The organism is Alsobacter ponti, assembly GCF_024294805.1.
GTDB classification, from domain to species: Bacteria; Pseudomonadota; Alphaproteobacteria; order Rhizobiales; family Beijerinckiaceae; genus Alsobacter; species Alsobacter ponti.
The window spans coordinates 1-57,171 of the sequence record NZ_JANCLU010000018.1 but is presented as its reverse complement, the minus strand read 5'-3'; the positions used below and the strand labels follow the sequence as shown (position 1 = coordinate 57,171).

Below are 57,171 nucleotides of genomic sequence, written 5' to 3'. Positions count from 1 at the left end.
GAAGCGTATCGGAACCTGTCGAACCGTCCAGCGAACCGGCCCCATCCCCGGCGTCGACGGTATCGTCGCCACTGCCGGCGAGCACCGTGTCCGCGCCCGCACCCGGATCGATGCTGTCGTTGCCGGCGCCGGTGGAGATGCTGTCGGCCCCTCCGGCGCCACGCACCGTGTCGCCCCCCCCGCCGGTGAGGATGGTCTCGTTCCCCGCTCCTCCGGTGATGTCCTGGGCTTCGGTACGCCCGGACCCGTCGAAGGACTCGATCCCCGCCGCGGCGATGTCGATCACGAACGAGGTGATTCCGGCGTCGGGCGCGGCCAGCGTCAACGTGTCGGATCCCGCACCACCCAGCACCGTGCCCGCGCCCGTCCAGACCAAGGCGTCGTTGCCGTCGCCGCCGTCGATGGAGTCCGCGCCGCCGTTTCCGTCGATGGAGTCGTTGCCGGTCCCGCCGAGCAGCGTGTCCGCGAACCCTCCGCCCAGCAGCGTGTCGTTGCCCGCGGCGCCGTCGAGGCTGTTGCCCGCCGTGTCTATGGACACATACGAGGCGGAGCCGGTGACGGCCATCGTCCCGCCGAGGCCGCCTATCGGAGCGAGGGGGTTCGAGCCGTCGAAGCAGTAGGCGGCGACGAGACCCGTCGGGACCGGCGCGCCGTTGACGGTGTCCAGGGCCAGAAGCTTCGCCTCGTCGGAGGTAAGCGCCCGGTTGTAGACGAGGAAATTGTCGTACTCCGCATCCGGCGTCCCGACGTTGCCGAACGAGCCGCTAAGGCCGACACGCGCCGTGATCGAGCCCGAGAACGCGAGCAGTCCGACAGTCGCACTGCCCGATTTCAGAGTGAGGGCCACGCCGTCCATGTAGGCGGTCGCCACGCCCGCCGCGTCGACCGAGAGAGTGAAACTGTGCCGCTCGCCATCGTAGGGATTCATACCGGCCGGCGGAGCCCACGTCGTCAACGCTCCGCCGACATTCGCGCCCTGGTAGATGATTTCGGCTGCGCCGCCATTGTTGCGAATGCCCAGCGACGGGAAGGCCCTCGCGGTCGTGTTCCAGTTGGCGCCAACCAACTCGGCGAAGGCCGGCGCCGTGCTTCCGACATCCGTTCGGATCGCGATCGAAAGCGCGAACGCGGTGTTGCTCATCGCCGCCGGGCTGCTGATCGTTGACGAGGTGGAAGCGGAGCCAGAAACGCCCATCATGGCGGACGTCCCGCCGATCAGCAGGTCGTTTCCGCCGCCGCCGATGAGAGTGTCCGCGCCGCCTCCACCGATCAGCGTGTCCGCGCCGGCACCGCCAGTGAAAGCGTTCGCCGCGGCCGAGCCCGCGATATTGTTGGCCCCGGTCGTCGAACCGATCACATTCTCCGCGTTGATGACGACGTCGCCCTGGGCGTCGCCGCCCAGCGCCCAACCGCCGGGAAGACTGATGGTAATGCCGCCGATCGACGCCGAATAGTCGACGGTGTCGATTCCAGCTCCGCCGTCGAGCGTGTCCGCGCCCGCGCCTCCCACGAGCGAATCATTTCCGCCACCTCCGGACAGGATGTTCGCGCCGGAGTTGCCGGTGAGCGAGTCCGCGCCCGTCGCGGAGCCGGTCAGGTTCTCGAAATTGATCGCGATGTCGCCCTGCGCGTCGCCGCCCGAGGCGACAACCCTTCCGGTGGCGTCCAGCGTCGCGACGACGCCGCCGGCCGAAGCCGAATAATCCAGCGTGTCGATGCCCTGGCCGCCGTCCAGGCTGTCCGCACCGCCCTTGCCGGCGATCGTGTCGTTGCCGCCGTTGCCGAGGATCGTGTCGGCCTGCGAGCCGCCCTGCAACTGCTCTGAGCCGCTCGAGCCCAGCAACGTCAACCGGCCCGTGTAGCCGGAGGTCAGGATGTTCTCGAAACTCGTGACCCCGCTGGGGAGACCCGAGCCGTTGCCGAAATTAATCGTGTAGTCGGCCGACCCCGAGATCACCAGCGCGTCAGAGCCCGCGCCGCCATCGAGCGACGCTCCCTCCCGCCAGACGACAGTGTCGTTGCCGCCGCCCGTGGTCACCGTGTCCGCGCCCCCGCCGCCATCGACGGAATCGTTGCCGGTGTCGAGATCGCCGCCGGTCCGGATCGACTCCGCGGCCGTCCCGCCGGTGACCGTCATCGCCGCCGTGCGCGACCCCGTGACGTCGAGCGATTCGAAGCCGGACGGCCCGAGGTCGATACGGGCCGTCGCGTTGCCCGACACGATGAGCGTGTCGTTGCCGCTGCCGCCGACCGCCGTGCCAGCGCCGCTCCAGATCACGCGGTCATTGCCCGCGCCCGCGTCGATCGTGTCGGTCCCGCCGCCCCCGTCGATCGTGTCGGCGAAGGCGCTGCCGACAATGCTGTTCGAACCCGTGCTCCCTGTCAGGGACACCCCCGCCGCGACGGTGGTGGCGTCGATGCTTTCAAAGTTCCGGACGTTGGCGGAATCGTTCAGCGTCTGGTCGGTCAGGCCGAGATTGACCGTCGTGGCGGAGTACAGCTTCAGCGTGTCCACGCCCGCGCCGCCGTCGAGCACGACGCCCGAGGCATCGCGATAGGTGACCTGGTCGTTGCCGGCACCGGCGTTGATGCTGTCGGCGCCGCCCATGCCATTGATCGTGTCGGCCCCTGCTCCGAGGACGATCGTGTCGGCTCCGGTCGTGCCTTCGATCTTGACGGTGGACGTGGACGCGAACGCGCTGAGATCCAGGCCCTCGAATCCGCTGACCGTCACGCCCCCCGCAAAGCCCAGGTTGGCGCGCGTGAGATAGAGCTCGAGGTTCGTGGCCGTGGACGGGTTGTCCAGCCACAACGTGTCCGCTCCGTCTCCGCCGTCGAACCTGGCGCCGGTGACGAGCACGCCCTTCACGAGGTCATTGCCGTCCATGCCAGCGATCGAGTCGACGCCGCCGCCGGAAATCAGCGTGTCGCCGCCGTTGCCGCCGCGGATCGTCTCGTTGCCGGTACCGCCCGTCACGCTCTCGGCGCCGGCCCGTTGGGTTCCGTCGAAAAATTCAATGGACGACGCCGTCATATTGAACGTCATCGTCTGGTTGGCGCTCGCGCCCGCCACGGCAATGAGCGTGTCGTTGCCCGCGCCGCCCTGCACCGTGTCGCTGTAGGTCGCTTGGATGCGGTCGTTTCCGGCGCCGCCGTCCAGGCTGTTGGAACCGGGATCGTTCGACCAGCCGTGGATCAGCGTGTCGTTGCCGTCGCCTCCCGCCAGCGTGTCGTTGCCGTAGCCGCCGACGAGACTGTCATTTCCGTCGCCGCCGTCGAGCGAGAGGTTGCCATCTGACCAGCTGGCGGCCTTGCCGACGATCGTATCGTTGCCGGCGAGGCCGAAGATGGTGTCGCTGCCGTCCGCGCCGACCAGCGAATCAGCGCCCGCGCCGCCGGTGATGCGGTTGTTCAGGCTATTGCCGACGCCTGTGAAGGCGCCCGTTCCCACGTAGACGAGGTCCTCGAGATTCGCCCCGAGCGTGTAATTGACTTCGGAATAGACCGTGTCCGCGCCGCCGCTCGCCGAGCTCTCGGTGACGGAGTCGCCCGCCGTTACGCGATAGGCGTCGTTGCCCAGCCCGCCGTCCATCGTGTCGGCGTCGGCGCCGCCGTCGAGGGAGTCATTGCCGGCGTCCCCGAGAAGGCTGTCCGAGCCGTTGCCGCCCAGCAGCGTGTCCGCGCCAATTCCACCGACGAGCGTGTCGTTGCCGTCGCCGCCCGATACGGAGTTGGCGCTGGTGTCGCGGTCCGTATTGAACCCGGGAGTGTCGAAGGTCGAGCTGAATATCGGTGACTTCGTGACGAAGGACGAGCCCAGCGTCGTGGTGTCGCGCGTGGCGAGCTGCGCGATCTCCGAATCCGTCAGCGACTGCTTGTAGACGAGGATGTCGTCGAAATAGGCGTTCCCGTCGCGAGGGTCCGCGCCGAGTTGCACGCCTGCCGCGAGCGTGGTCCCGTTATTGGGCAGCGCGGCGGCGCCGCGCGCCAGGGCAATACCGTCGACGAACAGCTTGAATCCATCCGCGTCCACTCGCAGCGCGATGGCGTGCCACGCGGTATCACGGGTGTAGGTGTAGGTGGTTGTCGATCCGTCGGGCAACTGCACGGTGATGCCGCCGGTGCCGTATCCCACGCCGACGCCGCCCAGTGTGACGAGATGAGAGCCCGTCGTCACGTCGGCCTTGATCTGGAAGCCGATCGTGATGGCGGAGTTCGCTACTTGCAGGCCAGTCGCAATGTTCGTCGACGTCGAGGCGGAGTCGGTCAGGAAGCGCTTTCCGGCGAAGAGGATGTCATTCCCCGAGCCGCCATCCAACGTGTCCGCCCCCAGGCCGCCGCCGATCGTGTCCGCCGCCGCTCCGCCGACCAGGCTCTCCGCGAGACTCCAGCCGCCGAGACGGTTCGCGCCGACGGAGGAGCCGACCAGAATCTCCACCGTTCCCATGGCGATGGTGTCGTTGGCCGCGTCGCCGCCCGCCTGCGCATCGGCAGCCGCGAGATCCACGTTGACGCCCGCGGCGGAAGCCGCGTAGCTCAGCGTGTCCGTCCCCGTTCCGCCGTCGATCGAGTCCGAGCCCGCGCCGCCGAGGATGGAGTCGTTGCCGTCGCCAGCGATAAGCGTGTCATTCCCAACGCCGGCGTCGAGCGTGTCGGCGCCCGCCCCACCGTTGAGAGAGTCGTTTCCGGCCTGGCCGACCAGGCTGTCATCACCGGCGTTGCCGGATAGGGTGTCGGCGGCCGAGCCGCCCGTGAGCACGTTCGCCGCGCCGTCGCCGGTCAGATTGTTCGAGGCGGACGACGCTCCGATGACGTTCTCGATTCCGGAGAGCACGTCGTTCGATGCGTCGCCAGAGGACGCTTGCGCGCCGCTCAGGTTGAGGTTGACGGTGACGCCCGCTGTGGATGTCGCGTAGCTCGCCGTGTCCGTGCCGAGGCCGCCGGACAACGTGTCCGCGCCGCCGCCGCCGATCAGAGTGTCGTTGCCGTCGCCGCCGCTGAGCGAGTCCGCGCTGCCGCTTGCGGTGTCGTCGCCGACCAGCGAGTCGTTGCCGCCGTTTCCGATCAGCGTATCCGCGTCGCCCATGCCGAGCAGCGTGTCGGACGCGGCCCCGCCTTCCAGTCGGTTCGCGGCGCTCGATCCGGTCAGGAAGTTCGAGCCCGTCAGCGAGCCGATCACGTTCTCGACGCCGTACAGGAGGCTTCCGGGAGCCTGGCTGGAGATGCCCGTCGTCAGATTGAAGGTGACGCCGGACGTCGCCGAATAATCGATGGTGTCGACGCCGTCGCCGTAATCGATGGTGTCCCTGCCTCCGCCGCCGACGATCGAGTCGGCGCCCGCGCCGCCCATGATCGATTCGTTGCCGGAGCCGCCCACGATGGTGTCCGCGCCCGACCCGCCAACGAGCGTGTTGTTGCCATCGCCTCCGACGAGGCTGTCCCCCGCGTCGACCCGGCTTCCCAGAAAAATGCCCGCGCCGCCATTGAAGGCGCGGTCACGTGTCACGGCGTCGGCGAGGTCATTCCTGTCGAAGTCGTAGGCCGAGATCAGGCCCGAGGTGACGGGCATCGCCGTGGCGGAGAGCGAGGACACCTCGGTCGCGCCGAGCGCGCGGTTGTAGAGGTACAGGCTGTCGACGTCGCTCGTGCCGGTCGAGGTCACGTTCAGCGACACGGGCCCGCCCATGTCCAGCAGCGCCGACAGCGTCCTCGTGCCGAGTGCGACGCCGTCGACATAGGTCGTCACGACCCTGCTGGCGGAGACGGTGATCGTGACGGTGTGGAGGTTGCCGTCATACACGTTCGCCGTGGCCGGAACGGTCCACGTGACGTTGGGATTGCGCGTGGTCGCGACCGTGAGCGTGGTGCCCGTCAGGCTGACGGCGAAACTGTTGTTGGTCCCCGTCGCCGAACTGAGTTCCAGATTCGTCGTCCCGTTCGGGCGAAGGTCGAAGCTCAGCGTGAACGCCTTGTTGTTGAGCACGCCCGTATCGGCGATTCTCGCCGTGGCCGCATTCGTGGCGTTGACCCGCAGGACGCCGGTGCCGCCGACGCCGCCGTCGAGATAGTCGGCGCCCGCGCCGCCGATCAGCGTGTCCGCGCCCAGCCCGCCCGTCATGCGGTCGTTTGCGTCGCCGCCGATCAGCACGTTGTCGCCGGAATTACCGATCAGCGTGCTCGCCGCCGTGATGGAACCGCGTGCGTTCTCGATGTTGGCGTAGGTGTCGCCCTCGGCGTCGCCGCCCGACCCCAAGCCTGACGTCAGGTCGACGCGCACGCTGGTGGTGGCGTTCGCGTAGCTCGCCTCATCGAGCCCGACGCCGCCGTCGAGGCTGTCCGCGCCGGCCCCGCCGACGAGCGTGTCGTCGCCGGCCGCGCCGCTCAGCGTGTCCTTGCCGGATCCGCCGGTGATGACGTTTGCAAGGGCGTTGCCCGTTCCCGTGAAGTTCTGCGAGCCGGTGTAGGTGAGGTTCTCGACGTTGGCGGCGTTCGCTGCGTTCGCGGTGAGGTCGTAAGCGGTGAGGTTGGCGGTCTGGATTTCGTCCGTGCCGCCGCCGGGCAGCTCGGCCACAACGTCGGACGTCGAATCGACGAGGTAGACGTCGTCGCCGGCGCCGCCCACCAGGCTGTCGCTGGCGATGGAGACGCCCGGACCGGCCACGCCGGCGAGCGTGTCGTCGCCATCGTTGCCGATCAGCGTGTTCGCGCCGCCCAGTCCCGACAGGCTGTCATTGCCGCTCCCGCCCTCGATTCTGTTGGCGAGAGCGTTGCCGATGCCGGTGAAATTCCCGGCTCCGGCATAGATCAGGTTCTCGATATTTGCCTGCGCCGTCGCGCGGGCGGAAACCGCCGTCACAACGCGCACCGTGTCGTTGCCCCCGTCGGCCAACTCGGTGGTGACGTCGTTCGCGTCGTCGACGACGTAGGTGTCGTCGCCGGCGCCGCCTGACATCGTGTCGGCTCCCCCGCCGCCCACGAGGCTGTCGTCGCCCGCCTGGCCATCGAGGACGTTGGCGGCCGCGTCGCCGACCAGCGTGTCGGCCTGGCTCGATCCCCGCAACTTCTCGATTCCGACGAGGCGGTCGCCCTCGGCGTCGCCGCCGACCTGCGGCTCAGTCCGCGTCAGGTCCACGTTGACCGCCTGCGCCGACCTGGAGTAGTCGGCCATATCCGAGCCGTCGCCGCCGATCAACGTGTCCGCGCCGCCGAGGCCGGCGAGCGTATCGTTACCCGTTCCGCCTTTGATTTCGTTGGCGACGTCGTTGCCGACGCCGCTGAAGTCGCCTGTTCCTTCAAAGGCCAGGTACTCGACGTTGGACTGCGTCGACAGGTCGAATTCGTTCAGCGTGGTGACCACGCGGTCGGTGCCGCCATCGGCCGCCTCGACGATGCTGTCGCCGGTTGTGTCGACCCGGTAGTTGTCGTCGCCGGCACCGCCTTCCAGCGTATCTGCGCCCCCGGCGCCGTCGAGCGAGTCCGCCCCGGCCCCGCCAACGATGCGGTTTTGACTGTCGTTACCCACGCCGGTGAAGTCGCCAGTGCCCGTGAACAGCAGATCCTCAAGTCCCGCCGACAGCGTGAACGCGCCCGCGGTGGACTCGACCGTGTCGGCGCCGGCCGAATCCGAAATCTGGTCGCCCGCGTCGTCCACGCGGTACAGGTCGTTGCCGGCGTCGCCGACCAACGAGTCCCCACCAGCCCCGCCGTCGAGCGTATCGTCGCCATCGCCGCCGAGCAGCGTGTCGCGTCCCATGCCACCGAACAGCGAGTCGTTGCCGCCCAGGCCGCGCAGCAAATTGTCCGCCTCGCCGCCGATGATAGTGTCCGCCATCTGGGTGGCGAGGACGACCTCGATCGACTCGAGCGTGTCGACGCCTTCTCCCGCCACGGACGCCCTGGCGTTGACGAGGTCCACATAGACGCCCGCGACGGCGCGGCTGTAATCAGCCGTGTCGACGCCCGCGCCGCCGGACAGCGTGTCCGAACCGGCTCCGCTGACCAGCAGGTCGTCGCCCGCGCCGGCGGTGAGTTCGGAGCCGGGGTCCGCCGCGTAAAGCGTGTCGTTGAACCTCGAGCCCGTCGCGTTCTCGACCGAAACCAGGCTGCCCGAGACGGCCGAGCCGTCCAGCCGGGCCAACCCGTTGCGCAGGTCGACCATCACCGCGGCGGCGGAAGCCGAGAAGTCGACGAGGTCGTCGCCGTCGCCGCCATCGAGCGTATCTGCGCCCGCGCTGCCGCCGAGCGTGTCGTCGCCCTGCCCGCCGACGAGGCTGTTGTCGGACGCGTCGTCGCCGGAAATGACGTCGTGATACGATGTCCCGACGACGTTCTCGACATCCGTGAGAATTTGCCGCTGGCCGCCGACGCGCGCGAAGCCGTCGGCGAGCGAGACCCTGACGGCCGAATCTTCCGCGCTGTAGTCGATCACGTCCTGGCCATCGCCGCCGTCGATGGAGTCGACGCCGTGCGACGACACGAACGTGTCGCCGCCGCCCATGCCCGAAAGGCGATTGTCGCCGTCGTCGCCGGTGATGCGGTCGCCCGCCGCGCCACCCCGCGCGTCCTCGATGCCAATCAGGAGGTCGCGGCCCGCGCCGGCTCCGGAGGCCGAGCCGGCGTTCAGGTCGATGACGACGGACTCGGCCTCGGCCGAATAGTCCGCGAGATCGGCCGCGCCGTCGTCGGCCGAGCCGTCCAGCGTGTCGTCGCCGCCGCCGCCCGCCAGCGTGTCCGCGCCGAGGCCGCCCGTCAGCACATTGGCCGCCGCGTCGCCAGCAAGACGGTCGCCGAAACGCGACCCAATGACATTCTCGACGCCGGCGACGTCGTCCTTCGCCGCGCCATTCGAGACCCAGGTCGTCTTCCCGGCGGCGAGGTCGACCGCAATGCCCGCGCCCACGAGGGCGTAGCTCAGGGTGTCTGTGTCCGCGCCGCCATCGATCGAGCCCTGGCCCGTCCCGGCCAGAAGAGAATCGTCACCGCCGCGCCCGACCAGCGTGGATCCGCCCGACGATCCGGCAAGCGTGTCCGCGAAGCGGGTGCCGTAGACGATCTCGATACCGGACAGCGTGTCCCCTTCGGCGTCGCCCCCGGAGGCCGAGTTCTGGCCGAGGTCCACCGAAACGCCTGAAGCCGACCCCGCGTAGTCAACCGCGTCATTGCCCGCCCCGCCGACGAGCGAATCCGAGCCCTCGCCGCCGACGAGCGTATCGTCCCCGTCGCCGCCAAGCAGAGTGTCCGCGCCCGCGCCGCCGGACAGCGAGTCGCCGCCCGCGAGGCCGACGAGTTGGTTGTCGCCGTCCGAGCCGACGATCGTATCAGCGAAGGCGGAGCCCGTGGCGTTCTCGAGGCCCGCGAGCGAGTCGTTCGCCGCCCAGCCGCCGCTGGCCGCGCCCGTCGCGAGGTTCACCGATACAGCGGCGTTCGAACCGGCATAGGAGACGGTATCCACCCCCGTCCCGCCCTGCAGACTGTCCGCGCCCGCGCCGCTGATGAGGAGATCGCCGCCCGCGCCGCCGTCGAGCGTGTCGCCGCGGTCGTCGGCGACAAGCGTGTCCGCCCACGCGGATCCGACGACGCGCTCGATCGAGGAGAGTACATCGCCCTCCGCGTCGCCGCCCGCGCCGACGCCGGTCCGCAGGTTCACGGAAACCGGAGCCGCGGACTGCGCGTAGCTCGCCGTGTCGAGGCCTCCGCGGCCGTCGAGCCGGTCGGCGCCGGCCCCGCCGATCAACACGTTGTCCTGCTCGTCCCCGGACAGCGTGTCGGCGAAATTGGATCCCTCGAAGTCACGGAACCGGGTGAAGCGGTCGCCCCTGCCAGCTCCGCCCGAGACCGTGCCGGCCACCGCGTCGAGGCTGACGCCGCTGTTGGACAACTCGTAGGACAGCAGGTTCTCGCCGGTCCCGCCGTCCAGCGTGTCCGCGCCGGCCGTCGAGACCACCGTGTCGTCGCCGCCTCCGCCGGTGATGTGAGCTCCAGGCGGATTGGCCCAGAGCACGGCCGTCTTGGCGCCGGTCGCGGGGTCGGTAAATGAGGTGTCCGTCTCGCCGCCGACTTCGCGCACCCCGCAGGCCAGGCGCGCCGGCATCGACTTGGTGGCGCCCGTGCTGTCCTCAACGATGACGTTCATCTCGAGTGCGAACGTCTTGAGGAACCCGTTGGCGTCAGCCGCCACGCCGTCCGGCGGGATGGTGTACTTGATGCGCGCGACGATCTCGTTCGGCGTCGCGTCGTCCACAACGATCACGTAGGTGCCGGACGCCGTTCTCGCCGCCCCGATGATCGTGACGCCGGCCGGGACATTGACAAAGGTGATCGACGTCGCGGTCCAGCCATACCCCGCGGGGTAGGTGAACTTCATGGCGATGTCGGCGACGGCCTCGCCTGGGTTCGTCAGCATCGCCGAAGGGCCGAGCCATTCGTCGCCGTCGCCGCCTGCGAGCGTCGTGGGCGCGCTCATATTGGCGTAGGTCGGATCCGTGTCGGCCGGGCTCTTGGCCGGCGAGGCGTGCAGATAAGGCACGCCGTCCCGGGTCTCCGACTCGCTGGTGACCACGCCGAGCACCTCGAAGGTGACGCTCGCGACCACCTCGCTCGAGATTCCGTTGCTCTTGGCGGCCGACGGCGCTGCGCCGATGTTGGAGATCTCGATCGCCTTCGTCTCGATCGGCGGCGGTGGGGTCTGCCCCGCCGCGACGGAGGGTCCGTCGCCCTGGTCCTTGTTAGGAGTTTCCGGCGTCTCCTCGGTGATCTTCACGATCGGCCGTGGCGGCGGCTGCACGTCCACGGGGGGCTGCCCCTCCTGCGCCTCGCCGGCGCCTTTCGCGTTGTCCGGCGTCTCCGAGGTGAGCTTGAGGGCGGTGAGGGACTCGGAGAGATGGATGTCGCTGATCTGGGCGAACACGTTCTGGCCCGCGACGTCCCCGTCGACGAAATGCAGCACGGGGGCGTTCGGGTCCATCAGCTTCATGGCGAGGCCCGGCAGGATCAGCCGTGCTCCGTCAGGAAAGACGATGACGAGGTCCACGTCGACAATGGCGATTTTGACGTCGGCCATCGCGAAATCGAACGCCAGGTCGTGGTCGGGCGACACGTCCACCAGCTTGATCGCGCCGGGCGGCGGCTTGCCGACGTGGAGAACCTCAGGCCGAGCGGAAGCCTGAGCGAGTTCGACGACACGGGGGCTCGAAAGCGGGACGGGCCGCATGAACGATTTCCATCAATTTAACCGGAGCCCAGTTCCCGAAAAGGGGCCTGTCGGGCCTCGGTCGTCACAAATCCTACGGGGTCAAAAAGTAGCGACCCCTCGATGAATTAATGCAGCATGGCGCATGAATGCAAAGGAAAGATTGACGTTCGAAATTGTCCCATGTCGTCGCGATCAAGAAAAGCAACCTGCGGATGCATGTCGACGCGACTTTCGCGCAATGATCGATGCCTGGATCCTGCGCGCGTTAATGCCAACGAGGAGCGATAACAAGGGATACCTAAAATCCCTCGATATTTGTCCTTCACGTTGCCGTGAAATCATGCCGGCGACAATTTTGCGTCCAACCCGATGGATCCTCCACGCCCGAGCGCGCAGCGATCAGCTCGGCGTCAGGATGCCGGTTCGCAGCGCCATCTCCTCCGCGGTGGCCTGCCGGGCCTCCCTCGTGCCGAGCAATTCCGGGCAGGCGCGCTCGAAGGAGACGCCGCCCAGTCCGCCATTGCGCCAGCGAAGCTTCGCGATGACGGCGAGGTTGCGGCTCGGGATCACCAGTCCGATGTCCTCGGGAAGCCCGAACGGCATGTTGCCAAGCCCGGCCCCGTTCGCGCTGATGTCGCGCACTCGGCAAAACCCGATGCATGTCTGGCCGCTGAACAGCAGGGCGCGAAGCAAGACCTTGCTGCGCCGGGAGCGCCGCCTTTCCTCGGGAACGGACCGGATCGCCTCCGTCCGGATCATCGCATGGTCTCTTTGCCGCCCAATGGGAGGTCAGGATTTCACGCAATCCTTTCGGAAGTTTTGCGGCCGACGCTTCATTGCATCGTTCACGGAGTCATTGGTGCGATTTCGTGCGCACGTCGTGCCCATTCGGCGCGACAGCCGTTCACATGTGCAGGCGGTGGCCGGGATCCTCCGCGGACTGGATCGTCGCGGCCGGATCGGGCGTGGCGGCGGCTTGGGCGGCGGCGGCCTGATCGTCGGGCGAGAGCAACTTCGCCACTTCCTCGCGCGCGTCCAGGGCAAGCGACCGCCCATCCGGGTCCATCTCCCCGAATCCGCGCGCCGCGGCGCTGAGCCAGGCGTACGCCTTCGCCGGATCGCGGGCGACTCCAAACCCGTTGGCGTAGGAGAAGCCGAGATTGTACTGGGCGTCCGCGACGCCCTGGCGGGCGGCGCGCTCATACCAGCTCGCGGCTTCCGTGAAATCCTGCGCGAGGCCTCGGCCGGATGCGTACATCACCCCGAGATTGTAGGCGGCCTCGGCGTGCCCCTGGTCGGCGGCCCGCCTGAACCAGGCGACGGCCTGGCCGTCGTCCTGTTCAACATCGAGCCCGTCGGCATAGCGGACACCCAGGTTGTATTGCGACGGCGCGAAGCCCTTCTCGGCCGACAGGCGCAGCCAGCGTAGCGCTTCCTCGGCGTCCTTTGGGACGCCCTGCCCTTCGGCGTACATGATCGCTAGGAGATGCTGCGCCGCGACGTCGCCGCGCAACGCGAGCGGCTTCAGCAGGCGCTGCGCGCGAAGGTGCTCCCCCCTGTCATAAGCGGAGGCGGCGTCGGCCAGGGTCGGCTCGGCTGCCAAGGCGCGGCCGGCGCCCGCCGGCCCCAGCACAAGCAGGCACGCGATCACCCAGAGGGAAGCGGGACGAAACAGGCGCATCGTCAGACACCCTCGCGTCTCGGCAGGGCACGGCATAGGCCTGCGAAAATATGGAACGCCCAAGATTGTGCAATCGCAAGTCCCATCTTGGGTAAAGTGTCTCTCAACTTGAGATAGGAAATTGCAGCGCTTTCGCTTGATGCGTGTCGCTACGAGACGAAACTTGAGCTTGACGCGTGCCCTCGTCGCCGGATTGACCCCCGCCTCGTTTCTCCTACCTACTGGGTCCTTCGCCGAGGCTCCCCCGGGCCCGGCGACGGATTCCACGGAGGATACCCATGAAGCGTACGGCGACCGCGAACTGGACCGGAACGTTGAAGGACGGCGGCGGCACACTCGACATGCAGAGCGGCGTCTTCGCCGGGCAGCCCTATACGTTCAAGGGCCGCTTCGTCGACGAGGCCGGGCGCTCGGGCACCAATCCCGAGGAACTGATCGCCGCCGCGCACGCTGGGTGCTTCGCGATGCAGCTTTCGCATTTCCTCGCCGAGAACGGCACACCGGCGGAGAACCTCAACGTGACCGCCGCCGTCGAACTAATCCCCGGCACGGGCATCACCGGAAGCGCATTGACGCTCGTCGGCAAGGTGCCCGGAATCGACCAGGCGAAATTCACCGAGCTGGCGGAAAAGGCGAAGGCGGGCTGCCCCGTCTCCAAGGCGCTGTCGGCGATCTCCATCACCCTCGACGCGCGCCTCGCTTGATCTTTGCGCCTCCGCGCGGGGAACGACGCGCGGAGGCGTGCACAAGCTGAGGACAACCCGCACTAAACCGTTGATTGCATCGTGAAGCCGCCGCACCCTGTCTGCCGGATGACAGGATGGCAGATGGCTTCGGACAACGACGCGGCATTCGCCGAAACGATGGCCAAATCGGCATGGGATGATCTCGCTCTGGCGCGTGATATCCGCAGGCGAGTCATCCGCGGCGAGGCCTGCGCCTGGGAGGCGCGGCGGGTCGACCTGCTCGCCACGTCCGCCCGTGCCCATATGCGCCTGTCCCTTGCGCTGCGCGGCATCAGGCCGGAGACGGGCCGCTCGCGCGGATGACCGATGCGGCGTGAGGCGATTGCGATTTACGCTCCGCCGCCGCTAGGCTTGCCGCCGCTGCTCCAATCGGGTCCGCCATGATCGCCGTCGTCTGCGCCACGCCCGAGGAATTCGCCGCGCTGCTCGCCCATGTCGACGCGCCGCACGAGGTGGAGTTGGCCGGCTTTCTTGCGCGCCAGGGGTCGTATGACGGCCAGCCGGTCGTGCTGGCGCGGTCGGGGATCGGCAAGGTGAACGCGGCGATCCTGGCGACTCTCCTGCTGGCGAGGGGGAACTGCCGGGCGATGGTGTTTTCAGGCGTGGCCGGCGGCCTCGCCGAGGACCTGCCGGTCGGTTCCGTCCTGCTGGCCGAGCGTATGGCCACCCACGATTACGGCATCGTCTCGGCGGGCCGTTTCACCCGCGTCGAAACGGGCGTCATTCCCATTGGCGCGCCCGAGCTGACGCAGCCGCGGGCGCTTCCGCCCGAAACCGTCACGGTGCTGGAACGGTTGCGCGACCGTGTCGCCCCCTTGCTGGGGCATCCGATCCGGCTGGGCACGATCCTGACCGGTGACATCTTCCTGAATTGCGCCAGCACGCGCGACGCGCTTCGCGCGGCGCTGGCGGGCGACGCGATCGACATGGAATCCGACGCCGTGGCGCAAGCCGCGGATCGCTTCGGCGTTCCTGCCTACGTCATTCGTACCGTGTCCGACCGCGCCGGCGAGGACAGCCACACCAGCTACACCGAGATGGCGGCCATGGCGGCGCACAACTCCGCGCTCTGTGTCCGTGAGCTTCTGGCGATGCTGCGAGAGGACGCCGCTCAGCGATAGAGGTCCGCGCGCGTCGCCGGTGTCGGCAGCGCACCCTTGTTGCGGCGGGAGGCCAGCGTCTGGAAAATGCCGACGGCTCCGCGCTCGAACGCCAGCGAACAGCCACCCAGGTAGAGCAGCCACATGCGGGTCTTTTCGGGACCGACCTCGGCCTCCGCCTCCGCACGCCGGGCCAGCAGGTTGTCGTGCCACAACCGGGTCGTCCGCGCGTAGTGCATGCGCCAGCCTTCGACGTCGTGGATCTCGAATTTCGCGCGCTCGAGATTGGCGATGGACATGCCGACGTGGTCGAGTTCGCCGCCCGGGAAGATGTAGCGCACCAGCGCTCGGTACTCCGCGCGCATGCGCCGGAACTGGCGGTCCGTGCCCTTGGCCGGCCGGGAGATGGCGTGGTGCAGATAAAGGCCGCCCGGCTTGAGCAGGCGATGCACCGCCGCGAAATAGGCGCGGTGGTTGTCGATGCCGACGTGCTCGAACATCCCCACCGACGAAATCGTGTCGAAAGGCTCGTCCTTCATCTCGTTGTAGTCGACGAGCCGGATCTCCACCCGGTCGGACAACCCCCGCGCGGCGACCCGCTCGCGCGCGATCGCCGCCTGCTCCTGCGACAGAGTGATGCCGACGGCGCGGACGCCGTGATGCTCGGCCGCGTGGCAGACCAGCGCGCCCCAGCCGCAGCCGATGTCGAGATGGCGCTGGCCCGGCCGCAGGCGCAGCTTGCGGCAGATCATGTCCAACTTGTCGCGCTGCGCTCGCGCGAGATCGTCATGGAAGTCGGGCGAGAAATAGGCGCAGGTGTAGACCATCTCCGGATCGAGAAAGAGCCGGTAGAACGCGTTGGAGACGTCGTAGTGATGCGCGATGTTCCGCGCGTTCGTGGCGGCGTCGCCTCGCCGCGTCCCCGCCGCGTCGCCCCGTCCGGCTTCCATCGTCGCCTCGCGCGGCGCCCGGGCGAGGCTCCACCAGGCCCGCAGCAGCCGCAGCAGCCCGATCCGGCGCGCCGCGCGGCCGGGTTTTCCCGCCGGGCGCAGCGCCGCGAGGTCGAAGATCGTGCCTCCGGTCCAGTCGACGCGGCCCGCGACGTGAAGTCGGATGAAGGTGTCGAGGGACGGCCGGCGCAGCAGCGAGGCCAGCGCTCCTTCATCCGCGATGGTCACGCGCAGCGGACTGTCGCCGCGCGCCGGCGGGATTTCGCCGCCGTCCCACAGGCGCAGCCCGAATCCCAAGTCGAGTTCACGGACCGCGCGCGTGAAGATCTCGCGGGCGGCGCGCAGGCGCTTTTCGGGCTGATCCATGCGCCACGGATAGCACGAGATTTGAGCGGTTTGCGAGCGCCGGTTGCTGAGGTTTTCGCCAGGGCGAGGCGGACGCGGCGGCTCTCAGGCCCGGCCGCGCTCGGAGCGGTAGGGCCGGACCTTGGCGTCGATGAAGTTGCGAATCTCGGTGAGCCGCAGCGCCTCGTCGATGACCTGCTCGTCGAGCCCGAAGCGCCAGGCGATATCGCGGCGGCCGGGCTCGGCGTGGAGCGCCTTCAGGTCCGCCACGAAGTCGCCGTGGTCGGCCTCGTCGCGGAAAAAGCCTTCGCCGATAAGCATTCCAGCGCGGCGGCCGATGATCGCGGCGAGTTCGTCCAGGCTGAATTCGGGGTGATACTGGACGCCCCACATCACCCCGCCATCGAAGCGGATTTCGGCCGCCTGCACCGGCGTCATCGCATTGCCGGCGAGCAGCGTGATGTCGCCCGGCAGGGCGGTGACGAGGTCGAGATGGATGGCCGGCGCGTCCCATGCGGCCGGACGACCGGCGAGCAACGGGTGCGAGGCCCCGTTGTCGGTCCGGGTCAGCCGGCGCGCGAACCCGACCTCGCGCCCCACCGGGTTGGGGCCGACATCGCCGCCCGCCGCCAGCGCGCCCATTTGCAATCCCCAGCACGACCCGAACAGGGGAGTGCGCGAGCGGAACACGGCGCGCGCCAGCTCGATCTGCCGCGTCACTTCCGGCTGTCCGTGATAGGCGTGCAGGGCGGAGCCGGTGAGAAAGACGCCGTCATAGCTTTCGAGGCCGGCGGGATCAGGCAGGTTCGCGCCTTCGTCGGCCGGGAAGGCGATGTCGCACACGGCGTCCCGCGCCAGGCTCTCGACCACGGCGGCGTAGGATTGTGACGGCGTCATGCCGAAGGTGTGCGCGTGCTGCTCACGCGCATCGCGCGCGTTGCCCTCGACAACCAGGAAACGTAAGGCCATGACAGGTCCGTGGGATGGGCGGCGCGCCTGCGTCGCCGGCGCGTCCTGATTATCATTCCCGCGACGGACGGCAAGAGTCGCGACTAGCGGGCCGGGAGGACAGGGTTGATCGCAGCCGTTCGCGCGTGGCTCTCGGGCCAGGCCTATGTCCTGCTCGGGCTCACCACCTTCATGTGGGCGGGCAATGCGGTGGCGAGCCGCTTCGCCGTGGGCCAGATCTCGGCCATGTCGATCACGGCGGGCCGCTGGGCCGTGGCGCTCGCGGTGCTGGTCCTCTTCACTCGCCGGGAAATCCGCGGCTGCGCGCCCGAGTTGCGGCGGCAATGGCCGAAGATCGCGCTGATGGGCGCCATCGGATTCACCGCCTTCAACGCGCTGTTCTACCTGGCCGGCCACTACACGACCGCGGTCAACATCGCGATCACGCAGGGCTCGTTTCCAGTGTTCGTGATGCTGGGCGGGCTCCTCGTGTTCGGCACGCGCCCCACTCTCATGCAGACGGTCGGCGCGCTGGTGACGCTGGTCGGCATCGCCGTGCTGGCCGGCCACGGCGACTGGGAGCGGCTGAAAAGCCTGACGCTGAACTTCGGCGACGTTCTCATGCTGGTCGCCTGCGTGTTCTACACGGCCTACACGCTGGCGCTGCGCAGGCGGCCGGCGTTGCCCGCGCTCGTGTTCTTCACGGCCATGGCGGCGGCGGCGTTCCTGACTTCGCTGCCGCTGCTGGCCATCGAGATGGCGCTCGGCGCGACGCAATGGCCGACGCCCACAGGTCTCGCGACGCTCGTCTTCATCGCGCTGTTCCCGTCGCTGCTGGCGCAGGTGCTGTTCATGCGCGGCGTCGAGCTGATCGGCCCGAGCCGAGCGGGCCTGTTCATGAACCTCACCCCGGTGTTCGGGTCGATTCTCGCCGTCGTGCTGCTGGGGGAGCCGTTCGGCATCCCCGAGACGGTGGCCCTCGCTCTGGTGCTCGGCGGCATCGTGCTCGCCGAACGGCTGGGGCGACCCAGGCAGCCGGACGTCAGTCGCTGAAGCTGCGAGGCCGCGCGCCATCGATGGACGGACGGCTTCCGAGCGGCGCGCCCTTGTCGTCGAAGGGTCGCGTCCGCAGGTCGAGGGAGTCGCCGCGCCGCGCGCCCTGGAGCCGGTCGGCGTTTCGCCGCGCGCCGTCCTCGCCGAGTCCGCTGCGCCCGGACCGACCGTAATAAGTCTGCGAGCCGCCCCGGATCGTCTCGTCCTTGTGGTAGCGCCGGTCGTAGCCATAGTCGCGCAGCGGCAACTGGCTCTGCCCGAGCGCCGGCGCGGCGACGGCCAGCGTGGCGAGGGCAAAGACGAGGCGGAGTGCTGAAGCGTGCGGGATCATGACGAGTCCCTCGCCGGTTCGTGGCGTCCTTAGCCTGAAAATAGGAACGCCCCGCCGCCTTCTCAATGGGAGAACGCGCGGCGGGGCGTGGAACCGACGGTTCCGGCGCGCGGTCAGAAGCGCAGCGGCTTCACTTGCTTCACACCCGCGATGCCCTGGATCCTGTCGATGACGGCGGCCGGCGCCTCGCCGTCCACCTCGACCAGCGCGATGGCCGATCCGCCCTGGGCGTCGCGCCCCAGCGCGAAGGTGGCGATGTTGACGCCGGCGTCGCCGAGCAGGCTGGCGAAGCGGCCGATGAAGCCGGGCTTGTCCTCGTTGGTCACGTAGATCATCGAGGGGCCGAACTCCGCGTCGACCTTGATGCCCTTGATCGCGACGATCCGCGGCTTGCCGTCGTGGAACACGGTGCCGGAGACAGAGCGCTCCTGCCGCTCGGTGACGACGGTGAGCGTGACGAGCGACTCGAAGTCGCCCTCGGCCTCGCGCGTCGTCTCCTCGATGGCGATGCCGCGCTCCTTGGCGACGATCGGGGCCGAGACGACGTTCACGTCCTGCAGCAGCGGCCGCAGCAGGCCGGCGATCGCCGCCGCCGTGAGCGCCTTGATCTTCAGGCCGGAGACCGCGCCCTCATAGGTGATGCGGACTTCCTTGATGCCGCTCTCGGTGAGCTGGCCGGCAAACGAGCCCAGGCGCTCGGCCAGCGCGATGAACGGCTTCAGGCGCGGCGCTTCCTCGGCCGTGATCGACGGGAAGTTGATGGCGTTGGAGATCGCCCCGCGGACGAGATAGTCCGACATCTGCTCGGCGACCTGGAGCGCCACGTTCTCCTGCGCCTCGTTCGTCGCGGCGCCGAGATGCGGCGTGCAGACAACGTTCGGCAGGCCGAACAGCGGGTTCTCCTTGGCCGGCTCCACCGAGAACACGTCGAAGGCCGCGCCGGCGACATGGCCGGACAGCAGCGCCTCGCGCAGCGCCGCCTCGTCGACGAGGCCGCCGCGCGCGCAGTTGACGATGCGCACGCCCTTCTTCGTCCTGGCGAGGTTTTCCGCCGACAGGATGTTCTTGGTCTGCGCCGTCATCGGCGTGTGAAGCGTGATGAAGTCAGCGCGGGCCAGCAGCTCGTCCAGCTCCACCTTCTCGACGCCGATGTCCAGCGCGCGCTCCGGCGAGAGGAACGGGTCGAAGGCCACGACCCGCATCTTCAGGCCCACCGCGCGGTCGGCGACGATGGAGCCGATATTGCCGCAGCCGATGATGCCGAGCGTCTTTCCCGTGATCTCGACGCCCATGAAGCGGTTCTTTTCCCACTTGCCAGCCTGGGTGGAGGCGTCGGCGGCGGGGATTTCGCGGGCCAGCGCGAACATCATCGCGATGGCGTGCTCCGCCGTGGTGATCGAGTTGCCGAAGGGCGTGTTCATGACGATCACGCCGCGCGCCGTGGCAGCCGGGATGTCGACGTTGTCGACGCCGATGCCCGCCCGGCCGACGACCTTCAGCCGCGTGGCGTTCTCCAGCAGCTTGGCGGTGACCTTGGTGGCGGAGCGAATGGCGAGGCCGTCATAGTCGCCGATGATGGCGGCGAGCTCGTCCTTGTCGATGCCGGGCCGGAAGTCGACCTCGACGCCGCGCTCCTTGAAGATGGCGACGGCGGCGTCGCTGAGCTGGTCCGAAATGAGAACGCGAGGGGTCATGTGGATGATCCTTGGTGAGCGCTCCCTGTGGGGAGCCGCGCCTGCGCGGCGCTGAAAAGGGGAATGATCCGTTGCGAGCGGCGTCCGCCCACCGCGCCCGGTGAACGGCGGACGCCCGGGCCGCCCTGGCGGCGGCCGGTCGTTACGCGCGGTCTGCCCTCCTGAGGGAGGGCGCGGCCGCGTCTCAGGCGGCCTGCGAGAGGGAGGACTTCGCCTGCTCGTACGCCCAGCCGACCCACTGCATGAGGGCGGCCACGTCGGATGTCTCGACCGTGGCGCCGCACCAGATGCGCAAGCCGGGAGGCGCGTCGCGGTACGCGCCGGTGTCGAAGCCGACGCCCTGCTTCTCGAGCAGGTCGGCGACCGACTTGGCGAAGGCGGCCTGACGGTCGGCCGGCAGCGCCCGCAGCTCGGGCGCGCCGAAGACAAGGCACACGCTGGTGTTGGACCGCGTGGCGGGATCCTTGGCCAGGAATTCGAGCCAGGGATTGGCCGCGACGTAGTCCGCGACGGCCTTGGTGTTGGCGTCGGCGCGGGCGATGAGCCCATCAAGGCCGCCGATCGAGGCCGCCCATTGCAGGGCGTCGATATAGTCCTCCACACACAGCATGGAGGGCGTGTTGATCGTCTCGCCCTGGAACAGGCCTTCGGTGAGCTTGCCGCCCGAGGTCATGCGGAAGATCTTCGGCAGCGGCCAGGCCGGCGTGTAGGTGGTCAGCCGCTCCGCCGCGCGAGGCGAGAGGATGAGCATTCCATGCGCGGCCTCGCCGCCCAGCACCTTCTGCCAGGAGAAGGTGACCACATCGAGCTTCGGCCAGTCGAGCCTCTGCGCGAAGGCTGCCGAGGTGGCGTCGCAGATGGTCAGCCCCTTGCGGTCGGTCGGGATCCAGTCGCCGTTCGGCACGCGCACGCCGGAGGTCGTGCCGTTCCAGGTGAACACGACGTCGTTGTCGAAGTTGACGGAGGCGAGGTCGACGATGTCGCCGTAGCCGGCCTTGATGACGCGGGCGTCCTTGAGTTTGAGCTGCTTGACGACGTCGGTGATCCAGCCCTCGCCGAAGCTCTCCCAGGCCAGCATGTCGACGCCGCGCGCGCCCAGGAGCGACCATAGCGCCATTTCCACCGCGCCGGTGTCGGACGCCGGAACAATGGCGATGCGGTAGTCCGCCGGAACCTGGAGAATGTCGCGGGTGAGGTCGATGGCCTGCTTCAGCTTCGCCTTGCCGACCTTGGCCCGGTGCGAGCGGCCGAGGGAGGCGTCCGAGAGGGCCTGGAGGTTCCAGCCGGGGCGCTTGGCGCAGGGGCCGGACGAAAAATGCGGATTGACCGGCCGCACGCCGGGCGTCGTCTTGCTCATGAGGTCCATCCTTTCAGATGGGCGCTCCGCGTTGGGGCGGAGTGTCCCGCCGCCGGAGGTACGGGAAGCGGAGCCGTTCGTCAAAGGAATTCCGACGCTCCATGACGAATGGTGGTCGGATTCACGACGATTTGGCGCGGCCGCGCTGCGGCTAGACCACGGCGCGACGAAGCGCGAGCGACACCTCCCCGCCGGGCATCGGCAGCCGGAACGGCACGCCGCCGAGATGCTCCTTGCCCAGTTCGACCCGCCGGGTGAAGGAAAAGCCCGGCTCGACCGTGAGGCCGGTGACCAGTTGCCCTCCTTCGAGTGCGTTGATCACCAGGTCCACCACGAGGCCGCCGTCGTCGAGATAGATCACCTGCCCCGACAGGGTGAGCTGGCCCTCCATCAGGCCCATCACGAAGCCGTCGCGCACGACGATGCCGCCGTCGCTCCAGCCGGCCTCCCCCACATATCGAATGACGTAGACGCCATCCTGTGCATGCATGCCCATCCTCCAGCCACGCAGCGGCTCGACGATGCTGGCCGGCAACCGACCGCATCGCCACCAACCGACGGCTGCATTCCGCTGCGTTCCAGGGGAGATTTGCGCGTTGGCGGCGCTCAGCCGCCGGCCAGCATCCAGCGCAGGCCGAGACGGATGTCGCCGACCGCCATGTCGCGCAAGCGAAGCGGCGCGGCGCCGCAGTCGCAGACGGCGAAGCCGCTGCGCGCGTCGCCGAGGTCGAGGTAGCGATAGGACAACTCCAGACGGACGCCCGGCGCGACATCATAGGCGACGCCCGCCATTGCCGCCCAGGCGAGGCTCCACTGCCCGCGTCCTCGCGCGCTGCCCGTCGACAGCGCGTCCGCGTAGCCGACGCCGTGGATGTCTGTCCACGCCGCGCCGATTCCGACGCCGACGAAGGGCGTCAGGCCATTCCAGGTGACGAGATCGACGAAGGCGTTGGCCATCAGCAGGGTGGACGCGACATCGCCCGACCAGCGGCCCGCGCGCGGCCCGCCGCCGTCCAGCCAAGCCTGCGTGGCGGAGAATTCGCCGCCGAAACGGCGCTCGACCGTCGCCTCCAGACGCACCCAGGATCCGATTCCGTAGCCGACTCCGAACTCAGCTCCGACGGGCTGGTCGAAAGCGGCGCCGCCGATGATGCCGGACGGCAGCGCGGAGGCGTCCGACTTCCTGGCCGCGCCCCAGGTCGGGACGCCGGCGTCGATGGTGCCGCGCAGATACAGGCCACCGGCGAGATCGGGCAGGACCGCCTCGACGTCATCGAGGCTCGGCAGGTCGGGCAGCGCGGGCTTCGACTGGGCGAACCCGGGCGTGCAGGCCGCCATAATGCCCCCGGCGAGCGCCCCCGCGAGCACGAACCCTCTGCAATCCATGAATCGTCACCCCGTGCCGCGCCGGCGCGCGCCGGTCGTTCCGGCACAGTGACCGGACGGGGGTTAAGGGGCGATTAACCCTAACGGCTGGTGAACGATCCCGCCGCCGGTGCGTGGCCGCGGGCGGCGATCAGGCCGCCGCCGCGGTCAGCGCCTCGACGACGTCGTCGACCGCGCTCTGGACGAGATCGCGGTCGTCGCCTTCCGCCATCACGCGGATCACCGGCTCGGTGCCGGAAGGCCGGATCACCAGCCGCCCGTTCTGGCCGAGCTTTTGCCGCGACGCCTCAATGGCCGTGACGACCGTCTCCTGCTCCAGCGGCTTGCCGCTGCGATAGCGGACGTTCTTGAGCACCTGCGGCAGCGGCTCGAAGCAGTGGCAGACCTCGCTCACGGGCCGGTTCTGCGCCTTGACGCAGGCCAGCACCTGCAGCGCCGCCACAAGGCCGTCGCCGGTGGTCGCGTAGTCCGACAGGATAATGTGGCCGGACTGCTCGCCGCCGAGGTTGTAGCCGTGCTCTCGCATGTGCTCCAGCACGTAGCGGTCGCCTACGGCGGTGCGCGCCAGCGAGAGGCCGAGCCCGCCGAGATAGCGCTCGAGCCCGAGATTGGACATCACCGTCGCGACGATGCCGGGCCGCGACAGCCGGCCCTCGTCGCGCCAGCTGCGCGCGACGACCGCCATCAGCTGGTCGCCGTCCACCAGGGCGCCCCTCTCGTCGACGATCACGACGCGGTCGGCGTCGCCGTCCAGGGCGATGCCGATGTCGGCGCGCAGCTCGCGCACCTTCTTGGACAGCGCGTCGGTCGCCGTGGAGCCAACGTCGCGGTTGATGTTGAAGCCGTCCGGCTCCACGCCGATGCTGACCACTTCCGCGCCGAGTTCCCACAGCGCCTCGGGCGCGACCTTGTAGGCGGCGCCGTTGGCGCAGTCGACGACGATGCGCAGCCCCTCGAGGTCGAGGTGGCGCGGCAGCGTCCGCTTGGCGAATTCGATATAGCGGGCGTGCACGCCCTCGATGCGCTTGGCCCGGCCGAGCCCGGCCGAGGGGGCGAGCCGCGCGCCGAGATCGGTGTCGATCAGCGCCTCGATCTCCCGCTCCATGTCGTCGGAGAGCTTGAACCCGTCCGGCCCGAACAGCTTGATGCCGTTGTCCTCGAAGAGGTTATGCGACGCGGAGATCATGACGCCGAGATCCGCCCGCAGCGAGCGGGTCAGCATGGCGACCGCCGGGGTCGGCATCGGCCCCAGCAGCATCACGTTCATGCCCACGGAGGTGAAGCCGGCCACCATCGCGTACTCGATCATGTAGCCGGAGAGCCGCGTATCCTTGCCGATGACCACGCGGTTCTGGTGTTCGCCGCGCCGGAAAGCGAGGGCGGCCGCCTGGCCAACCTTGAGCGCGAGGTCGGGCGTGATCACCCGGTTGGCGCGTCCGCGGATGCCGTCGGTTCCGAAATACTTCCTGGTCATGCGCTCCCCTTGCGGTCGCCGGGCCATGAGGTCCGGCGACCCTTATGCCTCAGGTTAGCTAATAACGTGACTCACTTTTGATTTCAGATCCTAACAGTCCCGCTCACGCATTTCCTCAATGCTGGTCCGCCGCGAACGCCGCGTCCGCAAGATCGCGCGCCGTCTTGTCCGCGCTCTGCAGCCCGTGGAAGAACACGTTGAGCACGACGGCCACGATGGATGCCAGCAGGATGCCCGAATCGAGCAGCGGCTGCAGGCTTTCGGGCAGTTTCTTGAGCAGCGTCGGCGCGACCAGCGGGATCATTCCGAAGCCGATCGAAATGGCGACGATGAACAGATTGTTCCTGTTGCCGGCGAAATCGACGGCGGCGAGGATGCGGATACCCGTCGCCGCCACCATGCCGAACATCACGATTCCCGCGCCGCCCAGCACCGCCATCGGCACGGATTCGACCAGCGCGCCCAGCTTCGGGATCAGGCCCAGCGCCACCAGGATGAGGCCGCCCGCCACCGCAACGTAGCGCGAGCGCACGCCGGTGACGCCCACCAGGCCGACATTCTGGGAGAACGACGTGTAGGGGAAGGTGTTGAACAGGCCGCCGATCAGCGTGCCGACGCCGTCCGCCCGCAGACCTCGCGTCAGGTCGTCCTGCGTCACCGGCGTCCCGGTCATTTCGCCGAGCGCCAGGAACATGCCGGTCGACTCGATCATCACGACGATCATCACCAGGCCCATGGTCAGGCAGGCGACGACGTCGAAGGTCGGCGCGCCGAATTGCAGGGGCAGGACGAGCCCCACCCAGGGAGCAGCGGCGACCTTGGAGAAGCTCATCTCGCCGAGAATCGCGGCCAGCACGCAGCCGGCCACGATGCCGGTGAGCACCGCCACGTTGGCGATGAAGCCCTTTCCGTATTTCAGCACCGCCAGGATCGCCAGCAGCACGAACAGCGACATGCCGAGGTTGAGCGGCGCGCCGAAGGTGGGAGCGGTAGGCAGGCCGCCGCCGACCCAGTTGATGCCGATGCGCATCAGCGAGATGCCGATGGTCGTGATGATCGCGCCGGTCACGACCGGCGGGAAGAGCGGCAGCATGCGGCTCATGAATGGCGCGAGGACGATGCCGAACACGCCGGCGGCGATCACCGCGCCGTAGATGCCCTGAAGCCCGATCGTGGGATTGGCCGCCATCGCCAGCATCGGGCTGACCGAGGCGAAGGTGACGCCCATCATCACCGGCAGGCGGATGCCGACCCACGGCAGCCCCCACGATTGCAGAAGGGTGACGAGGCCGCAGACGAACAGGTCGGCGCTGATCAGGAAGGCCACCTGCTCAGGCGGCAGTTTCAGCGCCCGCCCGACGATCAGCGGCACGGCCACCGCGCCGGCGTACATGACGAGAACGTGTTGAATGCCCAGCGCCGCCAAACGCGGCACGGGGAGTTTTTCGTCCACCGGACGTATCGTCTGATTCATGGTTGCCCCTCCAGCTTTCCGGGTCTGCGGCCCGGTCAAGCAAACACTATGCCGTTTTGGACCGGCGTGTCAGGGAGGGACGAACGCGGTTCACACATGAAAACGCCCGGCGCGAGGCCGGGCGTGTCGTCGTCGAGGCAGGCGGCTCAGGCCTGAGGCTGAGGCTCCATGCCGCCATCGGGCTCCGGCCGCGGCCGTCCCTTGCCGGCGCTCGGCACCATCGGGGAGGTGCGGCTCGGCGGCTCGTCGGGCATGTCGCGCACCGGCGGCTTGCCGGCCAGCAGGTCGCGGATCTCGTCGCCCGTGAGCGTTTCGAATTCCAGCAAGCCCTTGGCGATCTTCACGAAATCGTCGTGCTTCTCGGCGATGATGCGGCGCGCCTCGGTATAGGCTTCCTCGATCAGGCGGCGGACCTCCTGGTCGATCTTCTGCGCCGTCGCCTCGGACACGTTCTGCTGGCGGGAGACCGACATGCCGAGGAACACCTCGTCCTGGTTCTCGCCATAGGCCACGGTTCCGAGCTCGTCGGAGAAGCCCCAGCGCGTCACCATGGCGCGGGCCAGCTTGGTCGCCTGCTCGATGTCGCTCTGCGCGCCGGAGGTGATGTTCTCCTTGCCGAAGGTGATCTCCTCGGCGATGCGGCCGCCCATCATGATGGCGAGGCGCGAAGTCATCCACTTGTAGCGATAGGAGTAGCGGTCGCCCTCGGGCAGCTGCATGACCATGCCCAGCGCGCGCCCGCGCGGGATGATGGTAGCCTTGTGCAGCGGATCCGCCGACGGGACGTTCAGCGCCAGGATGGCGTGACCGGCCTCGTGATAGGCGGTCAGCTCCTTCTCCTCCTGCGTCATGACGGTGGAGCGGCGCTCCGCGCCCATCATGATCTTGTCCTTGGCGTCCTCGAACTCGGCCATGGTGACGATGCGCTTGTTGCGCCGCGCCGCCAGCAGGGCCGCCTCGTTGACGAGGTTCATCAGGTCGGCGCCCGAGAAGCCGGGCGTGCCGCGCGCGATCACCTTGAGGTCGACGTCCGGCGCCAGCGGCACCTTGCGGACATGGACGCGCAGGATCTTCTCGCGGCCGGTGACGTCGGGGTTGGACACGACGATCTGGCGGTCGAAGCGGCCGGGACGCAGCAGCGCCGGGTCCAGCACGTCGGGGCGGTTGGTCGCCGCGATGATGATGATGCCCTCGTTGGGCTCGAAGCCGTCCATCTCGACGAGCAGCTGGTTCAGGGTCTGCTCGCGCTCGTCGTTGCCGCCGCCCAGGCCGGCGCCGCGATGGCGGCCGACCGCGTCGATCTCGTCGATGAAGATGATGCAGGGCGCGTTCTTCTTGGCCTGCTCGAACATGTCACGCACGCGGCTGGCGCCCACGCCGACGAACATTTCGACGAAGTCCGAGCCGGAAATGGTGAAGAACGGCACGTTGGCCTCGCCCGCGACCGCGCGCGCCGTCAGCGTCTTGCCCGTGCCGGGAGGGCCGACGAGAAGCACGCCGCGCGGAATGCGTCCGCCCAGCCGCTGGAATTTCTGCGGATCGCGCAGAAATTCGACGATCTCCTGCAGGTCTTCCTTGGCTTCGTCGATGCCGGCGACGTCCTCGAAGGTGACGCGCCCGTGCGCCTCGGTCAGCAGCTTCGCCTTCGACTTGCCGAACCCCATCGCCTTGCCGCTCGCGCCCTGCATCTGCCGCGACAGGAAGATCCAGGCGGCGATGAAGACGATCAGCGGCATCCAGTTGATCAGCAGGGCCAGGAACCACGGCAGGTTCTCCTGCTGCGGCTTGGCCGAGAAGTTCACGCCCTTCTGAGACAATTTCTGCACGAGCGAGGGATCGTTCGGAGAATAGGTCTGGAACGGACGCCCGTCGGACAACGTCCCGTGAATCTCCGGGCCCTGGATCACCACGTTGGAGACGCGGCCAGAATCCACCTCGTTCAGGAACTGGCTGTAGTTCATCTCGAACGAGCCGCCCCGCTGTCCAGGGTTCTGGAACAGCGTGACAAGCGCCAGCACGAGGAGAAAGATGATCACCCAGAGGGCGAAGTTCCGGACGTTCGGATTCATTACCGATCGATCGCCTTGGTGAGGCCCGGGGCCGAGAAGGCATGGTCCGGACGCGTTGCGTAAGCTCTATTTAGGTTCGAGACCGCGAATTGCCAAGTGAACGCCAACAGGGAACGCCAACCAGGGAACGCGAAAGAGCGAACGCTCACGATCCCCGCCATCGGCTTACCGGGATCCCGGCGAAGCTCAGGCTTGGACCAGCATGCCACTGACGCCTTTGCGGATCATGAAGATCCGTCCGCCTTCGTTAAAGCGCGCCGACCCCGCCGACGTTCCTTCTCCGCCGAAATCGTGACCTGACCAAGGCCGTCGAGCGCCGTCACCGCCCCGGCCAGGCTGCGGGTAAGCCGGTGGCCCCGCCGCGCCGCAGCGGAAAGGTCGGCGGCCAGGCTCTCCAGCCGCTCCAGCCGGACGGGCCCGTGACGCTCGAGTTCGAGCTGCAGGACGCGCAGCATGATCTCGTCAGGCTCGCCCAGCAGCCCGGGCCCGAACACGCGCCGGTCGGCCTCTTGCGAGAGATGGCGCGCGTGGGCGGCGCGCGCCGCCTCGTCCAGCGCGGCGTCCGCCCGCGCGGCGCGCCGGGCCAGCGCCGCCAGTCGGGCGGCGTCCAGCCCCTCCTCCGCCAACATTGCGGCCAAACGGCGTGTCCGAGTTCGACCGAAGCGGGGATCTGCGTTGGAGGGGTCGCGCAGCCAGTCCTGCCCTGCTTGCGTCAGCGTGGCCAGCAGTCGCGATTTCGAAACGTCGAGAAAGGGCCTGACGAGGAACAGCCCGCCGAGCGGCCTCGATTTCCTCATCGCCGCAAGGCCCCTCACTCCGGAGCCGCGGGTGAGGCGCATCAGCACCGTTTCGGAGAGGTCGTCGCGGTGGTGCGCCGTCACGATATGCGTCGCGCCGACCCGTTCGGCTTGCTGGGCGAGCAGGGCGTAGCGCGCCTCGCGCGCCGCCGCGTGGATGCGGGTGGCGGGCTTGCGGCCCGTCCAGCGCAGCACGGCGTGGGGGACCCGGCGTTCGGCGCACCATTCCGCCACCCGCTCCGCCTCCCCGGCCGACTCCGGCCGCAGTCCGTGATCGACCGTCGCGGCGAACAAGGGCGGCGCGCCGCCACGTTCGCGCCAGAGCGCGGCGAGATGAAGCAGGGCGACGGAATCCGGCCCCCCCGAGACCGCGAGCAGCACGCCCGCGCAGCCGGCGTCCCGACCGATCAGCGGGGCCAGCAGCGTCGCGGCTTCATCGGGGACGATGGGGTCGTCGGGGCCGGCGGGCATCTCCGGGCGCGCCGGTCAGCAATTGCCGCGACGAGCCTCGCGCTCGATCGAGGCCCGCAGCTCGGGCGAGGCGGAAGGATACTTGCGGCCGATTTCGCCCAGCGTGGCGCAGGCCTGTTCCGGCTGGCCCATGCCGCGGAGCGACATCGACAGCTTCAGCAGGCTTTCCGGCGCGACCCTGGAGGAGCCGAAGCTCTTGTAGATTTTGAGATACTGCTCGACCGCGTCCGGATAGCGGGCGCGCTGGTAATAGGTCTCGGCCAGCCAGTACGTGGCCTCGGGAGCCATCCTGTCGCGCGGGTAGGTTTGCAGGAACTGCCGCAGCGCCATCTCCGCCTGATCGTACTGGCGCTGCTTCACGAGCCCGACAGCCATGGCGTACTCGTCGGCAGCCAGCCCCGTTCCGACCGACGTGGCGGGCGGAGCCGAACCGGTGACCAGCGGCGCGCCCGGCGCGGGAACCGGCTCCGGCGGCAGGCCGGGGGCCGAAAGGCCGCCGAGCCTGCGCGGGGCGGTGCTGAGGTCGAGCGGACCCGGCTGGGCGTCGTCGTCGGCGAGCAGGCCGCCGTCGTCCAGCGCACCGCGCGGCAGGGCGATCTCCGGCCCGGGAAGAGGTGGCGCCGGGGCAGCGGCGTCGGACGGCAGGCTTCCGAGCACGCGGGGCGCGCCGGGAGCGTTCGGCTGCTGGGCGGGGTCGAAGGCGTCGCCGCGCTTCTGCGGGACCGGCTGCGGGGTGGGCGGAGCGGCCGGTCGGGGCGGGGACGCGGCGGGCGTCGCGCCGGCGGACGGCCGGGCCGAAGCGGCCGGCTTCATGTCCTGGAACCGGAACTCGACATCCTGCTCGAACTTCTGGAGCCGGTCCTGCAACGTCTTGTTCTGGAACTGGAGCTGCTCGATCTGGCCCGACATCTGGCGCAGCTGGCTTTCCAGCCGGTTCACCCTCAGCAGCAGGTCGGCCGCGTCCTGGGCGCGCGTGGGCGCGGCGGTCGCGAGGAGCAACAGGGCTGCGAAGGCCCAGGCGAACTGGCGGGTCATGGCGCGATCTTCATCGAAGAGAGTTGACGACCGCATCTAACATGGTGCGCCCCGCGGGCCAAAATGTGGTTCCGCGGGGACGCAAACGTGGCCTTGGCCGCTGCGTCGAGATCGGCAGCCGCCGAAAGGGCTTACATGCCGGCCGCGCCACCGAGCACGGTGACCGCGCGGCGGTTCTGAGACCAGCAGGAGATGTCGTCGCACACCGCGACCGGCCTCTCCTTGCCGTAGGAGATCGTCTTGATTCGGCCGGCGTTCACGCCGCGGGACGCCAGGTAGTCGCGAGCCGCCTGGGCGCGGCGCGCGCCGAGCGCGAAATTGTACTCGCGCGTGCCGCGCTCGTCGGCGTGACCCTCCATGGTGATCTGGTAGCGCGGGTACTGGTTCAACCACTGCGCCTGCTTGTCGAGCGTCGCCGTCGCCGTGGGGGTCAGATCCGACGAATCCGTCTCGAAGAACACGCGGTCGCCGACGTTCACGACGAAGTCCTGCGCCGAGCCCGGCGCGCCGCCGCCCGCGCCCATGCCGCCGAGGCCGCCCGGCCCCGCGCCGAGGCCGGCCGCGTCGGCCGCCTTGTCGGACGAACAGGCGGCGAGCGTCATGGCCGCGCCGAGCGCGAAAGCCAGTTTGGCGACATGCGCCGCGCGAACGAAACCCGTCATGGACTACTCCTTGTCAGTGGGCGTGACATTGAATGGTTAGCCCGACCCTTACGCCCGGTTGGTTAAGCGAAGGTTCTGTCAACCCTGACCGAAGGTTTCGGAGCGGTGTGGCCGGCGAGTCGTTGGCTCCATGGTTAACCGGGCGTGAATGGCCAAACTGCGGCGGCGCGGCTGACGAAAATGGCCGGGACGAGCCCGGCCATTCGAAATATCGGCGATGACGCGCCGGCGACACGCCGACTGAAGGAAGAGGCTTACTCCTCGCCGTCCTCGTCGCGGGGCCGCTTGAGCTGCTTGAGCTTGGCGAACACGGTGTTGACGTCGATCGCCTCTTCCTCTTCCGGCTCCTTCTTCGCGGTGAGCGAGCCGAAGGGGGAGGCCGGTGCTTCCTCCCGGGCAGTCGTCACCTCGGCCGGCAGCAGGGTCTGGTTGCCCTCCTCCGCCGCCACGGCCGGGCGGTCCTTGGCGGAGCGCGCGACCTCGAAGTCGAGGTCGATCTGCGAGCACAGGCCCAGCGTCACGGGGTCCATCGGGGCCAGCTGCGCCGTATTCCAGTGAGTGCGGTCGCGGATCTGCTGGATGGTCGTCTTGGTCGTGCCGACGAGGCGCATGATCTGCGCGTCCTTCAGCTCGGGATGGTTGCGCAGCAGCCAGAGGATGGCGTTGGGGCGGTCGTGACGGCGCGACAGCGGGGTGTAGCGAGGGCCCTTCTTGCGCTTCTGCTCGGGAAGGCGGACCGAGGACACCGCCAGCTTCATGCGATAGTTCGAATCCTTCTCGGCCCGCTCGATCTCCTCGCGGGTGAGCTGGTTCGCGCTGACCGGATCGAGGCCCTTGATGCCCGCCGCGACCTCGCCGTCGGCGATGCCCTTCACCTCGAGCGGATGCAGATTGCAGAACGCCGCGATCTGGTCGAACGAGAGGGACGTGTTGTCGACCAGCCAGACGGCGGTCGCCTTCGGCATCAGCGGGCCTGTGCTCATGTCGGTCTCCTTGGCGAAACCTCGCATTGGCGAGGGCAAGGCGGCTCGCGCTCCGACCGGGCCTTCCGGCCGGAGCCCCGATCACGCCTGACTAAACGGGGATTGCCCTCCATATAAGCCGCGCGGTGCGCCGATGCAATTCACCATTCGGCACGCGGTGGCGGCCGGGCGAAACCGCGCTTTCCCGGTCAGTCCACGGTGAGCACGATCTTGCCGATATGCGCGCCGCTCTCCATCAGGGCGTGGGCCTGCGCCGCCTGTTCCAGCGGGAAAGTGGCGTGGACAAGCGGCCGTACCCGCCCGGGCCCGACCAGCGGCCAGACCCGCGCCTCGAGCTCAGCGGCGATCGCCGCCTTCTCCGCCACCGAGCGCGAGCGCAGCGTCGAGCCCGTGTGGGTCAGGCGCTTGAGCATGATGCGCCGGAAATCGACCTCCGCCACCGACGAGCCCTGGAAGGCGATCTGCACGACCCGCCCGTCCATCGCCGCCGCTTCATAATTGCGCTGGATGTAGTCGCCGCCCACCATGTCGAGAATGACGTCGACGCCCCTCCCGCCGGTCGCCTGCTTCGCCTCGGCGACGAAGTCCTGCGTCTTGTAGTTGATCGCGAGGTCCGCCCCGAGCCGCAGACAGGCGGCACATTTCTCGTCGGAACCCGCGGTGACGAGTACCCTGGCCCCGAACGCCTTGGCGAGCATGATGGCGGTGGTGCCGATGCCCGACGTGCCGCCATGCACCAGCAGCGTCTCGCCCTCTTTCAGGCGGCCGCGCTCGAACACGTTGGTCCAGACGGTGAAGAACGTCTCCGGCATCGCCGCGGCGTCCACCAGCGACAGACCATCCGGCACGGGCAGCGCGTTGCTCTCGTGCACGGTACAAAATTGGGCGTAGCCGCCGCCGGCGACGAGCGCGCAGACGCGATCGCCGATCGACCAGCGCGTCACGCCTTCGCCCACCGCCGCCACCGTGCCGGCTATCTCGAGGCCCGGAATGTCGGACGCGCCCGGCGGCGGCGGGTACAGCCCCTTGCGCTGCATGACGTCCGGCCTGTTGACCCCGGCCGCCGCCACCGCGACCAGAACCTCCCCCGCTCCGGGCACAGGGACCGGCCGCGTGCCCGGAACCAGCGCCTCGGGTCCGCCGGGCCGTTCGATGGCGATGGCCGTCATGTCGCGTGGGAGCGGAGTGGTCATGCGGTTCTTGCTCCTTGAGCCGTCCGGATTCGCGCCCTCGGCGCGGCGGTCTTGAGAGACGGCCGATTTTCTTACTACACTGGCGCGATCGTCCAGAGCGGACCTAGAACCAGGGACATGCCATGGCCGACCCGTTCACGGAAGAACTGCCGCGCCCCAAACCCGCCATGCACGAGATCGGGCAGGATCTCTCCATGCTGTCGGTCGACGAGCTCGCGGAGCGCGCCGAGATGCTGCGCGCCGAGATCGCCCGCATCGAGACGGCGAAGGCGGCGAAGCTCGACTCCCGCCGCGCAGCCGAGGGCTTCTTCAAGATGTGATCCGGGACCGGCGTGGGCCCGCAATGGCTGCCTCGCCGGCGGCCGGGCGGCCATTCGGAATCCGTTAATATTAACCCGGAATTTACCTTTCGAGGGTAAGACGGTCCCATCCAGACCTTCTGGATGTGAGTGGCTCCTGTCCACTCTGTTTGACGCCTCCCTGAATACCACCTTCACGGCCGCCTCCGGGCGGCCTCTTTTTGACGCCCGCACGGCCGTCTCCGGGCGGTCTCCTATCGGCGCGTGTCCGATTCGGCGCGCCAGCCCCTCCGTCTCCTCCCCGTTGTTTTTCCGCGGTAAGGTTAACGAAACGTTGCTGCGGCGCGGCCGCGCGCGGCGCGTTAGGTTGTGTCGTTCGCGACCCGCCGGGAGCCGATCCCGTTCGCATGCGTTGCAGCCAAAAGGATGTTGGAAGGGCGTTGGGGAATGAGCGACGTGCAGTGGGGCCGCAGGCTGGACGAGCCCGTCTCGTTCGCGGAATCGTTTGTCCACTCGGACGCGTTCAAGGTTCTGTTTCGCGAGGGCATGGACCTCGTTGAAAGCACGGCGGCCTATCTCGACGGCGAGGGCCGCGAGCAGGCGAAAGCCCTGCCGCGCATGATCGCCCTCTCCTACGCCAGCGAGAGCATGCGCCTCACGACGCGGCTGATGCAGCTCGCCTCCTGGCTGCTGCTGCAGCGCGCCGTGGCCGAGGACGAGCTGTCCGTCGAGGAGGCCCGGGCGCAAAAGGACAAGGTCCGCCTCTCGCACCAGGCGCCGGTGAACGGCCCGGACGGCGTTGACGAACTGCCGCAGCAGCTGAAGGACCTGGTCAGCCAGTCGCTGCGCCTGCAGGAGCGCATCCTGCACCTCGACAGCCTGATGGAAGGCCGCGCCGAGCCGCGCCCCGCCATGCCCAATCCCGTCGCTATGCAGCACCTGCTACTGCACAACGCCTTTTCCATCTGATTTCCGCCCGGCCGGCGCGCGCCTCCCGCCATCCGGCCGCCCGGCCTCCACGCACCTCCCAAACGCAAAAAGGCCCCGGACTCGGGGCCTTTCAGCATTGGCGCCCGGCGAGCCGAGCGAAGCGCGAATCTTAGCGACCCAGGCCGAAGCCGCCGAACTTGCTGTTGAAGCGCGACAGGCGGCCGCCGCGGTCCATCAGCTGCTGCTGGCCGCCCGTCCAGGCCGGATGGGACTTGGAGTCGATGTCGAGCTGCATCACGTCGCCCTCCTTGCCCCAGGTGGAGCGGGTGAAGAACTCCGTGCCGTCAGTCATGACGACCTTGATGGTGTGATAGTCGGGGTGGATCTCGGCCTTCATCGTATTCCTCGCAGGTCGCAGCAGCGCCCCGTTTCGTCTATAGGGACTGGGAAATGGGATTGCCGCCCCTATAGCGCAGCCTGCCTGCGCGCACAAGCGGCGCGACCGAGTTTGCAGAGTCTGGCGAAGAAGGCTTGATATGAGTGACGCGGCCACACAAGCGCTGACGCCCGAGGGCGCCGACGCGAAGGACAAGAAGACTTCCCTGCGGGCGCTGCTGCCCCTTCTTCCCTATGCCCTGCGCTACCGAGGCCGCATCGCCGCCGCGCTGGTGGCCCTCGTGGTGGCGTCGCTGGCCACGCTGGTGGTGCCGCTCGCGGTGCGGCGCATGGTCGACTACGGCTTCTCGCCGGAAGGCGCGGACCTCATCGACCGGTATTTCGGGGTGATGATCCTCGTCGTCGCCGTGCTCGCCGGAGCCAGCGCCTCCCGCTACTACTTGGTGATGACGCTGGGCGACCGGGTGATGTCGGACGTGCGGACGGCCGTGTTCACGCACCTCACCCGCCTCGACCCCGGCTTCTACGACACGGTGAAGTCGGGCGAGATCGTCTCGCGCCTCACCGCCGACACCACCCAGATCCGCTCCGCCTTCGGGTCGAGCGCCTCGGTGGCGCTGCGCAACCTGGTGCTCTTTATCGGCGCCGCCGCCATGATGGTGATCACCAGTCCGCGCCTGTCGTCGCTGGTGCTGATCGCCATTCCGGTGATCGTGCTGCCGCTCGTCGCCTCCGGCCGGTCCGTGCGCCGGCGTTCGCGGCTGGCCCAGGATCGGCTGGCCGACGCGTCCGCCTACGCCACCGAGGCCATCGGCTCGACCCGCGTCATGCAGGCCTTCACCGCCGAACCCTCGGCCGTGGCGCGCTTCAGCGCCGCCGTGGAGGAGGCGTTCGAGGCCTCGCGGGCGACGACGATGGCGCGCGCGATGCTCACCGCCGTGGCGATCTTCCTGATCTTCGCCAGCGTCGTCGCGGTGCTGTGGTACGGCGCGCAGGACGTGCTCTCCGGGCAGATCACCGGCGGCCGCCTGTCGCAGTTCGTGCTCTACGCCGTGTTCGCCGCGGGTGCGCTGGGCGAACTCTCGCAGGTGTGGAGCGAGGTGAGCGCCGCCGCCGGAGCGGCGGGCCGCATCGCCGAGATCCTGGCCGTCAAGCCGCGCATCGAAGCGCCTGCCCAGCCGCTGGCGCTGCCGGAACCGCCGCTCGGGACCGTCGAGTTCCGCGACGTGCGGTTCGCCTATCCGAGCCGGCCCGACGGCCCCATCCTGCACGGCCTCCACCTGTCGGTGGCACGCGGCGAGCGCGTCGCGGTGGTCGGGCCTTCGGGGGCCGGCAAGAGCACGCTGGTGCAGCTGCTGCTGCGCTTCTACGACCCGCTGAGCGGCGACGTTCTGGTCGACGGCGTGCCGATCACCCGCGTCGATCCGCGCGCCCTGCGCCGGCGCATGGCGTTCGTGCCGCAGGATCCGGTGGTGTTCGGGGCCACCATCGCCGAGAACATCCTGTACGGACGGCCGGACGCGAGCCGCGCCGACATGGAGCGCGCCGCCGCGCTGGCCGCCGCCGACGAGTTCATCCGGGCGCTGCCGCAGGGCTACGAGACGCGCGTCGGCGAGCGCGGCGTGACGCTGTCGGGCGGCCAGCGCCAGCGCATCGCCATCGCCCGCGCAATCCTCCGCGACGCGCCGATCCTGCTCCTCGACGAGGCCACCTCGGCGCTCGACGCCGAGAGCGAGACGCTGGTGCAGGCGGCGCTCGACCGGCTGATGGAAGGCCGCACGACCATCGTCATCGCGCACCGCCTCGCCACCGTGCTGAAGGCCGACCGCATCCTGGTCATGGACGAGGGCCGCATCGTCGAGCAGGGCACTCACGCGGAGCTCGTCAACGCCGGCGGGCTCTACGCCCGACTGGCGCGCCTGCAGTTCGAGGCGGGCGCGGCGGCGCTCAGCCTCGACCGCGCGGCGGAATGACGGACGATCCGGCCGCCGGGCCCCGCCTCAGACGAGCGGCCCGGCCGGCCGCTTCATGTGCAAGATCGGCAGGCCTGAGCGTTCGCTGACGCCCGTGCCCACGGTGACGAAGCCCTCGCGCCCGTAGAACCGCACGGCGCGGGGATTGTCGACGTTGACGTGCAGCTCCAGCCCTCCCGGAGCGCGCTCGACAGCGTGCGCCAGCAGCGTCCGCGCGAGCCCCGTGCCCCACAAGGCGGGCGCGATGGCGATCTGGTCGAGATAGCCGGTCGGGGGGTCGACGGTAAGAAGCCCGACAAGGCGCGCGCCCTGCTCGGCCACGACGATCTCCGCCCCCGCGGCCGCGAGGGCGTCGAGATGGGCGGCGAACCAGTCCCGCCGCGCGTCGAAGTCGAAGTCGGGCAGCACGGAGCGCCACGCCGCCACCCACAGCTCGGTCAGCGCGGGCAGGTCGTCCGCGCGCAGGGCCCGCAATGAGGTCGCGTCGCCGGCCATGGCGGCCTCCTCAGCGTTCGGTGAGCTTCAGCTCGATCCGGCGGTTGCGGCGATAGGCTTCCTCGCTGTCGCCGAGTTCGAGCGGCTGGAACTCGCCGAACCCGGCCGCCACCAGCCTCTGCGGCGGCACGCCCTTGGAGATCAGGTACTGCACCACCGCGATGGCACGCGACGCGGAGAGCTCCCAGTTGTTCTTGAACTGGCCCGCGCCCGAGAGCGGCCGCTTGTCGGTATGGCCGTCGACGCGCAGCACCCAGGGGATGTCGGCCGGGATCTGCTTGTCGAGGTCGACCAGCGCCTGGCTGAGCTTGTCCATTTCCTGCTGGCCGGCGGGGTTCAGCGTCGCCTGGCCGGGATCGAAGAACAGCTCCGACTGGAAGACGAAGCGGTCGCCGACGATGCGGATGTCCGGCCTGTTGCCGAGCACCTGCCGCAGGCGGCCGAAGAACTCGGAGCGGAAGCGCGCCAGCTCCTGCACTTTCTGCGCGAGGGCGACGTTGAGCCGCGAGCCGAGATCGGCGATGCGCGCCTGGGATTCCTTGTCGCGCTGCTCGGAAGCGTCCAGGGCCGCCTCGAGGGAGGCGAGTTGGCGGCGCAGCGCGGCGATCTGCTGGTTGAGGATCTCGACCTGCGACAGCGCCCGCGCGGAAACCTGCTTTTCGGCATCCAGCTGGCGGTTGAGGGCGGAGACCTGCCCGCCCGACGACGCCGCGCTGGCGCTGCTGGAGTCGACCTGGCCCTGAAGCCGGCTGCGCTCCGCCTCGCTGGCCTTCAGCGTGTCGGTCAGCATGGCGATGTTGTCCTCGAGGGACTTGCGGTTGATCTTCTCGAGGGCCAGCAGGTCGGTCAGCTCCGAGATCTGCCGGTTGAGGCGCGTCAGCGCAGTGTCCTTGTCGGTCACCTGCTGGCTCAGGAAGAACTGCGCCAGCACGAACACCGTGAGCAGGAAGACGATCGCCAGCACCAGCGTGGACAGGGCGTCCACGAAGCCGGGCCAGTAGTCGATCGTCCTCTGCCCGCGACGGGTCCGGCTTCCGGCCATCGTCTCTCCTCAGTCCCGCCGGCGCGCCACGGTCACAGCCGGTCGGGCTCCGGCGCGAGCCGTTCCAGCACGCGCTTCATCTCCGCCTCGCGGGCGGCCTGTGCCTCCACCCAGTCGCGGATCAGTTGCTGCTCCGAGCGCATGTGCTGCACCAGCGCCTGGATGCCCTCGGCGAGGTTCGCCAGAGCCTGGGTGGTGTTGCGCCCGCCGCCCTGTTCGAGCACGGCCACGGTGAGGCGGTCCAGCACGGCGCGCAGGTCCGACGCGCCGTCGAGGGCCGGCAGGCCTTCCACGCCCGGCTCGGACACCGTGGTGGTCAGCCAGTCCTCCAGCTCGTTGTAAAATCGGTTCTGCGCCTGGCCGGCCTGCAGGTCGAGGAAGCCGAGCACCAGCGAGCCGGCGAGGCCGAACAGCGAGGACGAGAACGAAATGCCCATACCGCCGAGCGGGGCGGCGAGGCCGCTCTTGAGGTCCTCGAACATCAGCGCGGCGTCGGCGCCGCTCTTCATGGTCGAGATGACCCGCCCCACCGAGCCGACCGTCTCCAGCAGGCCCCAGAACGTACCGAGCAGGCCGAGGAACACCAACAGGCCGGTGAGGTAGCGGCCAATGTCGCGCCCCTCGTCCAGGCGCATGCCCACCGTGTCGAGAATGGCGCGCAGGGTCGCGGTGCTGACGCCGGCGCCCTGCCGGTTGGCGAGCAGCGTCGCCATCGGCATCAGCAGCACCGGCTTGTCCTGCGGCATCAGCCCGGGCTCGGCCCGGCGGAAGCTGTTGACCCAGCGCACTTCCCGAAACAACCGGATGACCTGCCGGAAGGCCAGCACCACGCCGATGAACAGCACGCCGAAGATGACGCCGTTGAGCGCCGGGTTGGCCATGAAGGCGCTGGCGATCGCCCGGTAGAGGATCAGCGCCACGAACCCCGCCAGCACGATGAACACCGCCATCCGCACCACGTAGATGCGCGGCGGCGAGAGGCGATGGGGGTCGAGCGGGTCTGCCATTGGTCCTCAGCGAATCCGACTTGGGGCAAGCGCCACGATCAATTTCGCCGCCATGCAACGCTCAGGCAAGCGGCGGGGGCCGGTGAACACGGGAAAATCGACGTTCCCGGCCTCAGGCGACCGAGCGCGCCTCCTTCAGCATGGTGAGAAGCGCCGCGTGCATCGCCTCGTTCCCGCACACGATGGTGTCGGCGGCCAGCACGTCGTCCTTTCCCCAGGCGTCGGAGACGAATCCGCCGGCCTCGCGCACCATCAGCGCCCCCGCGCAGCAGTCCCACGAGTTCAGGCCCTGCTCCCAGTACGCGTCGTAGCGGCCGGCGGCCACATAGGCCAGGTCGAGCGCCGCCGCGCCCATGCGGCGGACGCCCGAGGTCTTCACCATCACCTTTGCAAGCTGCTTCAGGAAGCCGGGGTGGTCGCGTCGGCCGATTGTCGGGATGCCGGTCGCGAACACGGCGTCGAGCGTGTCGGTGCGCTGCGCCACGCGCATGCGCTTGTTGTTTATGTACGCGCCCTTGCCCCGCTCGGCGATGAACAGCTCGTCCTTGGCGGGGTCGTAGACCACGCCGGCGACGATGACGCCGTCGCGGACAAGACCCAGCGAAATGGCGAAGTGCGGGATGCCGTGCAGGAAGTTGGTGGTGCCGTCGAGCGGGTCGAGGTGCCAGTAGTGCATGCCGTCGCGCGCCTCGACGCGCCCGCTCTCCTCCATGACGAAGCCGAAATCCGGTCGCGCCTTGAGGAGGGATTCCCGGATCACCGTCTCGGCCCGATGGTCGGCGGCCGACACGAAGTCGCCCGGCCCCTTGCGCGACACCTGGAGGTTCTCGACCTCGCCGAAGTCGCGGCGCAGTCCCTTGGCCGCCTTCATCACGGCGTCGACCATCACGGTCATGAGGGGTGAGCGGATCATGGTGGCTCCTGCAGGCTGTCACGGGCCGCGGCGGGGCGGCGGAACTGGGGCGGGCATGGGCCTCGCGGGCCGTTCATCAACGTCATGCGGCCCGGCGCGTCAAGTTCCGCGTCCCCATGGGCCGCCTGGCGGCGGGGCTACGCGCCCGATCTTGCCCTAGCCGAAACCGTCGAGCCAGCGGCGCGCCGCGTCCTCGGCGCGGTCGCGCTCGGCCGGGGTGAGGCCGCGCAGCGCGTCGTCGAGCCACTGGTCGGCCATGCCGCGCGCGCTGGCGAGCTGGTGCCACTTTGCGGCGGCGACGAGGTCCTTCGGCAGGCCCCGCCCCGCGGCGTAGATGCGCGCCAGGCGGTTCTGCGCCACCGGATTGCCGAGCTCCGCGGCGCGGCGGAACATCTTGGCCCCCGCCGTCTCGTCGCGCGTGACGCCCTCGCCGTTGAACAGCATGATGGCGTATTCCACCATCGCGGCGCCGTTGTGGTTCTCGGCCGCCAGCGACAGCCACATCGCCGCCTGCGCCGGGTCGCGTTGCACCCCGCGCCCCTGCTTGAACAGCACGCCCATGGCGTATTGGGCCTCCGGCTCGGAGGACTCGGCGGCGCGGCGGAACAGGTCGATGGCGCGCGCGTCGCTCTGGGGGGTGTTCTCCGCGAGAAGCAGCAGGCCGAGATTGTAGGCGGCGGCCGGCGTCTTCGGCGCGGCGCTTTCGAGCAGCCGGCGGCCGGCGGCGGGATCCTTGGCCACGCCTCGGCCGTCCAGCGTCAGCATGGCCAGCGCGAACGCGCCCTGCGCGTCGCCGCGCGCCGCCGCCAGGCGATACCACTCGCCGGCCTTGGTCCAGTCCTGCCGGACGCCGTAGCCGTTGGCGTAGAGCTCGCCGATGAGCGTCATCGCCGCGCCGTCTGACGGGTCGGTCTCGATCCGCTTCGACGCCTCGCGGAAGGCGGTGAGGTAGAGCCCGCGCTGGAACGCGCCGTAGGCGAGGTCGGTGACCGGGCCATAGGCCCCCGGCCGGCGGGCATAGGCGGTCGGGCCGCCCGGGAGCACCGGCTCGGGCGTGGCCGAGAGCGTCGGCGCGCCGGGCGTGGCGTCCGGTCGCAACACGTTCTGGGCGGCCGCCGGCGCGACGCCGGCGAGCGCCAGCAGAAGCCAGGGCAGCGCGCGGCGCATGCTCAACGCCGCGCCTCCGGCGCCTGGGCGATGGCGGCCAGCGCGCCGCGCACCGCCTCGGCCGCGCTGCCGGGCCGCGCGAAGCAGTCCGGACCCAGCGCGACGAACTCGCATCCGGTCGCCGCCATGTCGCCGGCCTGCCCGGTCTCGGCGACGTAGCCGACGCAGGGCACCTCGAACAGCTCGGCCCACCAGCCGACACGCTCCAGCACGCCGGACAAAGGCGGCGCGGAGCCGTCCTCGCGCGGTTCGCCGAACAGCACGTAGTCGCAGCCCGTCTCGGCCGCCTCCATCGCGTCGTGGCGGGCGCGCAGCCCGCCGACGCCGACGATGCGCTCGTGCGGCTTGAGGGCCTGCAGCGTCGGGCCCAGCGCCTCGGGCCCGGTGAGGTGGACGCCGTCCGCGCCGGCGCGCGCCACGATGGGCGCTGCGTCCTCCAACAACGCCGCCGCGCCGGCCTCCTGCACGATGGCGACGAGCGGCTTCACCGCCTTTGTCAGCGTGCGCTCGTCGAAAGCGGGCAGGCGCAGGATCACCGCGTCCACGCGGCCGGCGGCGAGCGCGGCCCGCAGTTCGGCAGCGAGCGGGCCAGGCCAGGACTCCGGTGTGGCGGAGGCCGGAACCGGCGGCGTCATCAGAACGAGGCGGGCGCGGTCGGTCATGGTCCTGCGGCGGCTTCCGGCGGGGCGACGCCCCGGCCATTGACGATGAAAGCCCCCGCCGTTTCCGGCGAGGGCGCGAAGGCTGCGGGGCCGGAGCCCCGGCGCGGCCTGTGCAGTCTACTCGGCGGCCTTCGCGGCGCCAAACTGCGGGTCGAGCGCGCCGGAGGCGTAGCGCTTGGCCATCTCGGCCGGCGGCAGGATGCGGCCGATCTTCGACGCCTTGCCGGCCGTCCAGAACTCCTCGAGCCGCTGCTTGCACAGCTTGGTCATCGCTTCCATGGCGGGCTTGAGGTACTTGCGCGGGTCGAACTCGCCCGGCTGCTCGGTCAGTACCTTGCGGATCTGGCCCGTCATCGCCATGCGGTTGTCGGTGTCGATGTTGATCTTGCGGACGCCGTGCTTGATGCCGCGCTGGATCTCCTCCACCGGCACGCCCCAGGTCTGGGGCATTTTGCCGCCGTACTGGTTGATGATGTCCTGGAGGTCCTGCGGCACCGAGGACGAACCGTGCATCACCAGGTGCATGTTCGGCAGCTTGCGGTGGATCTCCTCGATCACGTGCATGGCGAGGATGGCGCCGTCGGGCTTGCGCGAGAACTTGTACGCGCCGTGCGAGGTGCCCATGGCGATGGCCAGCGCGTCGACCTTGGTGGCGCGCACGAACTCGACCGCCTCGTCCGGGTTGGTGAGCAGCTGGTCGTGGCTCAGCTTGCCCTCGGCCCCGTGGCCGTCCTCCTTGTCGCCCATGCCGGTCTCGAGCGAGCCGAGCACGCCCAGTTCGCCTTCCACCGAGATGCCGCCGAGATGGGATATCTGGACCACTTGGCGGGTGACGCCGACATTGTACTCCCAGTCGCCCGGCGTCTTGCCGTCCTCCTTGAGGGAGCCGTCCATCATCACGGAGGTGAAGCCCGCCTGGATCGCGGTCATGCAGGTGGCGGCGTTGTTGCCGTGGTCGAGATGCACGCAGACGGGAATGTGCGGATAGATCTCCGTCACCGCGTCCATCATGTGCTTGAGCATGATGTCGTTGGCGTACTGGCGCGCCCCGCGCGAGGCCTGGATGATGACCGGGGCGTCGACCGCGTCGGCCGCGGCCATGATCGCCAGCGCCTGCTCCATGTTGTTGATGTTGAAGGCAGGGACGCCGTAGCCGTGCTCGGCGGCGTGGTCCAGCAACTGCCTCAGCGTGATCCGCGACATCGCTCTCTCCTGAATGTTCTTGCGCGCAGGTGTGACGGTCGTTCGTGTCTATAAGATGTTCCGGATGCATCCGAAACAGCTGAAGCCCGGCAACGGTTCAGACTTTCAGACAGGGGACTTTCGCGCCGTGCCGGCCCGCGTCAGGCGCGCAGGACGCGGACGCCCGGCAGGTCCTTGCCTTCCAGCCACTCGAGGAACGCCCCGCCCGCCGTCGACACGTAGGAGAACGCCTCGCCGACGCCGGCGTGGTTGAGCGCCGACACCGTGTCGCCGCCGCCCGCCACGGAGAGCAGTTCGCCCGCCCGCGTCAGCCGCGCCGCCTCGCGGGCCACCGCCGTGGTGCCCGCGTCGAACGGCTCCAGCTCGAACGCGCCGAACGGGCCGTTCCAGACCAGCGTCCGGGCCTTGGCCAGCCGGGCGTTCACGGCGGCGATCGAGGCCGGGCCGATGTCGAGGATCATGTCGTCCGGCCCCACGCCGTCGACCGACACGACCTTGCTCGGCGCGTGGGCCTTGAACTCGGAGGCGACGGTGGCGTCCACGGGCAGCACGATCTCGCAGCCGGCGGCCTTGGCGGCGTCGAGAATGGCGCGCGCTGTGTCGAGCAGGTCCTTCTCGCACAGCGACTTGCCGACCGCCTTGCCCTGCGCGGCGAGGAAGGTGTTGGCCATGCCGCCGCCGATGACGAGGACGTCGACCTTCTTCACCAGGTTGCCGAGCAGGTCCAGCTTCGACGACACCTTGGCGCCGCCCACCACGGCGAGCACCGGGCGGCGCGGGGCCTCGAGCGCCTTCGACAGCGCCTCGACCTCCGCCTGCATGGTGCGTCCGGCATAGGCCGGCAGCACGTGGCCCAGCCCCTCCGTGGACGCGTGGGCGCGGTGCGCGGCGGAGAACGCGTCGCTCACCCAGATGTCGCCGTTTTCGGCCAGTGCCTTCACGAAAGCCGGGTCGTTCTTCTCCTCCTCCGGATGGAAGCGGGTGTTCTCCAGGAGCACGATGTCGCCCGGCTTCATCGCGTCGACCGCCGCATTCGCGGCCGGGCCGACGCAATCCTCCGCGAAGCCCACGGGCCGGCCGAGATGCCGCGCCACCTCTTTGGCCACGGGAGCCAGCGAGTCTTTCTCGGAGCGGCCCTTCGGCCGGCCGAAATGGGCGAGCAGGATCACCTTGCCGCCCTTGTCGGCGATCTCGCGGATGGTCGGCAGCACGCGGTCGATGCGCGTGGCATCGGTGACGACGCCGTTGTCCATCGGCACGTTGAGGTCGACGCGGAGCAGGACGCGCTTGTTGGCGACGTCGACGGAGTCGAGAGTGCGGAAGGCGGTCATGGGCCCCTCTGATCGCTTGGCGTGACAGCAAAACGCCCCCGCCGCGTCGGGCGGGGCGGGGGCGCGAACTCGCGGGGAACGCGGGCGCTGATCAGATCAGCTTGCCCAGCGCCACCGCCGTGTCGGACATGCGGTTCGAGAAGCCCCACTCGTTGTCGTACCAGGAGAGGACCGACACCAGCGTGCCCTCCATCACCTTGGTCTGGTCCATGTGGAAGATCGACGAGTGCGGGTCGTGGTTGAAGTCGACCGAGACGTTCTTGTCGGTCGTGTAGCCGAGCACGCCCTTGAGCGGGCCATTGGCCGCGGCCTTGATGGCGTCGTTGATCTCTTCCTTCGAGGTCGCCTTGCGGGCGATGAACTTGAGGTCGACGACCGAGACGTTCGGGGTCGGCACGCGCATCGCGAAGCCGTCGAGCTTGCCGTTCAGCTCGGGCAGGACGAGCCCGACGGCCTTGGCGGCGCCGGTCGAGGTCGGGATCATCGAAAGGGCCGCCGCGCGGGCGCGGTAAAGGTCCTTGTGCATGGTGTCCAGCGTCGGCTGGTCGCCCGTGTAGGAGTGGATCGTCGTCATCATGCCGCGCTCGATGCCGACGGCCTCGTGCAGCACCTTGGCCACCGGGGCCAGGCAGTTGGTGGTGCAGGAGGCGTTCGAGATGACGAGGTGGTCCTTCGTCAGCTTGTCGTGGTTGACGCCGAACACCACGGTCAGGTCCGCGCCGTCGGCCGGGGCCGAGACGACGACGCGCTTGGCGCCGGCCGTCAGGTGCGCCGCCGCCTTGTCGCGCGAGGTGAAGATGCCGGTGCATTCGAGCGCGATGTCGACGCCGAGATCCTTGTGGGGAAGCTGGGCGGGGTCGCGCACCGCGGTCACCTTGATCGGGCCGCGGCCGACATTGATGGTGTCGCCCTCGACCGTGACCTGATGGGGGAAGCGGCCGTGCACGCTGTCGTAGCGCAGCAGGTGCGCGTTGGTCTCCACGGGGCCGAGATCGTTGACGGCCACGACCTCGATGTCGGTGCGGCCGGATTCGACGATGGCCCTCAGGACGTTCCGGCCGATGCGGCCAAAACCGTTGATCGCGACGCGGACAGCCATGGTTCACTCCCTCGCAAGCTGGTGACACACACCGCAGCCGGCAGGCGACTGGCCCGGGCTGCGCTCGAAACGCCGCCGCAGCGGTTCAGAGCCGGCTCGTCGCCTGCTCCGCCACCGCCTCGGCCGTAATGCCGAAATGCGCGTAGAGCTCCTTGTAGGGAGCGCTTGCGCCGAAGCCGGACATGCCGACGAACCCTCCGTCCGCGCCGACGATCCAGTCCCATCCCATGCGGATGCCGGCCTCGACCGCGACCTTGACGGGCGCGTCGCCGATCACGGCCGCCCGGACGGAAGCGGGCTGAGCGGCGAAGAGTTCCATGCACGGCACGGAGACCACGCGCGCGGCGACGCCGCGCGAGGCGAGGATCTGGCGCGCCGCCATGGCGATCTCCACCTCGGAGCCCGAGGCGAACAGGCTCACTTTGGCCTTGCCGCCCTCGGCCGGGGCCAGCTCGTAGGCGCCCTGGGCGCAGAGATTGGCCTTGCTGTGGGAGGTGCGCACCGGAACCAGGTTCTGGCGCGTCAGCGCCAACAGGCCCGGCGTGCGCTCGGCGGCGAGCGCCAGCTGCCAGCACTCCGCCGTCTCGACCGGATCGGCCGGGCGGAACACGTTGAGGTTGGGAATGGCGCGCAACGCCGCCAGGTGCTCCACCGGCTGGTGGGTGGGGCCGTCCTCGCCGAGGCCGATGGAATCGTGGGTCATCACGTAGACGACGCGCACGCCCATCAGCGCCGCGAGGCGGATGGCCGGGCGGCAGTAGTCGGTGAACACCATGAAGGTCGCGCCGGCCGGCACGACGCCGCCGTGCAGGGCGAGGCCGTTCATGGCGGCTGCCATGCCGTGCTCGCGGATGCCGTAGTGGATGTAGCGCCCGGCGAACTCGCCCGGCCCCACCACGGCGAGGTTCTTGGTCTTGGTGTTGTTGGACGGCGTCAGGTCCGCCGAGCCCAGCACCAGCTCCGGCATCGCCACGGTGATCGTCTCCAGCGCCACTTCGGAGGCCTTGCGGGTGGCGATCGTCTGGGGCTCCGCGGCAAGCCGCGCCTTCAGCGCGTCGATCGCCTCGTCCAGCCCGGCCGGGGGCCGGCCGGCGACACGACGCTCGAACTCGGCCCGCGCCCCGGCGTCCATCGCCCCCAGCCGCTTCGCCCAGCCCTCGCGCTCGCCGCGCGAGCGGGTCGCGGCCTGCCGCCACGCCTCGAGCACGCCCTCGGGCAGCGCGAAGGGCTCCGCCGGAAGGCCGAGCGCCGCCTTGGCCCCCGCCAGTTCCTCGGCGCCGAGCGCCTCGCCGTGCGCCTTGGAGGTGCCGGCGCGCTTGGGCGCGCCGTAGCCGATAATCGTCTTGCAGGCGATCATCGACGGACGGTCGGACGCCCGGGCGCGCTCGATGGCGGCGGCGATGGCGTCCGGGTCGTGCCCGTCGACGCGTTCGGCGCGCCAGCCGGCGGCCTCGAAGCGCTTCACCTGGTCGACCGAGTCCGACAGCGACAGCGGGCCGTCGATGGAGATGCCATTGTCGTCGAACAGCACGATCAGGCGGGACAGCCGCAGGTGCCCGGCGAGCGCGATGGCCTCCTGCGAGACGCCTTCCATCAGGTCGCCGTCCGAGGCCAGCACGTAGGTGTGATGATCGACGAGATCGCCGCCGAACTCGGCCGCCATCAGGCGCTCGCCGAGCGCCATGCCGACGGCGGTCGCGATGCCCTGGCCGAGCGGGCCGGTGGTCGTCTCGACTCCCGGAGTATGGCCGTACTCCGGATGGCCGGGGGTGGCCGAACCGAGCTGGCGGAACCGCTTCAGCTCGTCCAGCGTCACGCCCTCGACGCCGGTGAGGTAGAGCAGCGCGTAGAGCAGCATGGAGCCGTGGCCGGCCGACAGCACGAAGCGGTCGCGGTCCGGCCAGTTGGGCGCGGCGGGATCGAACTTCAGGAAGCGCGTGAACAGCACCGTGGCCACGTCCGCGGCGCCCATGGGCAGCCCGGGATGTCCCGACTTGGCCTTTTCGACGCCGTCCATCGCCAGGCTGCGAATGGCGTTGGCGAGGGCGGAATGCTGTGCGCGGGAAGTCATGGGCGGGGTCCAGGCTTGCGGGGGCGGGCTCCTGATAGCACCTCGCCCCCGCGAGTCAATGCGACCGGGAGCTGGAGCGCGGCTGAAATCGCGGCGGGAGAACCGCCCGGTCGGCACGGTCGGCGCGTTGACGCTCGGACGAACGGGGCTCTAGGATTCGGCCGGAACCGTCTGGCGGCGCGCTGATTCTCCCGTCGTCCCTGGCCAAGAGCGGAGCCCGATGCCCCTGACCGATACTTCCCCGCCAACGGCCGTCGACGAGGCGCTCGCGCGGCTGTCCGCCTCCCTCAGCGTGCTGGAGGCCGCCGTCGCGCGGCGGCTTGAGGCGGATCGCTCGAAGGGCACGCTGGAGACGGAACTGGCGCTGATGCAGGACGACCGAGCGCGGCTCGCCGTCGAGCTGGACGGCGCGCTGGCGCGCGCCAATCGGCTGGAGGACACGGCCGGCGAGCTGGCCGAGCGCATCGACCGGGCGATCGGCTCGGTGCGCGCCGTCGTCGAGAGCGCCAGCGAGGACTGAACGGGCGCCGCCCCAACGCGACGACAGCAGGGAGCCGAGAGTGGGCCAGGTCACCGTCACCATCGCCGCCAAGGTCTATCGCATCGCCTGCGACGACGGGCAGGAGGAGCATCTGCGCAACCTGGCCGCCGACGTCGACGCCAAGATCGAGGACATGCGCAAGGCCTTCGGCGAGATCGGCGACAACCGCCTGACCGTGATGGCGGCGATCACCTTCGTCGACGAGCGCCAGGAGCTGAAGGGCCGTCTGGCCAGGCTGGAGGCCGAGCTCTCCGAGCTACGCGCCCGCACCGGCCGCATGGCCGACTCGCTCGGCGAGGCGCAAGGCGAGATGGCCCGCGCCATCCACGAGGCCGCCGACCGCATCGAGAGCGTCGCCCGCCAGCTCGCCCCCGCGCCGCATGGCTGACGCGTGGCGGCGTTGCGCGTCCGGGCTGGCAATCGGCGGCCCGAGGCCCTATCTTGGTGGGGCGGGGCTGCGGGGTGCGTGAGGACAATGAATCCCCGGGGCCTTATCGATCCTAACGGGAGCTGTTCCTGCCCTCGTCCGTGGACTTGGACAAACGGCGCCCACCTACGTTGTAGGTTTCCCGGGATCGATCGTCCCACGGCCATCGTGGCTCCGCGCTCTTCATGACCATGCCGCCTTCTCCCCTGCGGGACATCGACAAGGCCGCCCTGCGCGCCGCCGCGCTGGCCCGGCGCGACGCGCTGCCCGCCGAGACGCGGGAGCGTTATTCCCACGCGGTCGCCGAGCGCGCCGCCCGGTTGCCCCTCGGTCCCGGCCCGGTCTCCGGCTTCTGGCCCATCCGCAGCGAGCTCGACCCCCGCCCGCTGATGCGGCTGCTGGCGGCGCGCGGCGCGACGCTCGCCCTGCCGCGCGTCGAGCGTCCCAGCCTCTCGTTCCGCAAGTTCGCCTTCGACGACCCGCTGGTTTCCGCCGGCTTCGGCCTCAGCGAGCCGCCGCCCCATGCGCCGGTCGTCAGGCCGGCCGTGATGCTGGTTCCCCTCGCCGCCTTCGACCGGCGAGGCCACCGCATCGGCTACGGCGCGGGCCTGTACGACCGCGCCATCGCGGCGGCCGCCGACGGCGCGCCGCTGCTGACCGTCGGCGTCGCGTTCTCGACCCAGGAAGTCCCGTCCGTGCCGGACGAGGCGCACGACCGCGCGCTGGACTGGATCGTCACGGAATGCGAGACCATCGCCCCGGGCGGGGCGTAGATCCAGGGTTTCCTCATGCGACTTCTCTTTCTTGGCGACGTGGTGGGCCGCCCCGGCCGCAACGCCGTCGTCCGCCGTCTTCCCGGCCTGCGCGAGGCGTGGAAGCTCGACTGCGTCGTCATCAACGGCGAGAACGCCGCCGGCGGCTTCGGCATCACCGAGGCGATCTGCGACGAGCTGATCGAGGCCGGCGCAGATGTCGTGACGCTCGGCAACCACTCCTTCGACCAGCGCGAGGCGCTGGTGTTCATCGAGCGGCAGCCGCGCCTGATCCGCCCCGCCAACTACCCGGCCGGCACGCCGGGACGCGGCGCCGCCATTGTCGAGGCCCGCAACGGGGCGCGCGTGCTCGTGCTCAACGTCATGGGCCGCATCTACATGGACGCGCTGGACGATCCCTTCGCCTCGGTCGAGCGCGCCTTGCAGGACTGCCCCCTCGGGACGGCCTGCGACGCCGTGCTGATCGACGTTCACGCCGAGGCGACCAGCGAGAAGCAGGCGATGGGGCACTTCGTCGACGGCCGCGCCAGCCTCGTCGTCGGCACCCATACCCACGTTCCCACCGCCGACTGGCAGATCCTGCCCGGCGGCACCGCCTACATGACCGACGCCGGCATGTGCGGCGACTACGACTCGGTGCTCGGCATGGCCAAGGAGGAGCCGGTCCGCCGCTTCCTGCAGAAGACGCCGGGCCCCCGCATGGAGTCCGCCTCCGGCGAGGGCACGCTGAGCGGCGTCGCCGTGGAGGTCGACGACCGTACCGGGCTCGCCCTCGCCGTCGCCCCGGTCCGGCTCGGCCCGCTCCTGGCGGAAGCGGCGCCGCCCTTCTGGGCCTGAGCTCCCTCGCCACCTTCCTTTATTTCCGCCGCGCCCCGACGTATAAGCCCCGGCGATTTCCTTTCGCCGGAGCCGTGGCGGCGCGCAGCCAGCGCCCTGCCCGCGCCGGCTGCCGATCCGGGGATGCACATGGCCGGCCATTCACAGTTCAAGAACATCATGCACCGCAAGGGCCGTCAGGACGCCATGCGGTCGAAGCTCTTCTCCAAGCTCGCGCGCGAAATCACCGTCGCCGCCAAGCTCGGCCTTCCCGATGCCAACATGAACCCGCGCCTGCGCGCCGCCATCCAGGCCGCCCGCGCCGAGAACATGCCCAAGGACAATATCGACCGCGCGATCAAGAAGGCGCTCGGCGGCGACGCCGAGAACTACGAGGAGATCCGCTACGAGGGCTACGCCCCGGGCGGCGTGGCCGTCATCGTCGAGGCGCTGAGCGACAACCGCAACCGCACCGCCGGCGAAGTGCGCTCCTATTTCACCAAGGCGGGCGGCTCGCTGGCCGAGACGGGCGCGGTGTCGTTCATGTTCGACCGCGTCGGCGTCATCGAGTTCGACGCCGGCGTGGCCAGCGAGGACGCCATGATGGAGGCGGCCATCGAGGCCGGCGCCGACGACGTCTCCAGCTCCGAGGACGGGCACGAGATCGTCACCTCGCTGGAGACGCTGCGCGACGTTCAGAAGGCGCTCGAGGCGAAGTTCGGCGAGCCCCGCAAGGCCGCCCTGGTGTGGCGCCCGCAGAACACGATCGGCGTCGACGACGAGGCCGGCGAGAAGCTGCTGCGCCTGATGGACTCGCTCGACGACAACGACGACGTCCAGAACGTCTACTCCAACGCCTCCTTCTCCGACGCGCTGATGGCCAAGATGGCCGGCTGATCGCCGGTCCGGGGCGCGCGGGCTTTACGCGGGCCCGCGGCGCGCCACAATGGGCGCGGGAGGACGCGCCATGGCCGAGCCGATGACCCGCGACGAGATCCGCGAGGCGCTGACGCGCCTTCCCGGCTGGACGATGGACGAGGCGCGCGACGCCATCACCCGGCGTTTCGTGTTCGCCGACTTCAGCGAGGCGTTCGGCTTCATGGCCCGCGTCGCGCTCGTGGCCGAGGCTATGGACCACCACCCCGAGTGGAGCAACGTCTACCGCACCGTCGACGTGACGCTGACCAGCCACGACGCCAACGGCGTCACGCGGCGCGACCTCGACCTCGCCCGCGCCATGGACCGCATCGCGGGCCAGTAGCGGCGCGCCGCTACAGCTTGATGTCGTAGGTCACCCATGGGGTGCGCGCGGCCAGCCGGTCGTAGACCGCCCTGGCGCGGTAGTTGTCCTCGGCGGTGATCCACCGGATCACCGACCAGCCGCGCCGCCGGCCCTCGTCGCGCAGCCAGGCGAGCAGCGTGTCGGCGGCGCCGAGGCCGCGCGCGGCGGGGTCGACGAACAGGTCGTCGAGAAAGCCGCCCGTGCTGGCGCTGAGCGGCCGGGCGAAGCGGCGGAAATGCGCCAGCCCCACCGGCGCGCCGGAGGCGTCCACCGCGACGACGCCCTCCACCTCGTGCGCCGGGTCGGCGATCCACGACCAGACCCGGGCGCGCATCTCGGGCGTCTGCTCCACCCTGTAGAAGGCCGCGTAGCCGGCGTAGAGGCGCTCCCACGCCTCCCGGTCGGCGGCTTCGATCGGGCGTATGGCGACGGACATGGCCGGCTCCTCGGTGGGTCGGGCGATGTTTCGACGGTCAGGGACGGCGCGGCCTATTTCGGCTGCATCCGCAGCGCGCCGTCGAGGCGGATCGTCGCGCCGTTCAGCATGTCGTTGTCGACGATGGCGGCGACGAGCCTCGCGTATTCGTCCGGCCGGCCGAGGCGCGAGGGAAAGGGCACTCCGGCCTCCAGGTTGCGGCGGAACTCCTCGTTGACGCCGGCCAGCATCGGCGTCTCGAACAGGCCCGGCATGATGCTGACGACGCGGATGCCGTAGCTCGCGAGGTCGCGCGCCACCGGCAGGGCGAGCCCCGCCACGCCGGCCTTGGAGGCGGCGTAGGCGGCCTGCCCGATCTGCCCGTCCTCCGCCGCCACCGAGGCGGTGCAGACGATGACGCCGCGCCCGCCGTCGGGCGTCACCGGGTCGAGCCCCGCCATCGCGGCGGCGCACCGGGCCACCATGCGGTAGGTGCCGACGAGGTTGATGGCCAGCACGCGCTCGAAGGCGGCCATGTCGTGGGCCACCAGTTCGCCAGTGTCGCGCTTGCGGGAGACGGTGCGCATGGCAGGCGCCACCCCGGCGCAGTTGACCAGCACGCGCTCCACGCCGTGGGCGGCGCGGGCCGCCGCGAGCGCCGCGTCGACTGACGCCTCGTCGGTGACGTCGGTTTTCACGAACAGGCCGCCGATCTCCCGCGCCACGGCCGGGCCGCGCGTCTCGTCCCTGTCGAGCGCCGCGACCTTGCAGCCTTTGGCGGCGAGCAGGCGCGCCGTGGCCTCGCCGAGGCCTGAGGCCGCGCCCGTCACCACCGCCGCGACGCCGGGACCTAGCTGCATGGCGTGTTCCTCCCCATCTTGATGCGACGGGATTTAAGCAAGCCGGCCGCGTCGCGCCTAGTGCGTCGTTGGACGGACGCTCGTCCCGGCCCCGGCGCGCCCGGCTCGTGGCGCCCGGGGGAACCGCCCTCGCCCCGTCAAGCTTGAAGGACGGGGAGCACGCCGCGACGAGCCGGGAGTGACCTGATGACCGCATCGCCCGAGGACCCGATCGTGCGTCGCCTGACGCCGGAGGAGGTCGAGGAGATTCGCCGCTCCATGCGCGACGAGAAGCGGCTGTTCGACGACGTGCGGGCGCTGCTGCGCCGCGTGGGACGCAAGCTGCCCTTTGCCGAGGACGTCCTGGCCGCCTATTACTGCGCCCTCGACCCGGCCACGGAACGGCGGGTGAAGCTGACGATTCTCGCCGCCCTGGCCTATTTCGTCATGCCCTTCGACGTGCTGCCGGACCTGCTGCCGCTGATCGGCTTCACCGACGACGCGGCGGTCATCGCCACCGCCATCGCCACCGTGGCGGGCGCGATCAAGCCCGAGCACCGCGAGCGGGCCAAGGAGACGCTGGACGCCGACGCCTGAGAGCGTCAGTCCACCACCAGCCGGAGCGGCTTGTCGAGGACGCGCAGCACGCGGGCCAGATCGTGGCCCCGCTTGAGGATGAGGCCGCTGGCGGCGATGACGGCGTAGGCCCCCTGGCGGCGAGCGAGGCGGGGGGTCTTTTCGATCCGGTACAGCGGATACTCGTTGGAGCGGCGGAACACCGAGAACACCGCCTTGTCCTTCAGGAAGTCGAGCGCGTAGTCGCGCCACTCGCCCTCCGCCACCATGCGCCCGTAGAGATCGAAGAGTTCGCGCAGTTCGTGCCTGTCGAACGCCACCTGGGCGGGGGTCTGCGCGAGACCGGCCGAAACGGCCGTCTCGCGAATCCTGGACCCCGCCAGCGGCTCCGATGCGTCGATATCGCTCATCGCGCCTCGCTGCCTGTCACACTTTCGGGACAGTTTGACACGCTTCGCCCGGCCGGGGAACCCGGCAAACGGCCCCGCCGGGGCGTTTGAAACGGGCCTCGCGGGCCTCTCACGCCGGTGTGATGCTCCGCCATTATTCGGCCTTGCCGCCGTCAATCGGACGCCCCGATGGAGCGCGATCCTCTTACCGTTGCCCAAGGGCCCGGTGTCCGCTCCGGCTTGAACAGCCCCCCAGCTCCGGACGGGGACCGGGTCCGACTTCATTCAGGACCCTGTCCAGTGTGAACTCTCTTCGGCCGGCGTCTCGCCGGCCTTTTTTTGGGCCCTCTCCCGAGACTTGAATTTCGCTCGCTCCGCCGCGATATCGGCGCGGGGGCGACGAGGTTCGCCCCGCGAGAGCCCACGCGGCCAGACCCACGAAAATCAGCACGCCGAGCAGAAGAGGCACACCGTGGCGACCACTGACCAGACGCGGGCGGAGAGCCGCCCGTTCGAGGCGGACGTCTCCCGCCTGCTGCACCTGATGGTGCATTCCGTCTACTCCGAGCGCGACATCTTCCTGCGCGAGCTGGTGGCCAACGCGGCCGACGCCTGCGAGAAGCTGCGCACCCTCGCCCTGCAGGACCACGCGCTGCTCGGCAACGACCCGGACCTGCGCATCACCATCGCCGCCGACCCCGACGCGAAGACGCTGACCGTCGCCGACAACGGCATCGGCATGAACCGCGACGACCTCGCGGACGCGCTGGGCACCATCGCCCGCTCGGGCACCCGCGCCTTCCTCGATCAGCTCGGCGAGCAGGGCGACGGATCGCGGCTCATCGGCCAGTTCGGCGTCGGCTTCTATTCCGCCTTCATGGTCGCCGACCGCGTCGACGTGGTCACCCGCAAGGCCGGCGAGAGCGCCGCCTGGCGCTGGTCGTCGGACGGCCAGGGCAGCTACACGATCGAGCCGGCCGGCGACGACGCCCCGGCGCGCGGCACGCGAGTGGTGCTGCACCTCAACGAGCAGAGCCAGGAGTTCGCCGGCGGCGCGGCGGTCGAGCGTATCGTGCGCGAGCACGGCAGCGCCGTGCCGGTGCCGATCGACCTTGTCGAGAAGCCGGGCGAAGCGCCCCGCCGGATCGCCGACGGAGCCGCCATCTGGGCCAAGCCGAAGAGCGAGGTGTCCGAGGAGGACTACGCCAATTTCTACCAGTCGGTGAGCGGCCAGTTCGACGCGCCGGCGCTGACCATGCACTGGCGTGCCGAGGGGCGGCACGAATATTCCGTGCTCGCCTTCGTGCCCTCCACGCCGCCGCTCGCCCTGTTCGACCCGCTGCGCAAGGGCCGCATGAAGCTCTATGTGCGGCGCATATTCATCGCCGACGACATCGACCTGCTGCCGGGCTGGATGCGCTTCGTCTCGGGCGTCGTCGACAGCGCCGACCTGCCGCTCAACCTGTCCCGCGAGACGATCCAGGAAAGCCCCATCCTGGGCGCGATCCGCAAGGGCGTCGCCAACCGGGTGATGTCCGAGCTGGAGAAGCTGGCCGACAAGGAGCCCGAGCGCTACGCCAAGGTGTGGGAGGCGTTCGGCGCGGTTATCAAGGAGGGGCTCTACGAGGACTACGAGCGGCGCGACGGCCTGTTCAAGCTGGCCCGCTTCGCCACCTCCGCCCATCCGGAGGGCGGGCGCTCGCTGGCCCAGTACGTCACCGACCTGCGGCCCAACCAGACGGCGATCTGGTACCTCGTCGGCGACGACGCGGCGCGGCTCAAGGCGAGCCCGCATCTGGAGGGCTTCAGGGCGCGCGGCGTCGAGGTGCTGCTGCTGTCCGACCCGGTCGACGCCTTCTGGGTGCAGACCGCCGTCGGCTACGAAGGCAAGCCGTTCCGCTCCGTCACGCAGGGCGCGGCCGACCTCGACGCCGTGCCGCTGGCCGAGGGCGCCGCCGCGCCGGCCGCCGAGCCGAGCGCGCCGGTCGCCACCGTGCTCGCCTTCATGAAGGAGAAGCTCGGCGACGCGGTCGCCGACGTGCGCCCGTCGACCCGGTTGGCCGAGAGCCCGGCCTGCCTCGTCGCCGCCGAGGCGGGGCCGGACCGCGGCCTGGAGCGCATCCTCGCTGCGCATGGCCGGCTGAAGGAGGCGTCGAAGCCGGTGCTGGAGATCAACCCCGGCCACGCTTTGGTGGCGAGCCTCGCCGAGCATTTCGGGCGGGGCGAGCGCGACGCGGTGGAGGACGCCGCCTTCCTGCTGCTCGATCAGGCCCGCGCCGCCGACGGCCTGCCGCCCGCCGACCCCGCCGGCTTCGCCGCCCGCCTCGACCGCGTGCTGCGCAAGGCGCTGGGCTGACCGGGCCTTCCGGAGATTAAAAGGGCGGACGCCAGGCCGCCCGTTTCCGGAACCCAAAGGGCGGACACAAGTTCGCCCGTCCCCAAATCCCAACGGGCGGACTTCGTCCGCCCGTTCCCGGAATGCCGGAGCCTTGGCGGAGGCATGTCCGGGAGCCAGCGCATGGATGCTGCCGCGAAGCGGCGCTTTACAGGCCTTTTCATTCGGACGCGCTGACGCGCGCCATGTTGCGCTGGGTCCCGGCTCCGGTTCCGCTGTCGCTGCACCGGTCCGGGAACGGGCGGGCTGCTTCGCATCCCGCATAAAGTACCCACATCCCACGCGCCCAAAGGGCGGACGCCAGTCCGCCCGTTCCACGCGGAATGTTCCCGCCATCCTGCCGGATGCGGGGCTTGGCTTGTGTTCTGCGATGCCCGGAAGGGCGGCGCGGAACGGCGGGGGCCTCGTCCCGCCGGCGGATGCCGGAGGGTGAGGTTAGTACCGACGAGAGTTGACCCCCGCCGTTCCGCGCGCGGTGTTTGAGGCTTGCTCCGCTTGGTCCCAGGGGGCATGACACTCACCCTGTTTGGTCCCGCAAGCCGGCTGGCCCTTGCCTCCCGATCGACCCTCGCCCGCATATCGCGTGACGAAGTCCGTCCTTGAAGCTGAGAAACCACCCAGCCCGGGTTACTGTCCCGCTGTTGGCGGCGACGAACCTGAGCGGCTTGGGCCGCCGGCGCTCGGGAGTGCGTGACGCTCCCTCGAACCGGCCACCGCCCCCCACCCGCATCGGCCACGCTGCAGACGCCCCTTCCTCGGGTGAGGACGAGAGCCATATAGGCATAAATTCCTGAGATTGTCAAGCGCGGAATTGCGCCGAAGGCGCGGACGCCCCCCGCTTTCGCTTCGGGGTTCCGGGAACGGGGTGGCGGACTGTGTTCGCCCATTCGCGCCGTGCCCGGGAGCGCGGGCCTCCGGGCCGCCCGTCCCCGGGATGCCGGAGCCTTGGCGGAGGCAGGCCCGGGGCCCAGCGCAATATGTCGCGCGCAGCGCGTCCTGATGGCCTTTTCTGTTGAGCGCCGCTTCGCGGCAACATTCCTACGCTGGCTCCCGGATACCCCTCCGCTATCGCTCCGGGGTTCCGGGAACGGGCGGACTGGTGTCCGCCCTTTGCGCTATCGCTCCGGGGTTCCGGGAACGGGCGGACTGGTGTCCGCCCTTTGCGCTATCGCTCCGGGGTTCCGGGAACG

At 69.7% G+C, this 57,171-nt stretch carries 47 protein-coding genes and 1 other RNA gene (1 of these 48 only partly in view); 16 read left to right on the top strand and 32 right to left on the bottom strand.

Going from position 1 to position 57,171, the window contains the following annotated elements; translation table 11 throughout:
- The 3 genes from NK718_RS16820 to NK718_RS16800 form a co-directional block, all read right to left on the bottom strand.
- Positions 1–11,209, bottom strand: the 5' portion of a protein-coding gene (locus NK718_RS16820; protein ID WP_305883677.1) for a calcium-binding protein. It extends 5,003 nt beyond the left edge of the window; only the first 11,209 of its 16,212 coding nucleotides appear in the window; it begins with the start codon at positions 11,207–11,209; its stop codon lies beyond the left edge, outside the window.
- Positions 11,210–11,590: 381 nt separating this feature from the next.
- Positions 11,591–11,833, bottom strand: a complete 243-nt coding sequence (locus NK718_RS16805) for a hypothetical protein (RefSeq protein ID WP_254744634.1) — start codon at positions 11,831–11,833, stop codon at positions 11,591–11,593.
- 262 nt (positions 11,834–12,095) lie between these two features.
- Positions 12,096–12,872: a tetratricopeptide repeat protein gene (locus NK718_RS16800; protein ID WP_254744632.1), complete on the bottom strand. Its 777-nt coding sequence runs from the start codon at positions 12,870–12,872 to the stop codon at positions 12,096–12,098.
- Between the two features lie 278 nt (positions 12,873–13,150).
- On the opposite strand from NK718_RS16800, the gene NK718_RS16795 reads away from it, so the two are divergent.
- From NK718_RS16795 to mtnN, 3 genes are all read left to right on the top strand, one after another.
- Entirely contained in the window at positions 13,151–13,576 is a 426-nt protein-coding gene (locus NK718_RS16795) for an OsmC family protein (RefSeq protein WP_254744630.1), read from the top strand.
- Between the two features lie 123 nt (positions 13,577–13,699).
- Entirely contained in the window at positions 13,700–13,921 is a 222-nt protein-coding gene (locus NK718_RS16790; RefSeq protein ID WP_254744628.1) for a hypothetical protein, read from the top strand.
- Between the two features lie 77 nt (positions 13,922–13,998).
- The gene (gene mtnN / locus NK718_RS16785) at positions 13,999–14,739 is read left to right on the top strand and encodes a 5'-methylthioadenosine/S-adenosylhomocysteine nucleosidase (RefSeq protein WP_254744625.1); all 741 of its coding nucleotides are present in this window, start codon (positions 13,999–14,001) and stop codon (positions 14,737–14,739) included.
- Here mtnN and NK718_RS16780 read toward each other — a convergent pair.
- Both NK718_RS16780 and NK718_RS16775 read right to left on the bottom strand, forming a co-directional pair.
- Positions 14,730–16,034: a class I SAM-dependent methyltransferase gene (locus NK718_RS16780; RefSeq protein WP_254744623.1), complete on the bottom strand. Its 1,305-nt coding sequence runs from the start codon at positions 16,032–16,034 to the stop codon at positions 14,730–14,732. The genes mtnN and NK718_RS16780 overlap by 10 nt on opposite strands.
- Before the next feature lie 84 nt (positions 16,035–16,118).
- Positions 16,119–16,982 (bottom strand): type 1 glutamine amidotransferase, encoded by an 864-nt coding sequence (locus tag NK718_RS16775; RefSeq protein WP_254744620.1) that lies wholly within the window; start codon positions 16,980–16,982, stop codon positions 16,119–16,121.
- 105 nt (positions 16,983–17,087) lie between these two features.
- On the opposite strand from NK718_RS16775, the gene NK718_RS16770 reads away from it, so the two are divergent.
- Positions 17,088–18,014 (top strand): DMT family transporter, encoded by a 927-nt coding sequence (locus tag NK718_RS16770; RefSeq protein ID WP_254744618.1) that lies wholly within the window; start codon positions 17,088–17,090, stop codon positions 18,012–18,014.
- On the opposite strand, the gene NK718_RS16765 is transcribed toward NK718_RS16770, so the two are convergent.
- The 13 genes from NK718_RS16765 to NK718_RS16705 form a co-directional block, all read right to left on the bottom strand.
- Positions 18,004–18,345, bottom strand: coding sequence for a hypothetical protein (locus tag NK718_RS16765; protein WP_254744615.1), 342 nt, complete (start codon positions 18,343–18,345; stop codon positions 18,004–18,006). The two genes, NK718_RS16770 and NK718_RS16765, sit on opposite strands and share 11 nt — an antisense overlap.
- A gap of 113 nt (positions 18,346–18,458) precedes the next feature.
- Complete coding sequence (gene serA / locus NK718_RS16760; RefSeq protein ID WP_254744613.1) at positions 18,459–20,039, bottom strand: phosphoglycerate dehydrogenase; 1,581 nt, start codon at positions 20,037–20,039, stop codon at positions 18,459–18,461.
- 184 nt (positions 20,040–20,223) lie between these two features.
- On the bottom strand, positions 20,224–21,396 hold the full coding sequence (locus NK718_RS16755; protein ID WP_254744611.1) for a phosphoserine transaminase: 1,173 nt from the start codon (positions 21,394–21,396) through the stop codon (positions 20,224–20,226).
- Between the two features lie 151 nt (positions 21,397–21,547).
- Positions 21,548–21,886, bottom strand: coding sequence for a hypothetical protein (locus tag NK718_RS16750; protein WP_254744609.1), 339 nt, complete (start codon positions 21,884–21,886; stop codon positions 21,548–21,550).
- A gap of 116 nt (positions 21,887–22,002) precedes the next feature.
- The gene (locus tag NK718_RS16745; RefSeq protein ID WP_254744607.1) at positions 22,003–22,782 is read right to left on the bottom strand and encodes an outer membrane protein; all 780 of its coding nucleotides are present in this window, start codon (positions 22,780–22,782) and stop codon (positions 22,003–22,005) included.
- A gap of 130 nt (positions 22,783–22,912) precedes the next feature.
- The gene (gene glmM / locus NK718_RS16740) at positions 22,913–24,256 is read right to left on the bottom strand and encodes a phosphoglucosamine mutase (RefSeq protein WP_254744605.1); all 1,344 of its coding nucleotides are present in this window, start codon (positions 24,254–24,256) and stop codon (positions 22,913–22,915) included.
- A 115-nt stretch (positions 24,257–24,371) separates the two neighbouring features.
- A complete protein-coding gene (locus NK718_RS16735; RefSeq protein ID WP_254744603.1) occupies positions 24,372–25,730 on the bottom strand; it encodes a nucleobase:cation symporter-2 family protein in 1,359 nt (452 codons plus the stop codon).
- 146 nt (positions 25,731–25,876) lie between these two features.
- Positions 25,877–27,799 (bottom strand): ATP-dependent zinc metalloprotease FtsH, encoded by a 1,923-nt coding sequence (ftsH, locus tag NK718_RS16730; RefSeq protein ID WP_254744601.1) that lies wholly within the window; start codon positions 27,797–27,799, stop codon positions 25,877–25,879.
- A gap of 224 nt (positions 27,800–28,023) precedes the next feature.
- Positions 28,024–29,067: a tRNA lysidine(34) synthetase TilS gene (gene tilS / locus NK718_RS16725; protein WP_254744599.1), complete on the bottom strand. Its 1,044-nt coding sequence runs from the start codon at positions 29,065–29,067 to the stop codon at positions 28,024–28,026.
- Positions 29,068–29,082: 15 nt separating this feature from the next.
- Positions 29,083–30,102, bottom strand: a complete 1,020-nt coding sequence (ybgF, locus tag NK718_RS16720) for a tol-pal system protein YbgF (RefSeq protein WP_254744597.1) — start codon at positions 30,100–30,102, stop codon at positions 29,083–29,085.
- Positions 30,103–30,233: 131 nt separating this feature from the next.
- On the bottom strand, positions 30,234–30,764 hold the full coding sequence (gene pal / locus NK718_RS16715) for a peptidoglycan-associated lipoprotein Pal (protein ID WP_254744595.1): 531 nt from the start codon (positions 30,762–30,764) through the stop codon (positions 30,234–30,236).
- 254 nt (positions 30,765–31,018) lie between these two features.
- Positions 31,019–31,747: a DUF1013 domain-containing protein gene (locus NK718_RS16710; protein WP_254744593.1), complete on the bottom strand. Its 729-nt coding sequence runs from the start codon at positions 31,745–31,747 to the stop codon at positions 31,019–31,021.
- Between the two features lie 188 nt (positions 31,748–31,935).
- Positions 31,936–32,940 carry an NAD(P)H-quinone oxidoreductase gene (locus tag NK718_RS16705; RefSeq protein ID WP_254744591.1) on the bottom strand — a complete coding sequence of 335 codons (1,005 nt, stop codon included), beginning with the start codon at positions 32,938–32,940 and terminating at the stop codon, positions 31,936–31,938.
- 122 nt (positions 32,941–33,062) lie between these two features.
- On the opposite strand from NK718_RS16705, the gene NK718_RS16700 reads away from it, so the two are divergent.
- Both NK718_RS16700 and rcdA read left to right on the top strand, forming a co-directional pair.
- Positions 33,063–33,260, top strand: coding sequence for a DUF1192 domain-containing protein (locus tag NK718_RS16700; protein WP_254744589.1), 198 nt, complete (start codon positions 33,063–33,065; stop codon positions 33,258–33,260).
- Between the two features lie 426 nt (positions 33,261–33,686).
- A complete protein-coding gene (gene rcdA / locus NK718_RS16695) occupies positions 33,687–34,208 on the top strand; it encodes a protease adaptor protein RcdA (protein WP_254744587.1) in 522 nt (173 codons plus the stop codon).
- Between the two features lie 130 nt (positions 34,209–34,338).
- Here the strand turns inward: rcdA and rpmE are convergent, their stop codons facing one another.
- On the bottom strand, positions 34,339–34,566 hold the full coding sequence (gene rpmE, locus NK718_RS16690; RefSeq protein ID WP_254744585.1) for a 50S ribosomal protein L31: 228 nt from the start codon (positions 34,564–34,566) through the stop codon (positions 34,339–34,341).
- Positions 34,567–34,705: 139 nt separating this feature from the next.
- Between rpmE and NK718_RS16685 the strand changes: the two genes are divergently transcribed.
- Positions 34,706–36,538 carry an ABC transporter transmembrane domain-containing protein gene (locus NK718_RS16685; protein ID WP_254744583.1) on the top strand — a complete coding sequence of 611 codons (1,833 nt, stop codon included), beginning with the start codon at positions 34,706–34,708 and terminating at the stop codon, positions 36,536–36,538.
- Positions 36,539–36,565: 27 nt separating this feature from the next.
- Here NK718_RS16685 and NK718_RS16680 read toward each other — a convergent pair whose 3' ends face one another.
- The 10 genes from NK718_RS16680 to tkt form a co-directional block, all read right to left on the bottom strand.
- Positions 36,566–37,033 (bottom strand): GNAT family N-acetyltransferase, encoded by a 468-nt coding sequence (locus NK718_RS16680; RefSeq protein ID WP_254744580.1) that lies wholly within the window; start codon positions 37,031–37,033, stop codon positions 36,566–36,568.
- A gap of 10 nt (positions 37,034–37,043) precedes the next feature.
- Positions 37,044–38,075: a peptidoglycan -binding protein gene (locus NK718_RS16675; RefSeq protein WP_254744577.1), complete on the bottom strand. Its 1,032-nt coding sequence runs from the start codon at positions 38,073–38,075 to the stop codon at positions 37,044–37,046.
- Positions 38,076–38,107: 32 nt separating this feature from the next.
- Positions 38,108–39,082 carry a flagellar motor protein MotA gene (locus NK718_RS16670; protein ID WP_254744575.1) on the bottom strand — a complete coding sequence of 325 codons (975 nt, stop codon included), beginning with the start codon at positions 39,080–39,082 and terminating at the stop codon, positions 38,108–38,110.
- A gap of 112 nt (positions 39,083–39,194) precedes the next feature.
- A complete protein-coding gene (locus NK718_RS16665; RefSeq protein ID WP_254744573.1) occupies positions 39,195–39,995 on the bottom strand; it encodes an inositol monophosphatase family protein in 801 nt (266 codons plus the stop codon).
- Between the two features lie 156 nt (positions 39,996–40,151).
- Positions 40,152–41,162 carry a tetratricopeptide repeat protein gene (locus NK718_RS16660; protein WP_254744691.1) on the bottom strand — a complete coding sequence of 337 codons (1,011 nt, stop codon included), beginning with the start codon at positions 41,160–41,162 and terminating at the stop codon, positions 40,152–40,154.
- 2 nt (positions 41,163–41,164) lie between these two features.
- A complete protein-coding gene (locus tag NK718_RS16655; RefSeq protein ID WP_254744571.1) occupies positions 41,165–41,824 on the bottom strand; it encodes a thiamine phosphate synthase in 660 nt (219 codons plus the stop codon).
- 117 nt (positions 41,825–41,941) lie between these two features.
- Positions 41,942–43,027, bottom strand: a complete 1,086-nt coding sequence (fba, locus tag NK718_RS16650) for a class II fructose-bisphosphate aldolase (RefSeq protein ID WP_254744569.1) — start codon at positions 43,025–43,027, stop codon at positions 41,942–41,944.
- Positions 43,028–43,167: 140 nt separating this feature from the next.
- Positions 43,168–44,358 carry a phosphoglycerate kinase gene (locus NK718_RS16645; RefSeq protein ID WP_254744567.1) on the bottom strand — a complete coding sequence of 397 codons (1,191 nt, stop codon included), beginning with the start codon at positions 44,356–44,358 and terminating at the stop codon, positions 43,168–43,170.
- A gap of 91 nt (positions 44,359–44,449) precedes the next feature.
- Entirely contained in the window at positions 44,450–45,457 is a 1,008-nt protein-coding gene (gene gap / locus NK718_RS16640; protein WP_254744565.1) for a type I glyceraldehyde-3-phosphate dehydrogenase, read from the bottom strand.
- 85 nt (positions 45,458–45,542) lie between these two features.
- Positions 45,543–47,528 (bottom strand): transketolase, encoded by a 1,986-nt coding sequence (gene tkt / locus NK718_RS16635; RefSeq protein ID WP_254744563.1) that lies wholly within the window; start codon positions 47,526–47,528, stop codon positions 45,543–45,545.
- Positions 47,529–47,748: 220 nt separating this feature from the next.
- Between tkt and NK718_RS16630 the strand changes: the two genes are divergently transcribed.
- From NK718_RS16630 to NK718_RS16600, 7 genes are all read left to right on the top strand, one after another.
- Entirely contained in the window at positions 47,749–48,048 is a 300-nt protein-coding gene (locus NK718_RS16630; RefSeq protein ID WP_254744561.1) for a DUF4164 domain-containing protein, read from the top strand.
- 40 nt (positions 48,049–48,088) lie between these two features.
- Positions 48,089–48,457, top strand: coding sequence for a cell division protein ZapA (locus NK718_RS16625; protein ID WP_254744559.1), 369 nt, complete (start codon positions 48,089–48,091; stop codon positions 48,455–48,457).
- Positions 48,458–48,518: 61 nt separating this feature from the next.
- Positions 48,519–48,675: non-coding RNA, 6S RNA (ssrS, locus tag NK718_RS16620), on the top strand.
- Between the two features lie 6 nt (positions 48,676–48,681).
- Complete coding sequence (locus tag NK718_RS16615; protein WP_254744557.1) at positions 48,682–49,269, top strand: 5-formyltetrahydrofolate cyclo-ligase; 588 nt, start codon at positions 48,682–48,684, stop codon at positions 49,267–49,269.
- A gap of 15 nt (positions 49,270–49,284) precedes the next feature.
- Positions 49,285–50,106 carry a TIGR00282 family metallophosphoesterase gene (locus tag NK718_RS16610; RefSeq protein ID WP_254744555.1) on the top strand — a complete coding sequence of 274 codons (822 nt, stop codon included), beginning with the start codon at positions 49,285–49,287 and terminating at the stop codon, positions 50,104–50,106.
- 129 nt (positions 50,107–50,235) lie between these two features.
- A complete protein-coding gene (locus tag NK718_RS16605) occupies positions 50,236–50,982 on the top strand; it encodes a YebC/PmpR family DNA-binding transcriptional regulator (protein ID WP_254744552.1) in 747 nt (248 codons plus the stop codon).
- 70 nt (positions 50,983–51,052) lie between these two features.
- On the top strand, positions 51,053–51,346 hold the full coding sequence (locus tag NK718_RS16600; RefSeq protein WP_254744550.1) for a 4a-hydroxytetrahydrobiopterin dehydratase: 294 nt from the start codon (positions 51,053–51,055) through the stop codon (positions 51,344–51,346).
- A 10-nt stretch (positions 51,347–51,356) separates the two neighbouring features.
- Here NK718_RS16600 and NK718_RS16595 read toward each other — a convergent pair whose 3' ends face one another.
- Positions 51,357–51,803 carry a GNAT family N-acetyltransferase gene (locus NK718_RS16595; protein ID WP_254744548.1) on the bottom strand — a complete coding sequence of 149 codons (447 nt, stop codon included), beginning with the start codon at positions 51,801–51,803 and terminating at the stop codon, positions 51,357–51,359.
- 53 nt (positions 51,804–51,856) lie between these two features.
- The gene (locus NK718_RS16590; RefSeq protein WP_254744546.1) at positions 51,857–52,642 is read right to left on the bottom strand and encodes an SDR family NAD(P)-dependent oxidoreductase; all 786 of its coding nucleotides are present in this window, start codon (positions 52,640–52,642) and stop codon (positions 51,857–51,859) included.
- Between the two features lie 186 nt (positions 52,643–52,828).
- Here NK718_RS16590 and NK718_RS16585 point away from each other — a divergent pair, with 186 nt between their 5' ends.
- The gene (locus NK718_RS16585; protein WP_254744544.1) at positions 52,829–53,218 is read left to right on the top strand and encodes a YkvA family protein; all 390 of its coding nucleotides are present in this window, start codon (positions 52,829–52,831) and stop codon (positions 53,216–53,218) included.
- Between the two features lie 5 nt (positions 53,219–53,223).
- On the opposite strand, the gene NK718_RS16580 is transcribed toward NK718_RS16585, so the two are convergent.
- Positions 53,224–53,607, bottom strand: a complete 384-nt coding sequence (locus NK718_RS16580) for a DUF2794 domain-containing protein (RefSeq protein ID WP_254744542.1) — start codon at positions 53,605–53,607, stop codon at positions 53,224–53,226.
- A 451-nt stretch (positions 53,608–54,058) separates the two neighbouring features.
- Between NK718_RS16580 and htpG the strand changes: the two genes are divergently transcribed.
- Complete coding sequence (gene htpG, locus NK718_RS16575; RefSeq protein ID WP_254744540.1) at positions 54,059–55,942, top strand: molecular chaperone HtpG; 1,884 nt, start codon at positions 54,059–54,061, stop codon at positions 55,940–55,942.
- Positions 55,943–57,171 lie beyond the last annotated feature (1,229 nt).

Excerpts from the sequence above, each read along its gene's own strand:
- NK718_RS16800 (WP_254744632.1), bottom strand. The coding sequence starts at position 12,872 with ATGCGCCTGTTTCGTCCCGCTTCCCTCTGGGTGATCGCGTGCCTGCTT.
- NK718_RS16795 (WP_254744630.1), top strand. The coding sequence starts at position 13,151 with ATGAAGCGTACGGCGACCGCGAACTGGACCGGAACGTTGAAGGACGGC.
- NK718_RS16790 (WP_254744628.1), top strand. The coding sequence starts at position 13,700 with ATGGCTTCGGACAACGACGCGGCATTCGCCGAAACGATGGCCAAATCG.
- mtnN (WP_254744625.1), top strand. The coding sequence starts at position 13,999 with ATGATCGCCGTCGTCTGCGCCACGCCCGAGGAATTCGCCGCGCTGCTC.
- NK718_RS16780 (WP_254744623.1), bottom strand. The coding sequence starts at position 16,034 with ATGGATCAGCCCGAAAAGCGCCTGCGCGCCGCCCGCGAGATCTTCACG.
- NK718_RS16775 (WP_254744620.1), bottom strand. The coding sequence starts at position 16,982 with ATGGCCTTACGTTTCCTGGTTGTCGAGGGCAACGCGCGCGATGCGCGT.
- NK718_RS16765 (WP_254744615.1), bottom strand. The coding sequence starts at position 18,345 with ATGATCCCGCACGCTTCAGCACTCCGCCTCGTCTTTGCCCTCGCCACG.
- serA (WP_254744613.1), bottom strand. The coding sequence starts at position 20,039 with ATGACCCCTCGCGTTCTCATTTCGGACCAGCTCAGCGACGCCGCCGTC.
- NK718_RS16755 (WP_254744611.1), bottom strand. The coding sequence starts at position 21,396 with ATGAGCAAGACGACGCCCGGCGTGCGGCCGGTCAATCCGCATTTTTCG.
- NK718_RS16750 (WP_254744609.1), bottom strand. The coding sequence starts at position 21,886 with ATGCATGCACAGGATGGCGTCTACGTCATTCGATATGTGGGGGAGGCC.
- NK718_RS16745 (WP_254744607.1), bottom strand. The coding sequence starts at position 22,782 with ATGGATTGCAGAGGGTTCGTGCTCGCGGGGGCGCTCGCCGGGGGCATT.
- glmM (WP_254744605.1), bottom strand. The coding sequence starts at position 24,256 with ATGACCAGGAAGTATTTCGGAACCGACGGCATCCGCGGACGCGCCAAC.
- NK718_RS16735 (WP_254744603.1), bottom strand. The coding sequence starts at position 25,730 with ATGAATCAGACGATACGTCCGGTGGACGAAAAACTCCCCGTGCCGCGT.
- ftsH (WP_254744601.1), bottom strand. The coding sequence starts at position 27,799 with ATGAATCCGAACGTCCGGAACTTCGCCCTCTGGGTGATCATCTTTCTC.
- tilS (WP_254744599.1), bottom strand. The coding sequence starts at position 29,067 with ATGCCCGCCGGCCCCGACGACCCCATCGTCCCCGATGAAGCCGCGACG.
- ybgF (WP_254744597.1), bottom strand. The coding sequence starts at position 30,102 with ATGACCCGCCAGTTCGCCTGGGCCTTCGCAGCCCTGTTGCTCCTCGCG.
- pal (WP_254744595.1), bottom strand. The coding sequence starts at position 30,764 with ATGACGGGTTTCGTTCGCGCGGCGCATGTCGCCAAACTGGCTTTCGCG.
- NK718_RS16710 (WP_254744593.1), bottom strand. The coding sequence starts at position 31,747 with ATGAGCACAGGCCCGCTGATGCCGAAGGCGACCGCCGTCTGGCTGGTC.
- NK718_RS16705 (WP_254744591.1), bottom strand. The coding sequence starts at position 32,940 with ATGACCACTCCGCTCCCACGCGACATGACGGCCATCGCCATCGAACGG.
- NK718_RS16700 (WP_254744589.1), top strand. The coding sequence starts at position 33,063 with ATGGCCGACCCGTTCACGGAAGAACTGCCGCGCCCCAAACCCGCCATG.
- rcdA (WP_254744587.1), top strand. The coding sequence starts at position 33,687 with ATGAGCGACGTGCAGTGGGGCCGCAGGCTGGACGAGCCCGTCTCGTTC.
- rpmE (WP_254744585.1), bottom strand. The coding sequence starts at position 34,566 with ATGAAGGCCGAGATCCACCCCGACTATCACACCATCAAGGTCGTCATG.
- NK718_RS16685 (WP_254744583.1), top strand. The coding sequence starts at position 34,706 with ATGAGTGACGCGGCCACACAAGCGCTGACGCCCGAGGGCGCCGACGCG.
- NK718_RS16680 (WP_254744580.1), bottom strand. The coding sequence starts at position 37,033 with ATGGCCGGCGACGCGACCTCATTGCGGGCCCTGCGCGCGGACGACCTG.
- NK718_RS16675 (WP_254744577.1), bottom strand. The coding sequence starts at position 38,075 with ATGGCCGGAAGCCGGACCCGTCGCGGGCAGAGGACGATCGACTACTGG.
- NK718_RS16670 (WP_254744575.1), bottom strand. The coding sequence starts at position 39,082 with ATGGCAGACCCGCTCGACCCCCATCGCCTCTCGCCGCCGCGCATCTAC.
- NK718_RS16665 (WP_254744573.1), bottom strand. The coding sequence starts at position 39,995 with ATGATCCGCTCACCCCTCATGACCGTGATGGTCGACGCCGTGATGAAG.
- NK718_RS16660 (WP_254744691.1), bottom strand. The coding sequence starts at position 41,162 with ATGCGCCGCGCGCTGCCCTGGCTTCTGCTGGCGCTCGCCGGCGTCGCG.
- NK718_RS16655 (WP_254744571.1), bottom strand. The coding sequence starts at position 41,824 with ATGACCGACCGCGCCCGCCTCGTTCTGATGACGCCGCCGGTTCCGGCC.
- fba (WP_254744569.1), bottom strand. The coding sequence starts at position 43,027 with ATGTCGCGGATCACGCTGAGGCAGTTGCTGGACCACGCCGCCGAGCAC.
- NK718_RS16645 (WP_254744567.1), bottom strand. The coding sequence starts at position 44,358 with ATGACCGCCTTCCGCACTCTCGACTCCGTCGACGTCGCCAACAAGCGC.
- gap (WP_254744565.1), bottom strand. The coding sequence starts at position 45,457 with ATGGCTGTCCGCGTCGCGATCAACGGTTTTGGCCGCATCGGCCGGAAC.
- tkt (WP_254744563.1), bottom strand. The coding sequence starts at position 47,528 with ATGACTTCCCGCGCACAGCATTCCGCCCTCGCCAACGCCATTCGCAGC.
- NK718_RS16630 (WP_254744561.1), top strand. The coding sequence starts at position 47,749 with ATGCCCCTGACCGATACTTCCCCGCCAACGGCCGTCGACGAGGCGCTC.
- NK718_RS16615 (WP_254744557.1), top strand. The coding sequence starts at position 48,682 with ATGACCATGCCGCCTTCTCCCCTGCGGGACATCGACAAGGCCGCCCTG.
- NK718_RS16610 (WP_254744555.1), top strand. The coding sequence starts at position 49,285 with ATGCGACTTCTCTTTCTTGGCGACGTGGTGGGCCGCCCCGGCCGCAAC.
- NK718_RS16605 (WP_254744552.1), top strand. The coding sequence starts at position 50,236 with ATGGCCGGCCATTCACAGTTCAAGAACATCATGCACCGCAAGGGCCGT.
- NK718_RS16600 (WP_254744550.1), top strand. The coding sequence starts at position 51,053 with ATGGCCGAGCCGATGACCCGCGACGAGATCCGCGAGGCGCTGACGCGC.
- NK718_RS16595 (WP_254744548.1), bottom strand. The coding sequence starts at position 51,803 with ATGTCCGTCGCCATACGCCCGATCGAAGCCGCCGACCGGGAGGCGTGG.
- NK718_RS16590 (WP_254744546.1), bottom strand. The coding sequence starts at position 52,642 with ATGCAGCTAGGTCCCGGCGTCGCGGCGGTGGTGACGGGCGCGGCCTCA.
- NK718_RS16585 (WP_254744544.1), top strand. The coding sequence starts at position 52,829 with ATGACCGCATCGCCCGAGGACCCGATCGTGCGTCGCCTGACGCCGGAG.
- NK718_RS16580 (WP_254744542.1), bottom strand. The coding sequence starts at position 53,607 with ATGAGCGATATCGACGCATCGGAGCCGCTGGCGGGGTCCAGGATTCGC.